Annotated in this window: 50 protein-coding genes, 1 tRNA gene, 3 pseudogenes and 2 riboswitches (1 of these 56 only partly in view); of the genes and pseudogenes, 14 read left to right on the top strand and 40 right to left on the bottom strand. The window is 65.6% G+C overall.

Translation table 11 applies throughout. The annotated features are described in order from the left end of the window. The 7 genes and pseudogenes from G3N58_RS21540 to G3N58_RS21570 form a co-directional block, all read right to left on the bottom strand. Positions 1-723: pseudogene (locus tag G3N58_RS21540) on the bottom strand (apolipoprotein N-acyltransferase); the annotation flags it as partial. A 133-nt stretch (positions 724-856) separates the two neighbouring features. Then, positions 857-1,762 (bottom strand): transporter associated domain-containing protein, encoded by a 906-nt coding sequence (locus tag G3N58_RS21545; protein WP_167040585.1) that lies wholly within the window; start codon positions 1,760-1,762, stop codon positions 857-859. A 293-nt stretch (positions 1,763-2,055) separates the two neighbouring features. After that, positions 2,056-2,766, bottom strand: coding sequence for a gamma-glutamylcyclotransferase (locus G3N58_RS21550; protein ID WP_167284938.1), 711 nt, complete (start codon positions 2,764-2,766; stop codon positions 2,056-2,058). A 51-nt stretch (positions 2,767-2,817) separates the two neighbouring features. After that, on the bottom strand, positions 2,818-3,279 hold the full coding sequence (ybeY, locus tag G3N58_RS21555; protein ID WP_167040590.1) for an rRNA maturation RNase YbeY: 462 nt from the start codon (positions 3,277-3,279) through the stop codon (positions 2,818-2,820). Between the two features lie 262 nt (positions 3,280-3,541). Continuing rightward, on the bottom strand, positions 3,542-4,627 hold the full coding sequence (locus tag G3N58_RS21560) for a PhoH family protein (RefSeq protein ID WP_206000168.1): 1,086 nt from the start codon (positions 4,625-4,627) through the stop codon (positions 3,542-3,544). A 62-nt stretch (positions 4,628-4,689) separates the two neighbouring features. Continuing rightward, on the bottom strand, positions 4,690-6,063 hold the full coding sequence (gene miaB, locus G3N58_RS21565; RefSeq protein ID WP_206000169.1) for a tRNA (N6-isopentenyl adenosine(37)-C2)-methylthiotransferase MiaB: 1,374 nt from the start codon (positions 6,061-6,063) through the stop codon (positions 4,690-4,692). A gap of 138 nt (positions 6,064-6,201) precedes the next feature. Beyond that, a complete protein-coding gene (locus tag G3N58_RS21570; RefSeq protein ID WP_167040599.1) occupies positions 6,202-7,167 on the bottom strand; it encodes a LysR family transcriptional regulator in 966 nt (321 codons plus the stop codon). Positions 7,168-7,283: 116 nt separating this feature from the next. Here G3N58_RS21570 and G3N58_RS21575 point away from each other — a divergent pair, with 116 nt between their 5' ends. Next, positions 7,284-8,450 (top strand): MFS transporter, encoded by a 1,167-nt coding sequence (locus tag G3N58_RS21575; protein ID WP_167040602.1) that lies wholly within the window; start codon positions 7,284-7,286, stop codon positions 8,448-8,450. A 123-nt stretch (positions 8,451-8,573) separates the two neighbouring features. Next, positions 8,574-9,275 (top strand): XRE family transcriptional regulator, encoded by a 702-nt coding sequence (locus G3N58_RS21580; protein WP_167040605.1) that lies wholly within the window; start codon positions 8,574-8,576, stop codon positions 9,273-9,275. Between the two features lie 147 nt (positions 9,276-9,422). Then, positions 9,423-9,606: riboswitch (FMN riboswitch) on the top strand. Here the strand turns inward: G3N58_RS21580 and G3N58_RS21585 are convergent. Further along, on the bottom strand, positions 9,580-9,762 hold the full coding sequence (locus G3N58_RS21585; RefSeq protein ID WP_206000170.1) for a hypothetical protein: 183 nt from the start codon (positions 9,760-9,762) through the stop codon (positions 9,580-9,582). (Overlaps the previous riboswitch by 27 nt.) Between G3N58_RS21585 and ribB the strand changes: the two genes are divergently transcribed. Then, entirely contained in the window at positions 9,761-10,480 is a 720-nt protein-coding gene (gene ribB / locus G3N58_RS21590; RefSeq protein WP_205192745.1) for a 3,4-dihydroxy-2-butanone-4-phosphate synthase, read from the top strand. The genes G3N58_RS21585 and ribB overlap by 2 nt on opposite strands. A 26-nt stretch (positions 10,481-10,506) precedes the next feature. Here ribB and G3N58_RS21595 read toward each other — a convergent pair whose 3' ends face one another. The 3 genes from G3N58_RS21595 to glpD all read right to left on the bottom strand — a co-directional run bounded on the left by G3N58_RS21595 (position 10,507) and on the right by glpD (position 14,521). Beyond that, positions 10,507-11,193, bottom strand: coding sequence for an HAD family hydrolase (locus G3N58_RS21595; protein WP_167040611.1), 687 nt, complete (start codon positions 11,191-11,193; stop codon positions 10,507-10,509). 110 nt (positions 11,194-11,303) lie between these two features. Further along, a complete protein-coding gene (gene glpK / locus G3N58_RS21600; RefSeq protein ID WP_167284948.1) occupies positions 11,304-12,803 on the bottom strand; it encodes a glycerol kinase GlpK in 1,500 nt (499 codons plus the stop codon). A 188-nt stretch (positions 12,804-12,991) separates the two neighbouring features. Further along, positions 12,992-14,521: a glycerol-3-phosphate dehydrogenase gene (gene glpD, locus G3N58_RS21605; protein WP_206000171.1), complete on the bottom strand. Its 1,530-nt coding sequence runs from the start codon at positions 14,519-14,521 to the stop codon at positions 12,992-12,994. Between the two features lie 201 nt (positions 14,522-14,722). Here glpD and G3N58_RS21610 point away from each other — a divergent pair, with 201 nt between their 5' ends. Beyond that, complete coding sequence (locus tag G3N58_RS21610; protein WP_205990448.1) at positions 14,723-15,097, top strand: hypothetical protein; 375 nt, start codon at positions 14,723-14,725, stop codon at positions 15,095-15,097. 40 nt (positions 15,098-15,137) lie between these two features. On the opposite strand, the gene G3N58_RS21615 is transcribed toward G3N58_RS21610, so the two are convergent. From G3N58_RS21615 to G3N58_RS21625, 3 genes are all read right to left on the bottom strand, one after another. Beyond that, positions 15,138-15,797 carry a TetR/AcrR family transcriptional regulator gene (locus tag G3N58_RS21615; protein WP_167040619.1) on the bottom strand — a complete coding sequence of 220 codons (660 nt, stop codon included), beginning with the start codon at positions 15,795-15,797 and terminating at the stop codon, positions 15,138-15,140. A 194-nt stretch (positions 15,798-15,991) separates the two neighbouring features. Then, positions 15,992-16,189, bottom strand: coding sequence for a hypothetical protein (locus G3N58_RS21620; protein ID WP_167040622.1), 198 nt, complete (start codon positions 16,187-16,189; stop codon positions 15,992-15,994). A 317-nt stretch (positions 16,190-16,506) separates the two neighbouring features. After that, the gene (locus tag G3N58_RS21625; protein ID WP_206000172.1) at positions 16,507-17,286 is read right to left on the bottom strand and encodes a DeoR/GlpR family DNA-binding transcription regulator; all 780 of its coding nucleotides are present in this window, start codon (positions 17,284-17,286) and stop codon (positions 16,507-16,509) included. Positions 17,287-17,608: 322 nt separating this feature from the next. Between G3N58_RS21625 and ggt the strand changes: the two genes are divergently transcribed. From ggt to G3N58_RS21645, 4 genes are all read left to right on the top strand, one after another. Beyond that, positions 17,609-19,249: a gamma-glutamyltransferase gene (gene ggt, locus G3N58_RS21630; RefSeq protein ID WP_167284953.1), complete on the top strand. Its 1,641-nt coding sequence runs from the start codon at positions 17,609-17,611 to the stop codon at positions 19,247-19,249. Positions 19,250-19,480: 231 nt separating this feature from the next. Beyond that, the gene (locus G3N58_RS21635; RefSeq protein ID WP_206000173.1) at positions 19,481-20,869 is read left to right on the top strand and encodes an MFS transporter; all 1,389 of its coding nucleotides are present in this window, start codon (positions 19,481-19,483) and stop codon (positions 20,867-20,869) included. 408 nt (positions 20,870-21,277) lie between these two features. Continuing rightward, the gene (locus tag G3N58_RS21640; RefSeq protein WP_167040634.1) at positions 21,278-22,105 is read left to right on the top strand and encodes a ferritin-like domain-containing protein; all 828 of its coding nucleotides are present in this window, start codon (positions 21,278-21,280) and stop codon (positions 22,103-22,105) included. A gap of 193 nt (positions 22,106-22,298) precedes the next feature. Further along, the gene (locus tag G3N58_RS21645; protein ID WP_167040637.1) at positions 22,299-22,835 is read left to right on the top strand and encodes a hypothetical protein; all 537 of its coding nucleotides are present in this window, start codon (positions 22,299-22,301) and stop codon (positions 22,833-22,835) included. Positions 22,836-22,966: 131 nt separating this feature from the next. On the opposite strand, the gene G3N58_RS21650 is transcribed toward G3N58_RS21645, so the two are convergent. From G3N58_RS21650 to G3N58_RS21665, 4 genes are all read right to left on the bottom strand, one after another. Then, positions 22,967-24,562: a DEAD/DEAH box helicase gene (locus G3N58_RS21650; protein ID WP_206000174.1), complete on the bottom strand. Its 1,596-nt coding sequence runs from the start codon at positions 24,560-24,562 to the stop codon at positions 22,967-22,969. A gap of 202 nt (positions 24,563-24,764) precedes the next feature. Next, a complete protein-coding gene (locus G3N58_RS21655; RefSeq protein ID WP_167040643.1) occupies positions 24,765-25,385 on the bottom strand; it encodes a hemolysin III family protein in 621 nt (206 codons plus the stop codon). 131 nt (positions 25,386-25,516) lie between these two features. Then, positions 25,517-26,815: a cytochrome c gene (locus G3N58_RS21660; RefSeq protein ID WP_167040646.1), complete on the bottom strand. Its 1,299-nt coding sequence runs from the start codon at positions 26,813-26,815 to the stop codon at positions 25,517-25,519. A gap of 21 nt (positions 26,816-26,836) precedes the next feature. Beyond that, complete coding sequence (locus G3N58_RS21665) at positions 26,837-27,568, bottom strand: c-type cytochrome (RefSeq protein WP_205990443.1); 732 nt, start codon at positions 27,566-27,568, stop codon at positions 26,837-26,839. Positions 27,569-27,903: 335 nt separating this feature from the next. Here G3N58_RS21665 and copC point away from each other — a divergent pair, with 335 nt between their 5' ends. After that, a complete protein-coding gene (copC, locus tag G3N58_RS21670) occupies positions 27,904-28,281 on the top strand; it encodes a copper homeostasis periplasmic binding protein CopC (protein ID WP_167040652.1) in 378 nt (125 codons plus the stop codon). Further along, positions 28,278-29,207 carry a CopD family protein gene (locus G3N58_RS21675; protein WP_167284955.1) on the top strand — a complete coding sequence of 310 codons (930 nt, stop codon included), beginning with the start codon at positions 28,278-28,280 and terminating at the stop codon, positions 29,205-29,207. Before copC ends, G3N58_RS21675 begins: the two co-directional genes overlap by 4 nt. Before the next feature lie 207 nt (positions 29,208-29,414). Here the strand turns inward: G3N58_RS21675 and G3N58_RS21680 are convergent, their stop codons facing one another. Beyond that, positions 29,415-30,305, bottom strand: coding sequence for a LysR family transcriptional regulator (locus tag G3N58_RS21680; protein ID WP_167284957.1), 891 nt, complete (start codon positions 30,303-30,305; stop codon positions 29,415-29,417). Between the two features lie 105 nt (positions 30,306-30,410). Here G3N58_RS21680 and G3N58_RS21685 point away from each other — a divergent pair, with 105 nt between their 5' ends. Next, the gene (locus G3N58_RS21685; protein ID WP_167284958.1) at positions 30,411-31,406 is read left to right on the top strand and encodes an aldo/keto reductase; all 996 of its coding nucleotides are present in this window, start codon (positions 30,411-30,413) and stop codon (positions 31,404-31,406) included. A gap of 168 nt (positions 31,407-31,574) precedes the next feature. Here the strand turns inward: G3N58_RS21685 and G3N58_RS21690 are convergent, their stop codons facing one another. The 4 genes and pseudogenes from G3N58_RS21690 to dgoD all read right to left on the bottom strand — a co-directional run bounded on the left by G3N58_RS21690 (position 31,575) and on the right by dgoD (position 35,018). Beyond that, positions 31,575-31,811 (bottom strand): YodC family protein, encoded by a 237-nt coding sequence (locus G3N58_RS21690; RefSeq protein ID WP_167040664.1) that lies wholly within the window; start codon positions 31,809-31,811, stop codon positions 31,575-31,577. A 12-nt stretch (positions 31,812-31,823) separates the two neighbouring features. Beyond that, positions 31,824-32,126, bottom strand: coding sequence for a hypothetical protein (locus G3N58_RS21695; RefSeq protein ID WP_167041233.1), 303 nt, complete (start codon positions 32,124-32,126; stop codon positions 31,824-31,826). Between the two features lie 239 nt (positions 32,127-32,365). Further along, positions 32,366-33,634 (bottom strand): annotated as a pseudogene (locus G3N58_RS21700) (MFS transporter). Between the two features lie 235 nt (positions 33,635-33,869). After that, complete coding sequence (gene dgoD, locus G3N58_RS21705) at positions 33,870-35,018, bottom strand: galactonate dehydratase (RefSeq protein ID WP_167284963.1); 1,149 nt, start codon at positions 35,016-35,018, stop codon at positions 33,870-33,872. A 120-nt stretch (positions 35,019-35,138) separates the two neighbouring features. Here dgoD and G3N58_RS21710 point away from each other — a divergent pair, with 120 nt between their 5' ends. Then, a complete protein-coding gene (locus G3N58_RS21710; protein WP_240158886.1) occupies positions 35,139-35,900 on the top strand; it encodes a FadR/GntR family transcriptional regulator in 762 nt (253 codons plus the stop codon). Positions 35,901-35,931: 31 nt separating this feature from the next. Here G3N58_RS21710 and G3N58_RS21715 read toward each other — a convergent pair whose 3' ends face one another. Beyond that, on the bottom strand, positions 35,932-37,470 hold the full coding sequence (locus tag G3N58_RS21715; protein WP_167040673.1) for a DHA2 family efflux MFS transporter permease subunit: 1,539 nt from the start codon (positions 37,468-37,470) through the stop codon (positions 35,932-35,934). A 142-nt stretch (positions 37,471-37,612) separates the two neighbouring features. On the opposite strand from G3N58_RS21715, the gene G3N58_RS21720 reads away from it, so the two are divergent. Further along, entirely contained in the window at positions 37,613-38,056 is a 444-nt protein-coding gene (locus tag G3N58_RS21720) for a MarR family transcriptional regulator (RefSeq protein WP_167040676.1), read from the top strand. 27 nt (positions 38,057-38,083) lie between these two features. On the opposite strand, the gene G3N58_RS21725 is transcribed toward G3N58_RS21720, so the two are convergent. The 13 genes and pseudogenes from G3N58_RS21725 to G3N58_RS21785 form a co-directional block, all read right to left on the bottom strand. Continuing rightward, a complete protein-coding gene (locus tag G3N58_RS21725) occupies positions 38,084-38,431 on the bottom strand; it encodes a hypothetical protein (RefSeq protein WP_206000175.1) in 348 nt (115 codons plus the stop codon). 226 nt (positions 38,432-38,657) lie between these two features. Continuing rightward, on the bottom strand, positions 38,658-40,499 hold the full coding sequence (gene atzF, locus G3N58_RS21730; protein WP_206000176.1) for an allophanate hydrolase: 1,842 nt from the start codon (positions 40,497-40,499) through the stop codon (positions 38,658-38,660). Between the two features lie 18 nt (positions 40,500-40,517). Further along, positions 40,518-44,117 (bottom strand): urea carboxylase, encoded by a 3,600-nt coding sequence (gene uca / locus G3N58_RS21735; protein ID WP_206000177.1) that lies wholly within the window; start codon positions 44,115-44,117, stop codon positions 40,518-40,520. Positions 44,118-44,301: 184 nt separating this feature from the next. After that, positions 44,302-44,958: an urea amidolyase associated protein UAAP2 gene (locus G3N58_RS21740; protein ID WP_206000178.1), complete on the bottom strand. Its 657-nt coding sequence runs from the start codon at positions 44,956-44,958 to the stop codon at positions 44,302-44,304. Positions 44,959-44,973: 15 nt separating this feature from the next. Beyond that, the gene (locus G3N58_RS21745; protein WP_167040691.1) at positions 44,974-45,690 is read right to left on the bottom strand and encodes an urea amidolyase associated protein UAAP1; all 717 of its coding nucleotides are present in this window, start codon (positions 45,688-45,690) and stop codon (positions 44,974-44,976) included. A 13-nt stretch (positions 45,691-45,703) separates the two neighbouring features. Beyond that, the gene (locus tag G3N58_RS21750; protein ID WP_167040694.1) at positions 45,704-46,495 is read right to left on the bottom strand and encodes an ABC transporter ATP-binding protein; all 792 of its coding nucleotides are present in this window, start codon (positions 46,493-46,495) and stop codon (positions 45,704-45,706) included. Further along, positions 46,492-47,304, bottom strand: coding sequence for an ABC transporter permease subunit (locus G3N58_RS21755; protein WP_167040697.1), 813 nt, complete (start codon positions 47,302-47,304; stop codon positions 46,492-46,494). Before G3N58_RS21755 ends, G3N58_RS21750 begins: the two co-directional genes overlap by 4 nt. A gap of 100 nt (positions 47,305-47,404) precedes the next feature. Beyond that, positions 47,405-48,475 carry a putative urea ABC transporter substrate-binding protein gene (locus G3N58_RS21760; protein ID WP_206000179.1) on the bottom strand — a complete coding sequence of 357 codons (1,071 nt, stop codon included), beginning with the start codon at positions 48,473-48,475 and terminating at the stop codon, positions 47,405-47,407. Positions 48,476-48,532: 57 nt separating this feature from the next. Next, positions 48,533-48,632: riboswitch (guanidine-I (ykkC/yxkD leader) on the bottom strand. A gap of 454 nt (positions 48,633-49,086) precedes the next feature. Continuing rightward, complete coding sequence (locus G3N58_RS21765) at positions 49,087-50,169, bottom strand: type VI immunity family protein (RefSeq protein WP_206000180.1); 1,083 nt, start codon at positions 50,167-50,169, stop codon at positions 49,087-49,089. A gap of 26 nt (positions 50,170-50,195) precedes the next feature. Then, positions 50,196-50,930, bottom strand: a complete 735-nt coding sequence (locus tag G3N58_RS21770) for a VRR-NUC domain-containing protein (protein ID WP_206000181.1) — start codon at positions 50,928-50,930, stop codon at positions 50,196-50,198. After that, positions 50,927-51,458: pseudogene (locus G3N58_RS21775) on the bottom strand (PAAR domain-containing protein). The gene G3N58_RS21770 and the pseudogene G3N58_RS21775 overlap by 4 nt, the downstream one beginning before the upstream one ends. A gap of 33 nt (positions 51,459-51,491) precedes the next feature. Further along, positions 51,492-51,635: a hypothetical protein gene (locus G3N58_RS21780; protein WP_167040709.1), complete on the bottom strand. Its 144-nt coding sequence runs from the start codon at positions 51,633-51,635 to the stop codon at positions 51,492-51,494. Between the two features lie 146 nt (positions 51,636-51,781). Beyond that, complete coding sequence (locus G3N58_RS21785) at positions 51,782-52,537, bottom strand: SDR family oxidoreductase (protein ID WP_167040712.1); 756 nt, start codon at positions 52,535-52,537, stop codon at positions 51,782-51,784. 166 nt (positions 52,538-52,703) lie between these two features. Between G3N58_RS21785 and G3N58_RS21790 the strand changes: the two genes are divergently transcribed. After that, positions 52,704-53,660 carry an AraC family transcriptional regulator gene (locus tag G3N58_RS21790; RefSeq protein WP_167040715.1) on the top strand — a complete coding sequence of 319 codons (957 nt, stop codon included), beginning with the start codon at positions 52,704-52,706 and terminating at the stop codon, positions 53,658-53,660. 798 nt (positions 53,661-54,458) lie between these two features. On the opposite strand, the gene G3N58_RS21795 is transcribed toward G3N58_RS21790, so the two are convergent. The 3 genes from G3N58_RS21795 to G3N58_RS21805 form a co-directional block, all read right to left on the bottom strand. Next, positions 54,459-54,535 (bottom strand) — tRNA-Met (locus G3N58_RS21795). Between the two features lie 106 nt (positions 54,536-54,641). Then, positions 54,642-56,300, bottom strand: coding sequence for an MFS transporter (locus tag G3N58_RS21800; protein ID WP_167284973.1), 1,659 nt, complete (start codon positions 56,298-56,300; stop codon positions 54,642-54,644). Positions 56,301-56,540: 240 nt separating this feature from the next. Then, a protein-coding gene (locus G3N58_RS21805; RefSeq protein ID WP_167040770.1) for a sensor histidine kinase crosses the window boundary here: on the bottom strand, positions 56,541-56,682 show its 3' portion. The gene runs 1,397 nt beyond the window's last position; 142 of the gene's 1,539 nt are visible here — the last part of the coding sequence; its start codon lies off the right edge, out of view; its stop codon occupies positions 56,541-56,543.

Raw genomic sequence — 56,682 nt, forward strand, 5'->3', positions numbered from 1 at the left:
GCTCGCGGCGGCGCCCGGTGCGGCGCCTGCGTTGCGCGGTTCGCGTGCTGAACCCGCCGAGATCGACGCCAGCAGCGCCTGCACGATCAGCGCGGCGCTCAGCGCGACCATCCAGCCGACGCCGTACACGCCGGCCACCGGCGCGAATCCGGCGAACGGGCCGTCCACCTGCGCATAGCCGGTGGCGAGCCACGGAAAGCCGGTGAACACGGTGCCGCGCAGCCATTCGCCAATGGCCCACGCGCTCGCGAAGGCGAGCGCGCCGTGCCAGGTCGGCGAGAACGGCTGGCGGTCGTCGGCCGCGCCGTTGCGGGCGTGGCCCGCGCAGAACGACCAGACACCTGCGGCCAGCGCCGGATAGAGGGCCAGGTACAGCGAGAACAGCGCGAGCGCCGTGCCGGCCAGCGGCGCGGGCATGCCGCCGTAGTCGTGCATGCTCACGTAGAGCCACCACACGCCGGTCACGAAATTGCCGAAGCCGAACGCCCAGCCCGTCAGCGCGGCGCTTTTCCAGCCGGTGCTGCGCGTGAGCCACGCAAAGAAGAACACGAAGATCGCGAGCTGCAGCCAGCCGCCGTGCGGCGTCGGCGCGAACGACAGTGTATTGGCGGCACCCGCGGCAAGTGCCACGAGATAGTGCCAGCGCGGCAGGGCGCGGCTGCGCGTGTCGGCGGCGGGGGCGCTCACGTCGTGGCGCGGGCGGGAAGTGATCGGGTCGGCCATTATTGCGTGGTCGGCGTCGGAAGTTGAGGAGTCGAAATGAGGAGTCAAAAAAGCGTGCAAGGAAACCTGCAAGGCGGCACGCCAAAATTTCGCGAACGGGCGCGCCGGCGAAACGGTACGGCGCGCCGGCCGCTCAGGTCTGCACGTGCTGCGCCTCGCGTTCGCGCTGGCCCGCGAGCGGGTCGCGGCGCACGAGCAGCATGTGGACCTGGCGCGCGTCGCCGCGCAGGATCTCGAAGATCAGATCGTCGAGGCGGACTTTTTCGCCGCGATGCGGCACGCGGCCGAAGTGATGCGTAACGAGCCCGCCGATCGTATCGACTTCCTCGTCCGAATAGTGCGTGCCGAAGGTCTCGTTGAACTGCTCGATCTCGGTCAGCGCGCGCACGCGGAAGCGCCCGTCCGGCGAGGCGATGATGTTGCCGCTTTCCTCGTCGAAATCGTATTCGTCCTCGATGTCGCCGACGATCTGCTCCAGCACGTCTTCGATCGTGATGAGGCCCGCCACGCCGCCGTATTCGTCGACGACCACCGCGAGGTGGTTGCGGTTCACGCGAAAGTCGTGCAGCAGCACGTTCAGGCGCTTCGACTCGGGGATGAACACGGCCGGGCGCAGCATGCCGCGCACGTCGAATTCTTCTTCGGCGTAGTAGCGCAGCAGGTCTTTCGCGAGCAGCACGCCGATGATGTTGTCGCGATTGCCCTCGTAGACCGGATAGCGCGAGTGCGCCTTTTCCAGCACGAACGGGATGAATTCGGATGGGTTGTCCGCGATGTTGATCGCGTCCATTTGCGCTCGCGGCACCATGATGTCGCGTGCGCACAGTTCCGACACCTGGAACACGCCTTCGATCATCGACAGCGAGTCGGCGTCGATCAGGTTGCGCTCGTGCGCGTCCTGCAGAATTTCCAGAAGTTCGGCGCGCGAGTCGGGCTCGGGCGAGATGAAATCGGTCAGGCGCTCGAGCAGCGAGCGCTTTTCCTGCGGTTTGTCGAGGGTGCGTCCGGTATGGCGTCGACTGGGATACGTGTCGTTCATGGTAGTGCGCCCGGCGAGACTGGGCGCGCTGTTGCAGAGCATTAAGGATACACCAGGCGCATGGCGAAACCGTGTCCCGCCGGGCCTGGCGCTGATTTGAAGCCGGGTGAAGCGGCCGCGCCGCGAGGGTGGGGCATGGGCTCATCCTAACCGATTACGTGTCGAAAAGCGCTTGCCGGCAAAAAAGTAACTCGCGCACGGGGACGGGCGAGAGCGGGCGGGATGGCTCGCGGCGCCGCTGGCGAGTCGTGCCTAGGGCCGGCCGGCGCTTCCCGGCTTCGGCTCTTTCAGTCTTACCGTCCCGTCGCCGCGCGCTCGGGCGCGGCCGGCTGCGGCATTTCATCGACCTCTCGCGCCTGACAGCGTGTGAGCAGCGCTTCGAGCGCGCGGTCGGGCATGCCGCTTTCGCGCAGCGCATGGACCGTGCGGCTCACGTAGTCGAGCGTCGTGCCGTAGCGGCCGCACGCGCAACCGAGCACGGTCCGGACGATGTCGTCGCGCAGCTTGCCGGTGTAGCTCGGTGCGTCGCGCCGCATCACGAAGGCGAGCGCGTCGACGCGCCGGCCGTCCGCGAGTACGCAGGGCAGCCAAGCGGGGCGGTACGAGCCCATCGGCATTTCGCGGCGCCACAGCGCTTCGAGATGCGGCATCGAGCCGGCGGCGGCGAGCCGGAATGCCACGCCAGTGCACGAGCCGCCGCGATCGAGCGCGAGCACGAGGCCCGGCTGCTCGGGCGTGCCGCGATTCACGCGCGACCATAGGTAGAGCCCGCGGTGATAGCCGTGCACCTTCGAGCGCAGCGCTTCGACGGTCGGCAGGCCCGGGTTCCAGATCAGCGAGCCATAGCCGAACAGCCACAGGTCGCTTTGGCGGTCCCAGCCGCGCAGCGTCGATTCGAGCGACGCGCGCAGTTCCTCGTCCGTCAGCAGCCGCGACTCGCCGAGCATCGGCGGGTAGTCCGGGCAGCGCACGGGGATATCGGCTTCGGGGGACGAGGTGCTCACGGTAGGGTTGGGTCGTGGATGGCGTGGGGAAGGGGCGGGAGTCGCAGAAGCCTATCGGTAAGGGTCCGGAAACCCGAGCTTACCGAGGATTTCGGTTTCGATCGCTTCCATTTCCTCGGCTTCTTCCTCGACTTCGTGGTCGTAGCCCTGGGCATGCAGCGTACCGTGCACGAGCAGATGCGCATAGTGCGCGACGAGCGGCTTGCCCTGCTCGGTGGCTTCCTTTTCAACTACCGGGCAGCACAGGATCAGATCGCCCGTGACCGGATCGTCTTCCGATTCGGCGTAGGCGAAGGTCAGCACATTGGTCGCGTAGTCCTTGCCGCGATAGGTGCGGTTCAGCGTGCGGCCTTCCTCGACGTCGACGAAACGCACGGTCAGTTCGCCGTCCGCGAAGAGCGCCGCCTTGATCCAGCTCGCAACGCTCGCGCGCGGCAGCAGCGCCTTGTGTTCCGGCCAGGCTTTGGCGGCGGGAAATTGCAGGTTCAACGTCAGTTTCGGGGAGCGGCTCATGCGGTCTCGGGTCGGGGCTTCGCGTTTGTTGTGGTGTTTCCTGCGGCGTTCGTTGTTGCGCTGGCGGTTGCGTGGGGCGTTACGCTCTTGGTGGCGTTCGTGGCGTTCGTGGCGTTCGTGGCGTTCGTGGCGTTCGTGGCGTTCGTGGCGTTCGCGATGGCAGCGGCTTCGAGCAGAGCGCGTCGCTCCGGTGGCGCCGCTCGGCGGCGCGGCTTACGCGGTCCGGTCAGCCACGCCGCCTATCCCGCGCAAGTGCCGCGCTTCAGCGCGAATCCAACGGAGCCGCCGATTTCTGCGCATGCGCATCGTACGCCTCCACAATGCGCGCGACCAGCGGATGGCGCACCACATCCGCGCTCGTGAAGCGCGTGAGCGCGATGCCGCGCACCTCCGAGAGCACCTGCTGCGCCTCGATCAGGCCGCTCTTGTGGCCGCGCGGCAGGTCGATCTGGGTCGTGTCGCCGGTGACGACGGCCTTCGAGCCGAAGCCGATCCGCGTGAGGAACATCTTCATCTGCTCGGGCGTGGTGTTCTGCGCCTCGTCGAGGATGATGAACGCGTGGTTCAGCGTGCGGCCGCGCATGTACGCGAGCGGTGCGATTTCGATCATCTGCCGCTCGAACATCTTCGCGGTCTTGTCGAAGCCGAGCAGGTCGTAGAGCGCATCGTAGAGCGGTCGCAGGTACGGATCGACCTTCTGCGCCAGATCGCCCGGCAAGAAGCCGAGCCGTTCGCCCGCCTCGACGGCCGGGCGCGTCAGCACGATGCGCTTGACCTGGTCGCGCTCGAGCGCGTCGACCGCGCAGGCCACCGCGAGGTAGGTCTTGCCGGTGCCGGCCGGGCCGACGCCGAAGGTGACGTCGTGCGAGACGATCTGCTTCAGATACTCGCGCTGCGCCGGCGTGCGGCCGCGCAGGTCCGCGCGCCGCGTGTAGAGCTTCGGGCCGTATTCCTGGAAGTCGTCGTCGCTCGCGTCGAGATCGGCGGGCTGGTCGAACGGATGATCGGGGTTGCCGGCGAAGCGCGGATCGGCCGTGTCGTCGCCATTGGCGCCGCCGTTGCCGTTCGGCCGATGGCGCGCCGGATGGCGCACTTCGACGAGCGCGAGCTGGATGTCGTCGACCGACAAAGGCTCGCGCGCGCTGTTGTAGAAGTTTTCGAGCGCCGTGAGCGCGAGCTTTGCGCCGCGTCCGCGAATCGTGATGCGATGGCCGCGGCGCTGCAGGGTCACGTCGAGCGCCTGCTCGATCTGCCGCAGATTTTCGTCGAGCGGTCCGCAGAGGTTGGCGAGCCGCGCGTTGTCTTCGCGCGGCGCGGTGAATTCCAGATGCTGCTGAGTGGTCTTCAAGGCGGTGAGTCGATCCTGTCGGTTGCGGTACTCGGAATGTCGGGTGGCGGCCGTTCAGTGCGTCAGTGCGTGGTCGCCGTGCGGTCGTCGTGAACCATCACGAGTTCGCCGCGCAGCGAGTGCGGGTACGCGTGCACGATCTTCACGTCGACCATCTGGCCGATCAACCGTGCGTGCGAGGCGACCGGCGCCGGGAAATTGACGACGCGGTTGTTCTCGGTGCGGCCCGCGAGCTCGTTCGGGTCCTTGCGCGCGGGGCGCTCGACCAGAATGCGCTCGACCTTGCCGACCATCGCGTCGCTGATGCGCTGCACGTTCTCTTCGATGGTCGCCTGCAGATGTTGCAGGCGTTTGAGTTTCACCTCGCGCGGCGTGTCGTCGTGCAGGTTCGCGGCCGGCGTGCCGGGACGCGGGCTGTAGATGAACGAGAAGCTCGTGTCGTACTTCATCTCGTCGACGAGCGCCATCATCTTCGCGAAGTCTTCCTCGGTCTCGCCGGGGAAGCCGACGATCATGTCCGTCGACAGCGACAGGTCCGGGCGGATCGCGCGCAGCTTGCGGATCACGGACTTGTATTCGAGCACGGTGTAGCCGCGCTTCATCGCCATCAGGATGCGGTCGGAGCCGTGCTGCACCGGCAGATGCAGGTGGCTCACGAGCTTCGGCACCTTCGCGTAGGTGTCGATCAGGCGCTGCGTGAATTCCTTCGGATGCGAGGTGGTGTAGCGAATCCGTTCGATGCCGGGGAGGTCCGCGACGTATTCGATCAGCGTCGCGAAGTCGGCGATCTCGCTTGAGCCCACGGTCAGCGCGCCACGGTATGCATTGACGTTCTGGCCGAGCAGCGTGACTTCGCGCACGCCCTGGTCGGCGAGACCGGCGATTTCGGTCAGCACGTCGTCGAGCGGACGCGACACTTCCTCGCCGCGCGTGTAGGGCACGACACAGTAGCTGCAGTACTTGCTGCAGCCTTCCATGATCGACACGAACGCGCTCGGGCCTTCGACGCGCGCCGGCGGCAGGTGGTCGAACTTCTCGATTTCGGGGAACGAAATATCGACCTGGGCGCGCCCGCTCACGCGGCGCTCGTCGATCATTTGCGGCAGGCGGTGCAGCGTTTGCGGCCCGAACACGATGTCGACGTACGGCGCGCGCGCGACGATCGACGCGCCTTCCTGGCTCGCCACGCAGCCGCCTACGCCGATAATCAGATCTGGATTCGCGTCCTTCAGCTCGCGCACGCGGCCGAGGTCGGAGAAGACTTTTTCCTGCGCTTTTTCGCGCACCGAGCAGGTGTTGAACAGGATCACGTCGGCGTCTTCCGGCGTGTCGGTCTTGACGAGTCCTTCAGCGGCACCGAGCACGTCGACCATCTTGTCGGAGTCGTACTCGTTCATCTGGCAGCCAAAGGTCTTTACATAAACTTTCTTGGTCATCGAATTTCGCCGGTCGCAGTGGTTAACCTGGGGGCGTCATAAAGGGTGGAGAGGGTTGCGCGGCGCGCCGGGCCACGCGTTCGGGCGCGCAAGCTGATGCGCAAGCGCCGCCGCAACGTAACTCACTATTATAGCCCTTCAGGGAGCACGGGTTTGGCCGCCGGCCGAGCGTTCCGGCGGCAGGCCCAGCAGGCTTTCCAGTTCGTCCGACACGAGCGCGAAACGCTCGGCGAGAAAATCGAGCAGCGCGCGCACGCGCGGCGCCATGAAGCGGTTGCGGTGATAGAGCGCGTGCAGCGGCGCGTCCGGATAGCGCCACTCGGGCAACAGCACCTTCAGTCCGTCGGCGCGCAGGTCCGCTTCCACGTCCCACATCGATTTGATCGCGATGCCGTAGCCGCGCAGCGCCCATTCGCGGGCGACCGCGCCGTCGTTGGTCTCGCGCGCGGCGTCGAGCGGCACCGTGTAGTGCTGCACTGCGTCGCCGCGCGTGAAGCGCCACTCGTTCGCCGGCCCGGACGCGGTGCCGAGCACGATGCAATCGAAACGGGCGAGGTCTTGCGGGTCCTTCGGCTCGCCCTTGCGCGCGATGTATGCCGGCGACGCGCACAGCACGCGCCGGTTCGGCGCGAGCTTGCGGGCGACCAGCGAGCTGTCCTGCGGCACGCCGAAGCGGATCGCGAGATCGATGTCTTCCTGCACGAGATTCGACAGCGAATCCGACAGCGTCAGCGCGAACTTCACGTCCGGATATCGCGCGTTGAATTCGTCGAGCCAGTGCAGCAGCAGGTTGCGGCCGAAGTCGGAGGTCGTCGAGATGCGCACCTTGCCGCGCACGACGCCTTGCCCTTCCTGCAAGGCCGCTTCGGCGTCGTCGAGCGATTGCAGCGCCTCGCGGCAGCAGTTCAGATAGAGCCGCCCCTCGTCGGTGAGCCGCAACTGGCGCGTGGTGCGCTCGAAGAGCCGCGCCTTCAGATGGCTTTCGAGCCTGGCGAGGCGCGCGCTTGCCGCGGCGGGCGTGAGGCCCATTCTGCGGCCCGCCGCCGACAGGCTGCCCTGCTGCGCCGCTTCGACGAAGAGGCGGATGTCGCCGAGATTGTCCATTGCCGATTTTCAAGCACGATTTGAAAATGTTTCAAATGCTACGCCAATTATCAAATCGGCTCCCTGCCCGGACAATGCGGCCTTGACTGAATTTCCCTCTTATCCGGAGCACCTCCATGCCCATTCCCTTACTCGCGCTGGCGATCAGCGCATTCGCGATCGGCACGACCGAATTCGTCATCATGGGCCTGTTGCCCGAGGTGGCGCGCGATCTCGCCGTGTCGATTCCGTCGGCGGGGCTGCTCGTGAGCGGCTACGCGCTCGGCGTCGCGGTCGGCGCGCCGCTGCTCGCGGTGGTCACGAGCAAGATGTCGCGCAAGCTGGCGCTGCAACTGCTGATGGGCGTGTTCATCGTCGGCAACGTGCTGTGCGCGGTCGCGCCCGATTATTCGGTGCTGATGGTCGCGCGCGTCGTGACCTCGTTCGCGCACGGCTCGTTCTTCGGCATCGGCGCGGTGGTCGCGGCCTCGCTCGTGCCGGCCGAGAAGCGCGCCAGCGCGATCGCGCTGATGTTCACGGGCCTCACGCTCGCGAACGTGCTCGGCGTGCCGTTCGGCACCTTCGTCGGCCAGCAGTTCGGCTGGCGCGCGACGTTCTGGATCGTTAGCGGACTCGGCGTGCTGTCGCTCGCGGGCATCGCGGCGCTCGTGCCGAACCGGCACGACAGCGGCCCGGCCGGCCTCGGCCACGAAGTGCGCGTGCTGAGGGACCCGCAGGTCTGGACCGCGCTCGCGATGACGGTGCTCGGCTTCGGCGGCGTGTTCGTCGTGTTCACCTATATCGCGCCGATCCTCGAACAGGTGAGCGGCTTCTCGCCGCGCGCCGTGACGCTGATTCTCGTGCTGTTCGGCGCGGGCCTGACGGTCGGCAACGTGGTCGGCGGCAAGCTCGCGGACCGCGCGCTGATGCCGTCGCTGATGGGCATTCTCGCCGCGCTCGCGGTGGTCATGGCGGTCTTCGCGCGCACCAGCCATTCGCAGGTCGCCGCGGCGGTCACGGTGTTCGTGTGGGGCATTGCCGCGTTCGCGACGGTGCCGCCGTTGCAGATGCGCGTGGTCGAGAAGGCGGCCGCCGCGCCGAATCTCGCCTCGACGCTGAACATCGGCGCATTCAACGTCGGCAATGCGGCAGGCGCGTGGCTCGGCGGCCTCGTGATCGCTCACGGCCATGCCCTCGATACCTTGCCGTGGGTCGCGGCGGCGGTCAGCGTGGCGGCGCTGCTGCTCACCTGGTTTGCCGCGCGCATGGATGCGCCGGTGCGCGCGGTCGCGCAGCGTGCGTGAACGGCTTGCCTCTGCAATGCTGATAACAGTGTGAAGATAACTTCGTTGGGCGCGGCACAGCGCGATGCTATCTTGCTTCCACTCAATGCTTTTGCGCCGCCCGGCGGCGCTCTGGAGGCCACTATGCATTCTCCGCTTGCGCTGGTTCGCGATCGCCCGGCCGATGCCGATGCGGTGCCGCGCGCAGCCGAACCGTTCGATGCGCTCGAGCAACTGGTCGGCGTGAATCTGGCCCGCCTGCGCGCCGAGCGCCAGCTTTCGCTCGATGCGCTAGCGCGCGCGTCCGGCGTGTCGCGCGCCATGCTCGCGCAGATCGAATCGGCGCGCAGCGTGCCGTCGATCAAGGTGCTGTGCAAGGTGGCGGCGGCGCTGAAGGTCTCGGTCGCGGCGTTTCTGCGGCGCCACGCGACGAACGGCTTCGAGCATCTGCCGGCCGAGCGCTCGGCGCGAGTCGTCAGCGCGAACGGGCGCTACTCGGCGCGGCCGCTGTATCCCGATACCGAGCCGGGCGCCGCCGAATTTCACGAGCTGCGCATCGCGCCGCTGCACACCGAGACGGGCACGCCGCGCGCGCCGGGCACGACCGTCAACCTCGTCGTCAGCGACGGCACGCTCGAAGTCAGCGTGCACGATCAACGCCAGCTGCTCGCGACCGGCGATGCGATCGTCTTCGATGCCGATCAGCCGCACAGCCTGCGCAATCCCGGCGACACCGAGGCGCGCGCGTTTCGCGTGACGCTGCGGGCGGAGACGCCGCCGCGCTGGGACGTGCCGGCCGTGGGCGCGGCGCGTGAGGAGGCCGCGCGCGAAGGCGTGCCGGGTTGAGGCTCGACGGCGCGCGGTTCGGACGCAGGTCGGGGCGCAGTCAGCGCGTCGCTGCAGGTCCAACGCCGCCAGTAGGGTCTTTGTGGGGCGCGCTGCAGTTCCGATGCGCCTGTTGTATGCTTCGCCGGCCGGTCGAACCGGCAATCAGTGCGTCTTCAGGGCGGGGTGCAATTCCCCACCGGCGGTAAGCCGTCAGCGCGAAAGCGCGAGTCGGTGAGCCCGCGAGCGCCCGCATCGAGCGGTCTTCAGCGTATCGAAGGCCGCGGCGGGGTCAGCAGATCTGGTGAGAAGCCAGAGCCGACGGTCACAGTCCGGATGGAAGAAGATGTGCAGATAGAGTCATGTGCGCTCCGCGCTGCCGCTGGTCGTTCTGGCGGCGCCGGTGGACGAGCGCCGCCTTCGTGCGGCGCCCGGCGGCGCGTTCGAGTCTGTTTGCAATGCCCTGAAACGTTTTTCGCCCAACTTTTGCGATGAGCGTTTCAACCATGTCCTTTGCTACTTTTCCCGCTCCGTCGACGATTGCCGAAGATGCTTTCGCCGATCTCCCGCTGCTCGCCACCGAAACCGTTCCGCCGCGTATCGCCGCCGCCTTGCAGGCGCTGCGCGAGGGCCGCGCCGTCGTTCTGCAGGACGACCACGACCGCGAGAACGAAGCCGATCTGATCGTCGCGGCCGAGCGTCTGTCGGTCCAAACGATGGCGCTCCTGATCCGCGAATGCAGCGGCATCGTCTGCCTGTGCCTGCCCGACGACACAATCCGCGCGCTCGAATTGCCGCCGATGGCCGTCAACAACGAAAGCCGTCACGGCACCGCGTTCACGGTGTCGATCGAGGCGCGCGAGGGTGTGAGCACGGGCGTGTCGGCGCAGGATCGCGTGACGACGATCCGCGCCGCGATTGCCGATACGGCGAAGCCCGCCGACATCGTGCGTCCGGGCCACGTGTTCCCGCTGCGGGCGATGCCCGGCGGCGTGCTCGCGCGGCGCGGCCATACCGAGGGCACGGTCGATCTCGCGATTCTCGCGGGCCTGAAGCCGGCCGGCGTGCTGTGCGAGTTGATGAACGCCGACGGCACGATGACGCGCGGCGCGGACGTCGAGCGCTTTGCCGCGCAACACGATTTGCCGATGCTGACGATCGCCGAACTCGTCGAGTTTCGCGAGGCGCTCGCGCAGGTGCGTGAGGGGGCGGTGCTCGAGGCCTGAAGGGGGCGGCGCGTTGTCGATCGATACTACGACTGCACGTCGCCAAACTCGCCGCGCATGCCCGCCGCGACCAGCCCAGGCAGTTCGTCCATGTGCTTCATGATGCGCGTCATGCCCATCGAGCGCAGCGCGTCCGCGTAGCCGTCGGGAATATGGCTCGCGCCGACGAACGCGATCGTTTTCATGCCTGCCGCGCGTGCCGCATTCAGACCCGCGACGCTGTCTTCGACGACGAGGCAGCGCGCCGGCTCGACACCGAGCGTTTTTGCCGCGAACAGATACACGTCGGGGTAGGGCTTGGGCCGCTCGACCTGCTCGGCGCTGAAAACCCGTTCGCCGAAAATCTGCTGCAGACCCGCGCGCCGCACCGAGGCGCTCACGCGCGTCATGCGGCTGTTCGACACGACCGCGGCCGGCAGCGTCACGCGTTGCAGCGCGTCGCGCACGCCGTGGATCGGACCCAGCGACGCGGCCAGCGCAAGCTCGATGTTGTGCTCGATCGTGTCGAGGAAGTTCGCGGGCAGTCTGACGTCGAACGATTGCTCGATGCCTTCGAGAAAGCGCGAGGTTTGCTGGCCGAACGCCGTTTTGACGACGGGCTCGAAGTCGATGCCGGGAAACGAGGCCGTCAGCGTTTCGAACATCACGCGATCGGCGATGACTTCGCTGTCGACGAGCACGCCGTCGCAGTCACAGATGAGGTGGTCGATCATGCCTGAAGAACGATAAGCGGAAAGCGCGCGGCCGGCGTTCTCGCCTGCCTGCGCGTCGGGATGGACAGCGCCATGATACGTGCTTTCCGGCGCGGTTCGTGGCTCATGGCTTATGGCGTATCGGCCCATGCCTTCGCCGCGCGGATCGCGCGCTGCCAGCCGTCGAGGCACGCCTTGACCTCGGCATGCGGCAGCGCGGGCGTGAAGCGGTGTTCGAGCTTCCACTGGCTTTGCAGTTCGTCGACATCTTTCCAGTAGCCGACCGCGAGACCGGCCAGATAGGCCGCGCCGAGCGCGGTCGTTTCCGGCACCTTCGGGCGCACCGCGTCGACGCCGAGAATGTCGGCCTGAAATTGCATCAGCAGATTGTTCGCGCAGGCGCCGCCGTCCACGCGCAGTTCGCCGATGCGGATGCCCGCGTCGGCTTCCATCGCCTTCAGCACGTCGAGCGATTGATAGGCGATCGAATCGAGCGCCGCGCGTGCGATATGCGCGGACGTCGTGCCGCGCGTCACGCCGAACAGCGTGCCGCGCGCATGCGCGTTCCAGTGCGGCGCGCCGAGGCCGGCGAAGGCGGGCACGAGGTACACGCCGTCGCAATGCGGCACGCCGCGCGCGAGCGTTTCGATCTCCGCCGCGTTCCTGATGATGCCGAGGCCGTCGCGCAGCCACTGCACGACCGCGCCGCCGATGAAGATGCTGCCTTCGAGCGCGTAGTCGATCCGCTCGCCGATCTGCCAGGCGAGCGTCGTGACGAGATTGTTCTGCGATTCGATCGGCTTGTCGCCGGTGTTCATCATCAGAAAGCAGCCGGTGCCGTAGGTGTTCTTGACCATGCCCGACTCGGTGCACATCTGCCCGAACAGCGCGGCCTGCTGGTCGCCGGCGATGCCCGCGAGCGGAATATTCGAGGCGAACACCGTGGTCACGGTCGGCCCGTACACCTGTGACGACGGCCGCACCTCGGGCAGCATGCTGCGCGGAATGTCGAGCGCGGCGAGCAGTTCGTCGTCCCACTGCAGCGTGTGGATGTTGAAGAGCATCGTGCGCGACGCGTTGGTCACGTCGGTGATGTGCAGCGCGCCCTTCGTGAAATTCCACACGAGCCAGCTGTCGACGGTGCCGAACGCGAGCCGGCCCTGGCGCGCTTTTTCGCGCGCGCCTTCGACGTTGTCGAGAATCCAGCGGATTTTCGTCGCCGAGAAGTACGAGTCGATCGGCAGACCGGTTTTCGCGCGCACGCTCGGTTCGAGCCCCTGGGCCTTCAGTGCGTCGCAGAAGTCGGCGGCGCGGTGGTCCTGCCAGACGATCGCGTTGTAGATCGGCTGGCCGGTCTGGCGATCCCACACGATGGTGGTTTCGCGCTGGTTGGTGATGCCGATCGCCGCGATCGACGCGCCGTTCAGGCCCGCGCGCGTGACGGCCTCGGCTGCGACGCCGGCCTGGGTCGACCAGATTTCCTGCGGATCGTGCTCGACCCAGCCCGGATGCGGATAGATCTGCCGGAATTCTTTCTGCGCGATCGACACGACGTTGCCGCGCCGGTCGAACAGCATCGCGCGCGAGCTGGTGGTGCCTTGGTCAAGCGCGAGGACGTACTGATCCTGCATTGTCTCTTCTCCATGGGTATGGCGGATCGCCGGGTTGCCGGCCGGCGATCGGAGCGGCCAGGTTGCGGCGTGTCGTCGCGAGCGCGCTGCAATCGTGTGTTGCAGTAGTGTGATGGCGCGTGACGGTCTCGTCCAGCCGGCCTGGGTTCTCGCCGTGCGTGCCGCCTGTGTCTCACATGCCTGTTGTCTTACGCGCTTTGCTGCACGGGTTCGCTCGCGAACCACGCGTCGATGTCGCGCGTGACCTGGTCGAGCGTGCCCGGCGCGACGTGCAGCCCGAGTTTCGAGCGTCGCCACAGCACGTCCTGCGCGCTGCGCGCCCATTCGACATCGCGCAGATAGCTCAGCTCGGCTTCGTAAAGACCCGGCGCGAATTCGCGGCCGAGATCGGCGAGCGCGCGGGCGTCGCCGAGCACGCGATTCGCGCGCGTGCCGTATGCGCGCGCGAGGCGATGCGCGAGCGCCGCCGGCAGCCACGCATGGGTGCGGCTGAACTCGCCGAGGAAGCGGTTGAAGTTCGCCTGCGCGATATCGCCACCGGGCAGCGACGCGCCGACGGTCCACGCGGGCACCTCGTGCTGCAGGGCTTGCGCGAGCGTATCGACGGCCTGCTCGGCGAGCTTGCGAAACGTCGTGATCTTGCCGCCGAACACCGACAGCAGCGGCGCTTCGTCCGCCGGTGCGTCGAGTTCGAGCGAGTAGTCGCGCGTGACCGCCGAGGGGTTGTCCGCGTTTTCGTCCTCAAGCAGCGGGCGCACGCCCGAGTAGGTCCAGCGCACGTCGGCCGGCGAGATTTTCTGCTTGAAATAGCGGTTGATCGAATCGCAAAGGTACTGCGTTTCGTGGGCGTCGATCGCGACCTGCGACGGGTCGCCGCGATATTCGAGGTCGGTCGTGCCGATCAGCGTGTAGTCGTGTTCGTACGGGATCGCGAAGATGATCCGCTTGTCCGGGTTCTGGAAGATGTACGCGTGATCGTGCTCGAACAGCCGCCGCGTGACGATGTGGCTGCCCTTGACGAGCCTCACGCTATGCGACGCGGGGCGGCCGAGCGCGCCCTTCAGCAGTTCGCCGACCCACGGGCCCGCCGCGTTGGCGACGGCCGCCGCGCGCACGTCGAGCGTCGTGCCGTCCGCGCGCTGTAGCTGCGCGCGCCATTCGCCGCCCGCGCGCACCGCGCTGACGAGCTTCGTGCGCGTGAGGATGGTCGCGCCGTGCTCGTGCGCATCGAGCGCGTTCAGCACGACGAGGCGCGCGTCGTTGACCCAGCCGTCCGAATACACGAAACCGCGCTTGATCGAATCGACGAGCGGCGCGCCGGCCGGGTGCCGGTGCATCGCGATGCCGCGCGAGCCGGGCAGCAGTTCGCGCTTCGCCAGATGGTCGTAGAGAAACAGGCCCGCGCGGATCAGCCACGCTGGGCGCAGATCGGGCATGTGCGGCATCACGAAGCGCAGCGGCCACATGATGTGCGGCGCCGCGCGCAGCAGCGTTTCGCGCTCCTGCAACGCCTTGCGCACGAGCCCGAACTCGCGGTATTCGAGGTAGCGCAGGCCGCCGTGAATCAGCTTCGTACTCGCCGACGACGTATGCGCGGCCAGATCGTCCTGTTCGCACAGCAGCACCGACAGGCCGCGCCCGGCCGCGTCGCGCGCGATGCCGGCACCGTTGATCCCGCCGCCCACGACGAGCAAATCGTATTTCGAGCCTTGCGCCACCGCTGAGTCCCCTGGGTCGAATCTTGAAAGGAGGTTGGAAAACTAATCGAACCAATGATGTTCGTTTTCGAACTTTAATGAACATATTCGAAAAAGTAAAGTTCGTTTATCCGATCGAGACCTGGCCGGATGGCCGGAGGAGTGGCGCAACGCTCGGCCACGGAAGATACTCTCGACAGCAGCCACTTTGAGGTGATTTGAATGCGTGGACTTTTCATGATCGGCGCCGCGGCGCTTCTGGCGGGGTGCGTGAGTTCGCCGAGCCTGGAGGGAACGAGGGGAGCGCCTTCGTTCGAGGCGTTGCAGCAGATGTGCTCGCCGCAAACGGTCGATTACGGCAGCGACGCCCAGTCCGTCTATACGACGTTTTTCGATGCGTACGTCGCGAACCGGCGCGGCCGGCTCTCGAAGAACGATTTCTGCGCGTTCCAGGCGTCGATCGCGCAGCGCCACGCGAGCGAGGGGATGAGCGGCGACCCGAAGGTGCGCAATCAGTGGGTCCAGTTCTTTGCGGAGCAGCGCGCGAAGGCGATCAGCTGGCGCGCGGCGGTCGATCCGACACTGCGCAACGGTTAAGGCGCGGGCCAACTGCTCGCGAGCTCACGTGCTTACCTGCTCACGTGTGTTGAGGCAGGGCGCCGCGCCATAGCATGCGCAGAATCTGTGCGAATACCGCTTCGCGCGAAGGTTCGTCCGCTGGTTGACTTGTCGCGGCGGCCGAATCGGCTTGCCGTGCCGCCGGCAACGGTAGCTGACCGGCGAGCGCGAGCATCGTGAAGCCGTGCAGGCTTGTCCAGTACGCGTAGCCGATCAGTTGCGGATCGCCTTCCAGAATTCCCGCCGCGACGAGCTGCTCGAAATGCGCGCCGAGCAGCCGCCATGCGCGCTGCGACGCGGCGGTCAGTTCGGGGTAAGCGCCTTGCTGCGGCACCTGGTCGAACATCAGGCGATACGCGTGCGGCTCGTCGAGCGCGAACGCGACGTAGGCTTCGCTGACCGCCGAGTGATCGGCGGCGGGGGCGTCCGCGGGGATGCTTTGTGCCGCCGCTTCGAGACGCGCCGCGAAGCGATTGAACGCGGCGGCGCGGACCATCGCGAGAATTTCGTTCTTGTCGCGGAAGTAGCGGTAGGGGGTCATGGCGCTGCAGCCGAGCTCCTTTGCCAGCTCGCGCATCGTCACGCCCTGCGCGCCGCGTGTCGCGAACGCGCTTTCGGCAACACGTCGCATCGCTTCGCGAAACTGCTGGATGTCTTCGGGGGAGAGCGTCTTGGGCATGCGCGAGGGTCGGAAGTCCGTCGCGTCAATTTACTGTGTAAAGGATTCGCACACAAGAAAGGGCCGCGAAGCGGCCCGCTGTCATGCTCATCGAACGACGCGCCAGTGCAATGCCGGTGCGAACGAACCCGAAGGCGGTGCGCTCCGCGATCGTTATGCGAGAAGCTGGCGAAAAAGCGCTGGCGGAAAATGTCTCAGGAAGACCGCTTGATGGCCCGCAATGCGTTGTTGCCGGTTTCCGTCACGCGCCACCGTTCGTTGCCCGATGCGAGGCGTTCGAGTTGCACCAGTTGGCGTTCGAGCAATGCATCGAGTTCTTCACGGTCCATATCGACCTGGTTGGGGGCGTCCTTGACGAGCAACAACGTGGCGAATTCATGCGGACTCAGCATCGTTCTCTCCATGTCAGGCAATCGCGGACAGCCTTGCAGGCAACCGGCACGGCCGGTCGGGTCCGCTAAAAGGATCAGGGCGGGAAGTACGGCTTATACGACAGATTCAATCGCCGACGCCGCGCGAAGCGCGCAACGAAGGCCGGGGAACTGGAGTGTAGTCAACCACCTGTGAAACACCAACCCGGCCCCCGTAAATTTTCCCTTTGACAATTGGGCCACCGGGAGGCGGTCGGCGAGAGCCGCCAGATTCTTGATTTCACTCGAAGTTTTGCGTGCGCCGCAGCATGGCGGAGAACGCCTGGCGCGAGCGGACCTTACCCGGCGATATAGACCTGGCAGTTGGTGGCGGTGAGCGTCTCGGCCATGTCCGCGGGCGGGGCGGCGTCGGTGAACAGCGCGTCGATCTGGTCGAGATGTCCCTGGCGAACCAGCGCCGGGCGGCCGAATTTGGAGTGGTCGGCGGCGAGGAACACGGTGCGCGCGTGCTCGATGATCGCCTCGGCGACGCGCACTTCGCGCGTGTCGAAGTCGCGCAGCGTGCCGTCGGTTTCGATGCTCGACGTACCGATGATCGCGAAATCGACCTTGAACTGGCGGATGAAGTCGATCGCCAGCTCGCCGACGATGCCCTTGTCCCACGGCCGCACGATGCCGCCCGTCACGAGCACCTCGCAATCGGGATAGCCGCTCATCATGCTGGCGACGTTCAGATTGTTCGTAATCACGCGCAAGCCGCGATGCCGGTTGAGCGCGCGCGCGATTTCTTCGGTGGTCGTGCCGAGATTGATGAAGAGCGACGCCTGATCGGGAATGTGAGTGGCCACTAGCGTTGCGATGCGCCGTTTCTCCTCATGGAACATGCGCTGGCGCGCCGTGTACGAGACGTTCTCGGAGCTGGTCGGCAGGCTCGCTCCGCCATGATAGCGGCGCAGCAGGTTCATGTCGGCGAGCCAGTTCACGTCGCGGCGGATCGTCTGCGGTGTCACGTTGAAATGACTCGCGAGGTCGTCCACGGTGACGAAGCCGTCGCGTTGCACCCACTCCAGCAATTCCTGTTGCCGGGCGTTGAGAGTCAGGCGGGGGTCTCGTGTCATGTGTCGCGTATCGTGGATGGGGTGGCGGCGTGGCCGGCGCGTGGTCGAGGCCGGCCGCCCGTGGGCGGGGTGCGGCTATTGTAAGACCATCGGGCCTGTTGTCCGCCAACCCGCGCAATCCGCATGGGCGCGCTGCTGAAGCTCGGCACCGGCTTCGAGCACCCATTCAGGCGAATTACGCATTTATTCATTTGATAAATGAATTTGTTTTTTGGGCCCGTTCGCGCTGCAATCCGGAGTTCCCCGTTTTACCTGCTTTACAACTTTTCCCATGAGGCCCAGCGACTTTTCGCGCCGGGCCGCGCTTTCGAGAGTGTTCGACATGACTGGCTTCAGTAACTGGCACAACCCCTATCCGACGCAACGTTTGCCCGTATTCGCACGCAACATCGTGTCGACCTCTCATCCGCTCGCCGCGCAGGCCGGGCTGCGCATGCTGTGGAAGGGCGGCAATGCCGTCGACGCGGCGATCGCCGCCGCCGCCGCGATCACGGTGGTCGAGCCGGTGTCGTGCGGCCTCGGCGGCGATGCGTTCGCGCTCGTGTGGGACGGCAAGAAGCTGCACGGCCTGAACGCCTCGGGCGTGTCGCCGGCCGCGTGGAACGTCGATTACTTCAAGCGCAAATACGGCGAGGTGAACGGCCTCGCGAAGCAGCCCAAGCGCGGCTGGGACGCGGTCACGGTGCCGGGCGTGATCGCCGGCTGGGAAGCGCTGCACCAGAAGTTCGGCAAGCTGCCGTTCGCAGACCTGATGGAGCCGGCCATCGAGATCGCCGAGCGCGGTCACGCGGTGGCGAGCATCGTCGCCTACAAGTGGGCGGCCGCCGTGCCGGAGCTGAAGGACCTGCCCGGCTTCGCGCAGACCTTCATGCCGCACGGCCGCGCGCCTGAAGTCAGCGAACTGGTGCGCCTGCCCGGTCACGCGAAGACGCTGCGCCTGCTCGCCGAGCAGGGCCCGCGCGCGTACTACGAAGGCGAGATCGCCGAGCGCATCGCCGCGTTCGCGCGTGAGGGCGGTGCCGCGCTGACCGCCGACGATCTGCGCAACTACCGCGCGGACTGGGTCGAGCCGATCGGCAAGGACTATCGCGGCTACACCGTGCACGAGATTCCGCCGAACGGGCAGGGCATCGCCGCGCTGGTGGCACTCGGCATCCTCGAAAAGTTCGACGTGAAGTCGCTGAAGGTGGACAGCGTCGAGTCGCAGCATCTGCAGATCGAAGCGATGAAGCTCGCGTTCGCCGACCTGTATCGCTACGTGGCCGACCCGCGTTCGATGGACGTCACGCCGGAGCAGATGCTCGACGACGCCTACCTGACTTCGCGCGCGAAGCTGATCGATCCGAAGCGCGCGACGCATTTCGACTTCGGCATGCCGAAGGCGGGCGGCACGATCTACATGTCGGCCGCGGACGAGAACGGCATGATGGTCAGCTTCATCCAGTCGAACTACATGGGTTTCGGCTCGGGCATCGTCGTGCCGGACACCGGCATCGCGCTGCAGAACCGCGGCTGCGGCTTCTCGATGGACCCGAAATCGCCGAACGTCGTCGAGGGCGGCAAGCGGCCGTTCCATACGATCATCCCGGCGTTCCTCACGCAGCAGGTGAACGGCCAGCAGGAAGCGGTGATGAGTTTCGGCGTGATGGGTGGCGACATGCAGCCGCAGGGCCATCTGCAAACGGTGGTGCGCATGCTCGACTACGGCCAGCAGCCGCAGGCCGCGTGCGATGCGCCGCGCTGGAAGGTCAACCGTGACTTCACGGTCGACATCGAGTCGACGCTCGATCCGAAGACGACCGAGGGTTTGCAGAAGCTCGGCCACACGCTCAAGTCGGTCGACGATCCGTATATGGACTTCGGCTCCGGCCAGTTCATCTGGAAGCTCGATCGCAACGAGCCGGAGCGCGGCTATGTCGCGGCCAGCGACAGCCGGCGCGACGGGCTCGCCGCAGGTTTCTGAAGCAAGGGCTTCGAGCTGCGGCGCCGTGGCTCGAAGCCGGATTCGGGAACCGCTTCGACAGGATGCGCGGCGCTTCGTACGCCGCGCCCGTCCATGCCGGGCGCGTCGCCGCTGAACGGCATGGGCCGTGTGAGCGCCGTGCCGCTCGCGCAGGCGTGGGCATGCTCGTGCAAGCGGCGCCGCACGCACCCCGGAATCACGTATCACGTATCAGACCGGCAGGAGACCCCCATGAACCATCCCGCATCGCGTTCCGCGAGCGTATCCCCTCATGTATCGCCCGCGCCGCTTTCGAAGGCCATGGTGCGGCGTATCGTATTTTCGTCGTCGATCGGCAACGCGCTCGAGTGGTTCGACTTCCTCGTCTACGGCTACTTCGCGACGATCATCGCGAAACAGTTCTTCCCGTTGCACGACGAGTGGCTCTCGACGCTGCTGGCCATCGCCACGTTCGGCATCTCGTTCCTGATGCGCCCGCTCGGCGCGGTCGTGCTCGGCCTGTACGGCGATCGCAAGGGCCGCAAGGCGGCGCTCACGCTCGCCATCGCCTTGATGATGGTCGGCACCTTCACGATGGCGGTGATGCCGCCGTTTTCGTCGATCGGACTCGCGGCGCCGTTGCTGGTGCTGCTCGCGCGGCTCGTGCAGGGCTTCGCGGTGGGCGGCGAATTCGGCAGCGCGACGGCCTTCATGGTCGAGCACAGCGCGTCGCGGCGCGGCTATTACGCGAGCTGGCAGTTCGCGAGCCAGGGCCTCGCGGCGATTGCCGCGGCCACCTTCGGCTCGCTGCTGACCGCCTGGCTGCCGGCCGAACACCTCAATAGCTGGGGCTGGCGCGTGCCGTTCGTGTTCGGCTTGCTGGTCGGTCCGGTGGGCTATTACATCCGCTCGCATCTCGACGAGACGCCCGAATTTCTCGCGCTGCGTGAAGAGCGAGAAGCGGAACGTGAAGCTCGCGAGGCGGCCGGCGAACGCAAGGCCGTCGATACGAGCAAGGATGCGTCGTTCGCGAATCAGTGGGTCAACCTGTTGCTCGCGATCGGCATCGTTGCTCAATCGACGGTCGGCGTGTACGTGTTGCAGCTTTATATGCCGCTTTATGCGGTCAAGCAGTTGCATATGGCGGCGGCCGTGTCGTTCGGCGTGGTCGTGCTGAACGGCGGCATGCAGTTCATCTTTTCGCCGGTCATGGGCGCGCTGTCCGATCGCATCGGCCGGATTCGCATCATGCTGACCACGTCGATCCTGATGGGGCTGCTGATCTATCCGATGTTCGCGTGGCTGCAGTTTCATCCGACGATCGGCTGGCTGCTGTTGCTGCAAGGCGTCGCCGGTATTTTCAAGGCCGCCTATTCGGGGCCGATGCCCGCGTTGATGTCGGAGATTTTCCCGACCCAGGTTCGTTCGACGGGGCTTTCGATCGGTTACAGCATCGGCGTGACGATCTTCGGCGGCTTTGCGCCGACCATCGTCGAGACCTTCATTCATCTGACCGGCGACAAGCTCGCGCCGAGCTACTACGTGCTGCTCGCGGCGGTGTTGTCGGGGGTGTCGCTCATCATCGTGGCGCTGCGCATGCGCCGCATGCGTCCGGCTCAGGCCGGCGTGCTGCCCGCCTGAGTGCGCCGCAACACGCCGCAACCGGCAGGCGCGCGGCCGCCATCGATGCCGCGGCGCGCCAGCCTTTGCCGGTTGGACCGATCCCTCGGCTTTCGTATGCGGACTGAAATGTGCCGAAAGCCAACTCCTCGAAGCCGGCTCGTCGAGCCGGTTTTTTTCGCTCCCCGCCCGCCGCTTTAACCTGCTGGAATATTTCGCCTATCTGCGAAGCGGAACTGCGGCGGTGCGGCATGGTCTGTGCAGAGTACTCTTCATGGAGCGCTGCATAGTCGCTTAACACCGGCTAACATGCAGAGTACAAGAGCCCAACTCTAATTCACGGCGTTGTATCCGACACGGCATCACGGCGAGCGCGGGGCGGTTGCGAGCAGGCTCCACGAGTCGGTACGGCATTCGGAGCAAGACACGATGCACACAGAGCTGAACCATGTCATGCCCTGGCGGATCGAGGACATCGACCTTACCCGCATCGACCGGCAGAAGGCCTCCGCGAACGAAGACCTGCTGTTGCTGCTGTGCGCGGCTTCGTTTATCGAAAGCGGCACCGACCTCTACACCAGCAATCTCAGTACCTTCTTCAACGACGATCCCGAAGTCTCGGCCTGGCTCAACAACGAGTGGGAGCCCGAGGAAATGCAGCATGGCCGCTCGCTGAAGACCTATATCGGCTACGTGTGGCCCGAATTCGACTGGGACACCGCGTTTCGCAACTTCATGGCCGAATACTCGCTGACCTGCTCGGTCGAGGATTTCGAAAAGACCCGCGCGCTCGAAATGGTCGCGCGTTGCGTGGTCGAAACCGGCACGGCGACGCTGTATCGCGCGATCAACGAATGCTCGGACGAGCCGGTGCTCAAGCAGATCACCGACAACATCCGCACCGACGAAGTCCGGCATTACAAGCACTTTTTCAAGTATTTCAAGAAGTACAACAGGATCGAAGGCAATGGTCGTCTCGCGGTGCTCGGTGCGCTGATGCGCCGCGTGATGGAGATCAAGAACGAGGATTCGGAGATCGCGCTGCGGCATGTGTTTGCGATCCGCTATCCTGAGCGCGTGCACGATTCCGCGTATAACCGCGAGCGTGCGGCGCGCATCAACACCCTGGTGCGGCGCAATCTGTCGGCCGACATGTGCGTGAAGATGCTGCTCAAGCCGCTCGATCTGCCGGCACGCATTCAGCCGGGCGTGCATTATCCGCTCGCGAAGATCACGCAGCACGTGTTCTTCCGCTGATCCGGCGGCGCGCCGGTTTTTGCGCTGACGTTGCGTTAATAACCGTGCGCTGACCTCGCGACGAACTCGGCGCGGCGACGAGGCGAGGCTCGCTCACGCGGGCCTCGTTCTTTTCGCGGTATTCGCAGTATTCGCAGCATTCGCGGCATTCGCGGCATGATGGAGCCTTGTCCATTTCAACCTGACCGACCGCATGAGCGATTCTTCCGCATCTACCCCGGCGCCCGCGCGTCCGCTCGAACAGAATGTGTTCGATGAATGGCCCGACGCCGTGCGCGCGTTGTTCGATGGTTCGTCGATCGGCGGCAAGAGCGGCTTTACCGCTTCGCTGCTCACCGTCGATGCGAACGGCCACGTGCGCACGTCCTTGCTGAGCGTCGGCGAACTCTATGCGCCCGATGCGCGCACGCTGTGCATCGCGTTATGGCCGCAGGCGCGAGCGACGCGCGCAATCGCGCAAAGCGGCCGCGCGACGCTCAGCTTTGTCTGCGACGCGGCGTTCTATCAGGTGCAGTTGCGTGTCGCACCGCTGGCGAGCGCGGTCGGCGACGACAGCGGCCTCGTCTATCTGCTCGGTTCGATCGACACAGGGGAAGCGCAGAGCGTGCGTTATGCGCGCCTCACGGGCGGCATCACGTTCGAACTGGAAGGGGGCGGAAGGGAAGTACTCGACCGGTGGGAGAAGCAGGTCGAGCATTTGAAACGGGCCGCTGCCGCGACCCGCCGTTAGTTCAAGCCGTTGGTCCGCGCTGTTAGTCCTCGCCGTTAGTCGCTCACCGAGGCGCTGACGGCTGGCGAAACGACGGCTTCAAAGGCCGCGGAATCCCACGAGCTTCGACAGAGGCTCAACGGCCCAGAGGCTCAGCGGCCGCGCTCACCATTGCGCGGCGGCTGGGCGCCACGCGGTGCATCGTTGCGCGGCTTCGCGCCGCCGCCGAGCAACGCGCCCGGGTTGCTGTTGTGCGAGCGATTGCCTTGCGGTTTGCGCGGCGCGTGATGTGCTGCCACACCGTCATGCGCAGCCGCGCGCGGCCGGTCGTCGTGACGTTGCGCGTCGCGTCGCGGCTGGCCGCCGTTGCCGGCTGGCTTCGCGCCTTGCGGGCGCGGCGACGGCTGACCATTCGACGCGCGCTGTCCCGAGCGTTGCCCCGAACCTTGCCCCGGTTTTGCCGAAGCCGCAGCGGATGCCGAGCGCGCATTGGCGCCTGCAGCCGCATTCGCGTTGCCACCTTCGCGCCGTCCGGCGCCTTGCCCCTGACGCGGTGAGCGGCCGCCACCGCCCTGGCTACGACGCTGAATCGGCTCGGGCTTCGCGTTCGGGTCCGGCTCGAATCCGGCGATCACTTCCTGCGGCACCGGACGCTTGATGAGCTTCTCGATGTCCTTCAGCAACTGCAATTCATCGACGCATACGAGCGACACCGCCTCGCCCGTCGCGCCCGCGCGGCCCGTGCGGCCGATGCGGTGCACGTAATCTTCCGGCACGTTCGGCAGATCGAAGTTGACCACGTGCGGCAGCTGATCGATATCGATGCCGCGTGCGGCGATGTCGGTCGCGACCAGCACCTGCAGCGTGCCGTCCTTGAACTCGGCGAGCGCGCGCGTGCGCGCCGACTGGCTCTTGTTGCCGTGAATCGCGAGCGCGCTGATGCCGTCCTTCGTCAACTGCTCGGCAAGGCGGTTCGCGCCGTGCTTGGTGCGCGTGAACACGAGCACCTGGAACCAGTTGTGCTGACGGATCAGATGCGTGAGCAGGTCGCGCTTGCGGTCGCGATCGACCGGGTGAATCTTCTGCGCGACCGTTTCGGCCGTCGTATTGCGGCGCGCGACTTCGATCAGCGCCGGCGAGTCGAGCAGGCTGTCGGCGAGTGCCTTGATCTCGTCGGAGAAGGTGGCCGAGAACAGCAGGTTCTGGCGCTTCGGCGGCAGCTTCGCGAGCACGCGCTTGATGTCGTGGATGAAGCCCATGTCGAGCATGCGGTCCGCTTCGTCGAGCACGAGAATCTCGAGATGCGACAGGTCGATGGTCTTCTGCTGCATGTGATCGAGCAGACGGCCCGGCGTCGCGACGACGATATCGACGCCGCGCTTCAACGCATCGATCTGCGGATTGATGCCGACGCCGCCGAACATCACGGTCGACTTCAGCTTCAGGTATTTGCCGTACGCGCGCACGCTTTCTTCGACCTGAGCGGCGAGTTCGCGCGTCGGCGTGAGGATCAGCGCGCGGATCACGCGCTTGCCGCCGGCGGCCGGCGGCATCGATTGCAGACGCTGCAGGATCGGCAGCGTGAAGCCGGCGGTCTTGCCGGTGCCGGTTTGCGCGCCGGCGAGCAGATCGCCGCCGTTGAGCACGGCGGGGATCGCCTGGGTCTGGATCGGGGTCGGGCTGGTATAGCCGAGTTCGTTGACAGCGCGGACCAGCGGTTCGGACAAGCCGAGGGAATCAAAAGACATAAAAGCTCTTTGCAATGCAGTTTCGCGAACGGCGCCAATGGGAACCCATGCGGCATGAACCCGCCGGCAAGGCGTGTGCGAGGCCGAAGCCCGGTTCCGTTCACGGAGAAATCGGCGGCACGTTCAAAGATGTGCCGAATGTTTCGACGCGCTATGCAGACACGTCGACTGGCCTTAAGTTGCAATTCGTCGCCGTGGAGTGTCACGCGACATAGCGCGCGACACTGACGAATTGACACAGACTGCCCGCCAGTACGAACAGGTGCCAGATACCATGTCCGTGGCGGATGCGCTCGTCGTTGATGAAGAAATAGATACCGGCGCTATAGATGACGCCGCCGGCCACGAGCCATGCGGTCCCCGCGGCCGGCAACGCCTGCACCAGCGGGCGGACGGCTACGAGCGCGAGCCATCCCATCAACACGTACAACACCATCGACACGCTGCGGGTACGGCGCCCGAGCGTCAGTTCCTGCACGATGCCGAGAGCGGCAAGCCCCCAGCTTACCCCGAATAGCGACCAGCCCCACGGCCCGCGCAACGTGACGAGCGTGAAAGGGGTGTAGCTGCCGGCGATCAGCAGGTAGATCGCCGAATGATCGCATTTCTGCAGAATCGCCTTCAGACGCGGATGGCTTACGCTGTGATAGAGCGTCGAGATCGCATACAGCACGAACAGCATCGCACCGTACACGCTGAAGCTGACCACCTTGTACGCGTCGTCGGCGAGCACGCCCATCGTGACGAGCGCCGCCAGCCCCACCACCGACAGCACGGCGCCGACGAGATGGGTAATGCTGTTGAAACGCTCACCGACAGGCACGACTCTTTTCTCCCATGCGGTTTCACGAGGGCAGACACAACCGCAAATGCGCCCACATGATACCGGTCCTGAAAAACGAAGGGCGCGGCCGCGAATTTCGCAGGCCGCGCCCGGGGTGCGACGAACGCTGCTTAGTCGAGCGGCGCCGAACGCAGATCGGCCACCTGCTGCGGCGACACGGCGGTGCCGTGGTTGCCCCAGGACATACGGATGTACGTCACGACGGCCGCGACTTCCTGATTCGACAGCGCCTGCGCAAACGGTGGCATGCCATACGGATGCGGGTTCGCTTCCGTGCTCGGCGGATAACCGCCGTTCAGCACCATGCGGATCGGGTTGACTGCCGACGGCATCTGGATCGACGGGTTGTTCGCGAGCGGCGGGAACGCCGGCGGCTGGCCGAGACCATTTTCCGCGTGGCACTTCGCGCAGTTGTCAACGTAGATCTTCTGGCCTTGCTTCAACAGTTCGCCACCGAACTTTTCCGAGGTTTCGAGCTGCAGCGGTTCCGGTGCGTCGCTCTTCTGCGGAATCGTCTTCAGGTACGTCGCCATCGCGTTGATATCTTCGGTCGACAGATACTGCAGGCTGTTGTGCACCACTTCGGCCATCGGACCGAACACCGCGCCGCGGTTCGACACACCGGTCTTCAGCAGGCTGGCGATGTCCTGCAGGTCCCAGTCACCGAGGCCGGCTTCCTTGTTCGACGTCAGCGACGGCGCATACCAGTTCTGCAGCGGAATCAGACCGCCCGCGAACGCCGCCGAATTGACCGGGCCGCCCATCGCGTTGATCGAGGTGTGGCACATGCCGCAGTGGCCGAGGCCTTCGACCAGATACGCGCCGCGGTTCCACTCGACCGACTTGGTCGGGTCCGGCTTGAACTCGCCTTCACGGAAGAACAGCGTGCGCCAGCCAATCAGCATGTTGCGCTGGTTGAACGGGAATTTCAGTTCGTGCGGACGGCTCGGCACGTTGACCGGCGCGACCGAGCGCAGGTACGCGTAGATCGCGTCCGCGTCGGCGCGCGTGACCTTCGTGTAGCTCGTGAACGGGAAGCCCGGATAGAGCAGGCTGCCGTCCTTCGAGCGGCCCGTGTGCATCGCGCGATAGAAGTCGTCCTGGGTCCACTTGCCGATGCCGTACTGGTCGTCCGGCGTGATGTTCGGCGTGAACATCGTGCCGAACGGCGTCGCCATCGGCAGGCCGCCGGCGAACGGCTTGCCGCCGCGCACCGTGTGGCAGGCGATACAGTCGCCGGCGCGGGCGAGGTACTCGCCCTTCTTGATCAGTTCGGCCTGGTCGGTGGGCGTGGCCGCCACGGCCGAGCCGTTATGCAGGTTGTCGCCACCCGACCAGAGGACGGGAACGAGTGCGGCAGCCGCAGCCACGACGACTGCCGAGAGGGCGAACAAAGACTTGCGTTTCATTTGAGTGTCTCTCCCGGCGCCTTATTGCGGTTCGCTGCCGCAGGCAAGCGGAGTCTTCAAGGAGCGGGCCGGAGCCGGCACGGGGTTTTGCGGAGCCTTTTGCATCGACAGCCAGGCCGCGACGGCGTTCACGTCGTCGTCGGACAGACGCGTGGCGACCGTGTGCATGCAGTCGGGCGCGATGGCGTGGCGCGAGCCCGAACGCCAGGCGCCGAGCTGCGCGCTGATGTAGTCGGCGTGCAGGCCGACGAGACCCGGGATCGCCGGTTCCATGCCGGTAAGCGCCTTGCCGTGGCAGGCCGCGCAGGCGGGCACCTGCTTCGATGCGTCGCCGTGCAGCACGATCTGCTCGCCGCGCTGGAGCGTCGCCGCCGACACGGTCGGCTTGGCCGGCGGCGGATAGGGCGGACGCTGCTGCGAGAAGAACGTGGCGATCTGGTGGAGATAGTCGTCGGAGAGATACGTGACGAGGTAGTTCATGGGCGGATACTTGCGGCGCCCTTCACGGAAATTCTGTAGCTGGTTGAACAGATAGTTCGCCGGCTTGCCCGCGAGGCGCGGGAAGTAGTCGTTGTCGGTACCTTGACCGTGCGAGCCGTGGCAGGCCGTGCAACCTTGCACGCGCGCTTCCATCGTGTCGGGGGCCTTCGGTTGAGTCTGCGCTTTCGCAGCGCTATAGACACCCGCGGAGCCGATCAGCAGAAGGGCAAGCAACGGGCGGAAGAGGCGTCTTGAAGACACGCGTAACTCCATCAGAATCGGGGACCTGACCGAACTTCGGGCGGCTCGGTGTGAAGGACAGCCGTCGCTGCGGCGACGCAGCATTCTATCATCGAAGGGTGATGGTGACTATTTGACGCACTCAAGGCCTTCGTTGGTGTGACTGCCATGCGACAGTATGTCGCGTGGCGCGGGTCGGCTCGTGCTCCGGCCACATGGCATTTGGCGAAGCCGGTTGAACCGATGCCCGCGCGCGCCATCGAAGCGTACACTTGCGGGTCCGCCGGCCGCGCCGTCCAGGCGACGCGCGCGCTCGCGCCCGCCATTCCACCCAATCACCGTTTGTTCCCCTCAGCTATCGGTCTTACATGAAGCTATTCGATTTTTCCGTTCCGGCGCTGCGTGCGTTGATGTCCGGCGCGCTCGCGCTGGCGGTGTCGTCCACGGCGTTCGCGCACGCCCATCTGGTCTCGAGCGTGCCGGCGGCGAACGCCGAGGTCGCCGCGCCCGGCGACGTCACGATCCATTTCACCGAGCCGCTCGAGCCGGCCTTCAGCAGGATCACGCTCGCCGATGCGAGCGGCAAGCCCGCCGCCACAACGGCTTCCGCGGTCGACGGACAGGATGCGCGGGTCATGCGTCTGGCGCTCCCGCCGCTGGGCGCGGGCCGCTACGCGGTGCACTGGATCGCGGTGGCGACGGACGGCCATCGTACCCAAGGCGACTTCGCGTTCAACGTCAAATGAGCTTCGACGGACTGTGGATCGGGCAGGTCGCAATGGCCGCGCTCATGAATGTGTCGTTTGCGTTCGCCGTCGGTTCGGCGCTGCTGGCGGCGTGGCTCGCACGCGACGCGCGGCAGGGCACGTCCCCGGCGCGCCCCGGCTGGCTGCGCGCGCAGCGTTCGATGCGCGCGGCCGCCATCGTGCTGGTGCTCGCCGACCTCGGCTGGCTGCTGTACCAGACGGCGTCGATGAGCGGCGTCGCGCTGCCCGCGGCGTTCGGTGTGGTGCCGACCGTGCTCGCGCAGACGCACGTCGGCCGTGGCTGGAGCGTCGCGTTCTGCGGCGCGCTGGTGCTGCTCGGCACCGCGCTGAGCCACGGCACGGGCCCGCTGCGCAATACGCTGCTGTGGCTCGCGGTGCTGGCGGTCGCGGCGGGCAAGGCGTCGCTCGGTCATGCGGCCGATGCCGGCGTGCTGTCGGCGGCGATCGGCATGCAGACGCTGCACGTGCTGGCGACGAGCGTCTGGGGCGGCCTCGCGATGGCCTCGGGACTTGCGGTGCTGCCGGCGCTCGGCGCGTCGACCGCGCGCGGCATGCTGATCCGCACGGCGGCGCAGGTGTCGAACGTGTCGATCGTCGCGGTGGCGCTCGTGCTGCTGTCGGGCGTTTTCAACGCGGTGCGCGGTTCGGGCGGCTCGCTCGACGCGATCCTGTCGAGCACGTGGGGCCATGTGCTGACGCTCAAGCTCGTGCTGGTCGCGCTCGCGCTCGTGTTGGGCGGGCTGAACCGGCTGTCGGCGCTGCCGCGCCTGCGCCGCACCGCGTCGACGATGGACGCGCACACGTTCGTCAACGTGCTGTATCTCGAAGCGCTCGTGATGATCGGCGTGTTCGTCGTGGCGGCGGCGCTGTCGCATAGCGTGCCGGCGTTTGCGGCGCTCGACTGAGCGTGGGTCAGATGGATGCCGTTCTGCCGATGCTCGGGCAGATCGGCATTGCTTTCGGGACAAGCTCGCCGGCGAGGGCCGACTCCGCGACGGTCTTCGGCCTCGCCTGCGCGTTCGGGTTCCTCTGTGCCGGGCCGCTTGCGGAGCGTGTCGGACAACGCACGTCGATCGTGGCCGGCACATGCTCAGGCTGGAAATAGCCAGGCCTTACGCGGAATAGCGGAAGAATTCGACGAAGGCGCGCAATGCCGGGCGCATCTGTCGCCGGGAAGGGTAATAAATATAAAAGCCATCGAAAGGCGGACACCATTCTTCCATGACGGAGATCAGCCGCCCTTCGCGTACGTCGGCCGCGACGGCTTCCTCAAACAGAAACGCCAGTCCCACTCCGTCGAGGGCGGCCTGCCTCATCAATTCCTGCTGCGGCAGGATCACGCTGCCCTTGACCTCGACACTGACCGCATGCCCGTCATGCTCCAGTTCCCAACGGTATAGGCGTCCGCTTTCGAACCGGCGGCGGATGCAGTTGTGTGCGCTCAGATCGCGTGGATGCCGGGGCCTGGGATGTCGCTCGAAGTAGGCGGGGGCAGCGACAATCATGCCGCGCCGTGGCCCGTCCGCGCGTACCGCGATCATGTCGGCCGCGAGGCTCTCCCCGAGCCTGATCCCCGCGTCGCAACCCTTTTCGACGATGTCTTCAAAAATATCCGAAACGCGAATGTCGAGTTCGATCGCGGGATAGCGCGCCGTAAACGCCGGCAGGCGTCGCATGATGACTTCCTGGACCGCGAGAAACGGCATCGTGATCCGCAATGGGCCGGCGGGCGCAACGGCCCCTTCCGTGACCTCGGTGAATCCCGTTTCGATTTCGGCAAGGGGGCCGGCGACCCGGGCAAGGAGACGTTCCCCTTCCTCGGTCGGGCGTGTCGAGCGCGTGGTGCGCGCCAGCAACCTCAGGCCGAGCGTGTCCTCCAGCGTGGAGACCGCGTGGCTGACCGCTGAAGGCGCGATGCCGAGCTGATCCGCCGCTGCCCGAAAACTGCCAGTCCTGGCAACGGTCACGAAAACGACGAGTTGGGAAAGCTGTGTTCGATCCATTGTTCGAAATTTTAGATCAACACAAACTGCTTTACACGGGTTATCAGCATCATTCGCTCCAACTACCATGCTTCCATTCCGCGTTAATTCACAAAGGAGTGCGCTATGGAACATCGCAAGTTAGGAAAAATCGAAGTTTCGCCCATCGGTTTGGGCTGCATGGGGCTGAGCCAGTCTTATGGCGCGCAGGACGAAGCCAGTTCGATCCGGACGCTGCAGCGCGCCGTCGAGCTGGGCGTGACCTTCTTCGACACCGCCGAGGTTTATGGACCCCATCGCAACGAGATTCTGCTGGGCAAGGCGCTCAGGCCTTACCGTGAGCGCGTGGTCATCGCGACGAAATTCGGCTTCGTCTACAACCGGGAGCGCAGCGATTTCGGCGAAATCACCGGAACGGACGGACGTCCCGAAAACGCCCGCGCGGTCGCGGAAGCCTCGCTGAAGCGCCTCGATACCGATGTCATCGACCTTTATTATCTGCATCGCGTCGATCCGGCCGTGCCGGTCGAGGAGAGTGTCGGCGCCATGGCCGAGCTGGTGGCCGAAGGCAAGGTGCGCGCCATCGGTCTTTCCGAGGTCTCCGCCGAGACGCTGCGGCGGGCGCATGCCATTCACCCGATCACGGCTTTGCAGAGCGAATACTCGCTCTGGACTCGCGATGTCGAAACAAACGGCGTGCTCGACACCTGCCGCGAACTGGGCATTGCCTTCGTGCCGTTCAGCCCGCTGGGCCGCGGCTTCCTGACCGGAAAAATGCCGGCCACCACCACGCTGGAATCGGGTGACTTCCGCCACAGCTTGCCGCGCTTCCAGCCCGGCCATATCGAGGCCAATCGCCAGTTGGTGACGGTGATCGAGGACATCGCCGCGGCGAAAGGCGCAAGCGCTGCGCAAGTCGCCCTCGCCTGGGTACTGGCTCAAGGGCGCGACATCGTGCCGATTCCCGGCGCAAAGCGCATCGCGAATCTGGAACAGAATGTCGATGCCGCGAGCCTTGCGTTGACCGAAGCGGAATGCGCACGGCTCGAAGCGACGTTCTCTCCCGAGAACATCTCGGGCAGCCGATATCCGGCTTCTTTCGAAGCAATGGGGCCGAAGTAGGTTTCCGCCCTGCCTGGAAGGACTCCACCCGATAGCCGTCCAGGGCAGCGGGCCGGAGTCGCCGGGAAATTAAAAAAAGCAAAAAAAAGCGCCGCACGGCAGTAGGGCGCGTGCGGCGCAATACACACGATCGGCTGGCATCGACCAGCCGATCCGCTCCTGCTCTCTTCAGGCCACGAGCGCTTCGTCGTGCACTGCGTCGTGCGCCCGCTCCAGGGTCTCCTCCGGAAACATCTCCTGCTGAAGCTCGCCCGCGTCGCTGAACCACTGGCAGATCAGCCAGTTGCCCGGCGCGAACACGACCGGGCCGCTCCAGGTTGCCGTCATCGGACGGCCGCCGGACTTCAGTTTCAGCACGTCGCCCGGGCTGTACACCGGTTTGGCGTTTCTCTTGATGAGCCGCATCGCGAGCCTCGCTTACTCGAAGCCGAGCCGATGGGCGAGGATCGGCGCGCAGAACAGCGCGATCGCACAGCCCGCGGCCTTGCCTTCGAGTTCGGCGCCGGCCGCGCGCGAGCCGACCATCTGCGTGAGCAGATCGAATATCTGCGGCAGGCAGTACAGCACCGCCGCGCCGATAAAGCACTTCGCGACCACCGCGATGCTCCAGCCGCGCTCGTACGCGAACATCGCGCCGATGACCCGCAGCACGCCGAACGCGACCAGCGCGCCGACCGCCGCCTGTTCGCGGATCAGATAGTCAGGAAGGAATTCGCCCACGTTGTTCCCCGTAGCATGTGTCGTTTGCATGCATTTGAGCAAGGAGCGGGCCATGCGTATGTCCGATACCGAACCAATGACGCGCAAGCCTTGCCGGGTAAGGCTTTGCGGGGAGAGGGCGAAATCCGGGAGCGGTCGTGAAACGCCGGTTCGAGGCGTGGCGGTCCGGGATGTTACGTTACTGCGACGGCCCGCGCGTCACGTGGCCGTAACACGCGGGCGGGGCGTCGGCGAAGCGTTCAGCGGATGCGCTCGATCTTGCCGACGAGGAACAGATACGACAGCGCGCCGACCACGCCGACCGCGCTCATGAACATCAGCGCGGGCTTGAAGTCGCTGTTTTTGACGATGAAGCCGATCACCACCGGCACGCAGATCGACGACAGATTGCCCATCAGGTTGAACATGCCGCCGGTCAGGCCGAGCAGCTCCTTCTTCGCCATCGACGACACCAGCACCCACGTGATCGACGAAAAGCCGCTGCCGAAGAACGCGATCGCCATGAAGAGGATCACCATCGCGGGCGTGTCGACGTAGTTCGCGCCGACGATTGCCGTCGACAGCAGGAGGCCCGTGACGATCGGCACCTTGCGCGCGATCGTGGCCGACACGCCGCGCCGCATCATCCAGTCCGACAGCAGGCCCGAGGCGAGAATGCCGACGAACGCCGCGAGAAACGGCACGGCCGCCATGAAGCCGGCCTTCAGGAAGTCCATGTGCCGGTACTTGACGAGGTAGGTGGGAAACCAGGTGAGGAAGAACCACAGCGTCGAGGTCACCGCGATCTGGCCGATGTACACGCCCCACAGCTTGCGGTTGCCGAGCACGGCGCGCCAGTCGGCGGCGGTATAGCGGGCGCGGGCGCGCGGCGCGCTGCCGAGTTCGACGAGGCCGCCGCCTGCGCGGATGACGTCGAGTTCGGCCGCGTTGATGCCGCTGGCCTCGGACGGCTCGCGATACAGCGCGTACCAGACCAGCGCCCAGCCGATGCCGAGCGCGCCCGTCAGAAAGAACACGCCCTGCCAGCCGAAGTGCTGCTGCGTGAGCACGAGCACCGGCGTCAGGAACGCGAGCCCGACGTACTGGCCGGACGTGTAGCTCGCGATGGCGCGGGCCCGTTCGTTATCGGGAAACCATGTGGTGACGACGCGATTGAGCGTCGGATAGGCGGGCGCTTCGAGCGCGCCCAGCAATACGCGCAGCGACAGCAGCACCGCGAACGCGCTGGCGAAGCCCTGCAGCAGCGTCGCGAGCGACCATAGTCCGATGATCAGCGCGAGCAGCAGGCGAGGCCGCGTGCGGTCCACGAGGATGCCGCCGGGAATCTGCAGCAGCGCATACGACCAGCCGAAGGCCGAGAACACGAGGCCCATCTGGGCGGGATCGAGTTGCAGGTCCTAGCCGATCGCGGTCGCGGCGATCGACAGATTGCTGCGGTCGAGATAGGTGATGACGACGGTGACGAACAGCATCGCGAGCAGGCGATGGCGCTTGCCGGTCGCTTGCATTTGGGTGTGGGTTGTCTCCACGAGGGTCAGCCTCTTGATGATTTTGTTATCGGCGGCGGGCGGGGGCGACGAACCGGCAGGGCGCGGTCGCGTCTATCGGACGGCGCGCAACAGCCGCCGCCGGGCCGCATGGGATGCGTAGCCTGGCGCTGACCCCAGGTGCACCCCAAGGCACACCGATGCCGGCACGCTGCCCGCCGGCGGCGTGCCGCTTCATCCGCTCAGGGGCGCGGAATCACCATTCGGCGACGCTGCCGTCCGCGTGACGCCACACCGGATTGCGCCAGCGATGACCGACCTTCGCCATCTCGCGCACCTTCTCCTCGTTGACCTCGATGCCGAGTCCCGGGCCCTGCGGAATCGACACGAAACCGTCTTCGTACCTGAAGACCTCCGGGTTTTTGATGTAGTCGAGCAGGTCGTTGCCCTGGTTGTAGTGAATGCCGAGGCTCTGTTCCTGGATGAACGCGTTGTAGCTGACCGCGTCGATCTGCAGGCAGGTGGCGAGCGCGATCGGGCCGAGCGGGCAATGCAGCGCGAGCGCGACGTCGTAGGCCTCGGCCATCGCGGCGATCTTGCGGCATTCGGTGATGCCGCCCGCGTGCGACGCGTCCGGCTGGATGATGTCGACGTAGCCGCCCGAGAGGATGTGCTTGAAGTCCCAGCGCGAATACAGACGCTCGCCGAGCGCGATCGGCGTGTTGGTCTGATTGACGATGTCGCGCAGCGCCTCGGCGTTCTCCGAGAGCACCGGCTCCTCGATGAAGAGCAGCTTGTACGGATCGAGCTCCTTCGCGAGCACCTTCGCCATCGGCTTATGGACGCGGCCGTGGAAGTCCACGCCGATGCCGACGTTCGGTCCGACCGCCTCGCGCACCGCCGCGACGTTGTTGATCACGCCTTGCACCTTGTCGAAGGTGTCGATGATCTGCAGCTCTTCCGAGCCGTTCATCTTGACGGCCTTGAAGCCGCGCTCGACCACCGCGCGCGCGTTGTTGGCGACGTCGCTCGGGCGGTCGCCGCCGATCCACGAGTACACCTTGATGCGCTCGCGCACCTGGCCGCCGAGCAGCGCATGCACCGGCACGCCATGATGCTTGCCCTTGATGTCCCACAACGCCTGGTCGACGCCCGCGATCGCGCTCATCGTGATCGGGCCGCCGCGATAGAAGCCCGCGCGGTACATCACCTGCCAGTGGTCCTCGATCAGCAGCGGGTCCTTGCCGATCAGATAGTCGGACAGTTCCTCGACCGCCGCGGCCACCGTATGCGCGCGGCCCTCGACCACCGGCTCGCCCCAGCCGACGATGCCCTCGTCGGTCTCGATCTTCAGGAAGCACCAGCGCGGCGGGACGATGAAGGTTTCGAGTTTGGTGATTTTCATGGTGCGTGTCTCCTCGCGGCCGGCGCTGGCGGAAAAAAATTCGGAAACCCGATGCTACAACAAAGCGCTTTAAAGTACTATTAATAGTATTATTTGTCACATAGTGGTCAGACTGGAACCATGGCCGTCGCCGCGTGGCGGCACGAGACCAGCGACCGATCAGCGACTCACCAGCGACAGACCGACCCGCGCGAGGAGAAAACCATTCAGCACGACCTGCACGGGCGAGTCGCCCAACTGCTCGCGACCGCGATTCTGCGCGGCGATTACGCGCCCGATTCGATCCTGCCGCGCGAGGCCGAGTTGATGGAGCGCTTCGGCGTGAGCCGCACGGTGCTGCGCGAGGCGCTGCGCACGCTGACGTCGAAAGGGCTGATCGAATCGCGGCCGCGCGTCGGCACGCGGGTGCGGCCGAAGTCGGCGTGGAATCTGCTCGATGCCGATCTGCTCGACTGGTACTCGCGCGTCGCCGAGCCGATGGCATTCGCGCTCAAGCTACAGGAAATGCGCGAGATGATCGAACCGTATGCGGCGAGCCTCGCGGCCGCCTCGCATACGGACGACACGCTGCCCGCGCTCGAGGCCGCGCATGCAGCGATGGTGGCGGCGCGCAACGTCGACGCATGGGTGCGCGCGGACCTGCAGTTTCATCTATGCGTGCTAAGCGCATGCAGCAACGAATTGCTGATTCCGCTCGGCGCGCTGATCGAGCGCACGCTCGAGGCGCAGCTGCGGCTCAATGCGAAACGCGCTGACGTGTTCAATGCGTCGCTCGCCGAGCATACAGCGGTGTTCGAGGCGATCCGCGCACGCAATGCGCAATGCGCGCGCGCGGCGATGGCGTCGTTGCTCGGCGTGACGCGCGGGCGGATCGAAGGGTGAGGCGGGTGAGTTGGGTGAGCCGGGTGAGTGGTCAATCCATCGCCGCATGCGCCACCGATGCATCGGGCGCCTTGTGCGACGGCCGGATCAGCAGCAAGAGCGGAATCACCAGCAGCGTTGCCATGAACATCAGCTTGAAGTCGTTCAGATACGCGACCATCGACGCCTGCTGCGTGATCGACGCGTTGAGCGCCGCGATGTCGTAGTTCGAGCCGCTGCCGAGCATCGGCTGGATCGCCGGATTGAACGCGGTGATGTTCGCCGCGAGGTCCGCGTGCGAGATCTGCGTGTTGCGCGTCATCAGCGTCTGCACGATCGAGATGCCGATACTGCTGCCGATGTTGCGCATCAGGCTGTAGGTCGCGGTGCCGTCGGCGCGCAGTTCCGGCGAGAGCGTCGAGAACGTCAGCGCGGAGAGCGGCACGAACACGAGGCCGAGCCCGAAGCCCTGGATTACGCCGGGCCACACGATGTCCGATGCCGACAGCACGATCGTGTACTGCATCATCTGCCAGAGCGCGAACGCCGAGATCAGGAAGCCCGAGAGCAGCAGAAGCCGCGCATCGACGCGCTTGAGCAGGCGCCCCGCGATCAGCATCGCGACCATCGTGCCGGCGCCGCTCGGCGCCGTGACGAGGCCCGTGGTCGCGACCGGATAGCCCATCAGGTTTTGCAGCATCGGCGGCAGCAGCGCGCGCGTCGCATACATGACCGCGCCGATCACGAAGATGAAGAACGTGCCGGTCGCGAAGTTCGGGTCCTTCAGCAACTGGTACTTGAAGAACGAATGCTTGCCGACCGTCGCCGTGTGCACGAGAAAGAACGCGAAGCTGATTGCCGCGACGAGCGCCTCGATCACGATCTCGGTCGACGAAAACCAGTCGAGCTGTTCGCCGCGATCGAGCATGGCCTGCAAGGCGCCGATCGCGAGACCGAGCGTGATGAAGCCGAACGCGTCGAACTTCACGTCGTGCTTCGGCTCGCGCGTCGGCAGGAAGGTCGCGACGCCGAACAGTGCGAACGCGCCGATCGGCACGTTGATGAAGAACACCCAGCGCCAGTTGTAGCTGTCGGTGAGCCAGCCGCCGAGCGTCGGACCGAGAATCGGCCCGACCATCACGCCCATGCCCCACACGGCCATCGCCTGGCCTTGCTTTTCGCGCGGGTTGATGTCGAGCAGGATCGATTGCGAGAGCGGCACGAGCGAGGCGCCGAAAACGCCTTGCAGCAGACGCGACAGCACGATTTGCGGCAGCGTTTCCGACAGCCCGCATAGCGCCGAACTGACGGTGAAGCCGGCGATCGCGATCAGCAGCAGGCGCTTCACGCTGAGCCGGTCCGAGAGCCAGCCGGTCAGCGGCGTGGCGATCGCGGCGGCGACGATGTAGGACGTCAGCACCCACGTGATCTCGTCCTGCGACGCGGACAGCGTGCCTTGCATATGCGGCAGCGCCACGTTGGCGATCGTGCTGTCGAGCGTCTGGATCAGCGTCGCGAGCATGATCGAGATCGTGATCATCGGCCGGTTGAGCGGCGCGGTGGCGCTCGCCGGCGTGGAAGCTGAGGACATGAAAGAGGGGGCAGGTCAATATAATAAGCATGCTTATTATATCGGCGGAACGGGTTTGCGCTATCGGGAGTTGTGCTGAGCCTGGCGCGCTCGCGTGCGTGCCGGCGTGCGGCAAACCGGGGGGCTTCCGTATAATCCGCGCATGAAAACCCAACTCGAAGAGCGCTTCGGCTTTCTGATTTCCGACGTCGGCCGCCTCGCGGGCAAGCGTTTCGACGACCTCGCGAAATCGTCGGTCGATCTCACGCGCGCGCAGTGTCGTGTGCTGGCCTATCTCGGCCACTACGGCGACATCAACCAGGCGCGGCTCGCGGACCTGCTCGAAGTCGCGCCGATCTCGGCCGGCCGTCTGCTCGACCGGATGGAAGAGGGCGGCTGGATCGAGCGGAGCGCGAATCCGCAGGATCGCCGCGAGCGCCAGGTGCGCATGACGCCGAAAGCCGAGGGCACGCTCGGCAAGGCGCGCAAGGTCGGCGACGAGGTCGCGCTCGAAGCGCTCAACGGTTTCAGCGATGCCGAGGCGGCGCAACTGATTGCGCTGTTGCAGCGGGTGCGCGGCAATCTGAGCCGGATCGTCGATCGCTGAGCTCACCCCGCCATTGCATCGCCGGCGTTATTTCGACTCGGAAGCCGGTGCGGCGCCGCCCGGCGGCACCAGTTCGTAACAGGCCGGCGCCTCGGCCTGCCTGGTTTTTGCATCGGACTGCTGCGGGTCGATGCATTTGAACGCGCTCTGATCGCGCTGCACGAAGATCGTGTCGGCCGGGCCGCCGTTGCCGCGCGTGTCGTTGACGACCGCGGCGATCCTGTAGCCGTCCTGCAGCAGCGTCGCGAGCGTCATGGGGCTCGCGCGCCACTGGCTGTCGGCCGGCGTCTGCGCCCGGGCAGCGAGCGTTGCGCCGGCGCAGACGAGCGCGAGGGAAGCCGCGGTAGCGGCGAGCGCGGCGGTGCGAAACGTCATCAGGGAACCTCCTCGAAGTTGCGATTCTGCAAGGAAGCCTGCAAGCTCCTGGAACCCGGACGCGCGGTGCTTTGGCATCGCCGGGGAAAACTTGTCAGGCTTGCGCGAGCTGCCATTCTCTCAAGAGTGGGCGTGCGCAACAAACCCGGGGGCGTTTCAGCGGCTCGTCACCGGCCCGTTCATCGCTCGCTCTTCGCGACGCCTCTGCCTTTGCGTTCTCCCTCGATCAGGCGCTGACGCCGTCCTTTCTCACCAGCCAGGCTCGCCATCCGCCGAACCCGGAGATGTCGGTGCCCGACTGCACGCCATAGGGCTCGCACAGAAAGCCGCTCACCCACGATCCGTCGACGAGTTCGACCTTGCCCAGAACGAGGGGCGACGCAATGGTCGCGATGAACGAGCCGAACTCCGCGGCAGGCATCTCCCACACCTCGACCGCGATGCTTGCGCCGCCCTCCGTGACACGCCACATGCCCGGGCGGCGCGTGCCGTCCGCCGACGCGGGCAGCGCCGCCAGCCGGTAGTGCCCGGCGGTATCGGTGGCTTGCACGAGCCGTGCGCCCCGGGCCAGCAGATCGCGATTGAGCGGCAAGCCTTGCATATGCGCACCGCAGACCGCGATCCGCATCCGGTCGTGCGTCGCCGTGCGCCGTTCGCCGGGCTCGCGCGGCGCGATCGTTCGGCCTCCGATGCATGGCGTGCCGCTCCTTCGCTGCAACAGATCGGCCACGCTCAACAGATACTGATCGGTGAATGGGCGGCCAAAAACGGTCACGCCCCACGGCAGACTGTTCTTCATGAAACCGGTCGGCGTCGCGACGGCGGCGTAGTCGAGCAGATTCATGAAGTTCGTGTAGTAGCCGAGCAGCGAGTTCGGGCCGATCGGGTCGCGCGCCAGTTCGTCGAGCGTCACGGGCCGTGGATACGTCGGCGTCAGCACGAAGTCGAGCGACTCGAGCGAGGCATCGCAGACCGCCTTCAATGCCTGCAGCCGGTATTGCGCACGAAATAGCTCGACCGCGCTGGCCCTCGGCGCTTTCGCCAGCACGTCGCGAATCACCGGCAGCACGGCGTCGGGCGTCGTCGTCATCAGCTCGCCCGCGACGCTGTAGCGCTCGGCGACCCACGGACCTTGATAGAGCAGATTGGCGGCTTCGACGAACGGCGCGAAGTCGATTTCGACGGCCTCGCCGCCCGCCGCTTCGAGCAACGCGCGCGCCGTCGCGAACAGTTCGGGGCTTTCAGTGCAGTCCGCGAATTCGAGTTGCGCCGGCACGCCGAAGCGGAACGCCGCGGGCGTGCCGAACGCGCGTGCCGTGTTCCATTGCGGATTGCTGCGGCTGTACGCGTCGTGGGCATCGGTGTGCGAGGTCAGTGCCAGCAGCTCGCTCGCTTCCCCGGCCGTGGCGGTGAAGAACGTGACGCAATCGAGCGTGCGGCACGCGGGCACCACACCCGCGGTGGACAGGATGCCTCTCGTCGGTTTGAGTCCGACGAGATTGTTCAGCGCGGCGGGCACGCGGCCCGAACCGGCCGTGTCGGTGCCGATCGCGAAACTGGCGACGCCGAGCGCGACCGCCAGCGCCGAGCCCGCGCTCGAACCGCCCGACGGATAGTCGGGATGCACGCTATTGCGACACGTGCCGTACGGCGAGCGCGTACCGTTGAGGCCGGTCGCGAACTGATCGAGATTGGTCTTGCCGAGCGGTATCGCGCCCAGCTCGATCAAGCGGGCGACCACGCTCGCCGATTCCGCCGGCGTGTACGCGAAGGCCGGGCACGCGGCTGTCGTCGGAACGGCGGCGAGGTCGATGTTGTCCTTGATCGCGAACGGAATGCCGTAGAGCGGCAGGCTCGCGGCGTCCTGAGCGTCGAGCCGTTCGAGATAGGGCGCGACTTCCTCGTCGGTCAGAAGATGGATGAAAAGACGGAACTCGGGATTCAGCGCCGCGGCCTTGCCGAGCAGTTCCGCGACGAGCTGGCGCGGCGTGAGCGTGCCCGCGCGGTAGGCGGCGCGAAGTGCCGGGATGCGCAGATCGAACGAGGAGCGTGACGGGAGTGGTGGCATGGTTTTCTGTCCTGGAATCTAGTGACGTTCGACGACGGCCACGCGTTGCCCCGCGCGCACGGGCGAGCCCGGCGCCACGTAGATTTCGCCGACGGTTCCGGCGCACGGCGCGCACACCGAGATTTCCATCTTCATCGACTCGATGACGAGCAGCACGTCGCCCGCATCGACCGCATCGCCGGGTTTCACCTTGACTTGCCAGAGGCTGCCGGCAATCTCGCTGTCCACCGCGATTTCGCCGTCCTTGAGCGGCGCCAGTTGAGCGTCTTCGGCGGGCGGCGTTTCGAGCGTGTCTTCGCTGGCGCCCGCTGCGCGCCAGCGCTCGCGCTCGGCCTGGAAGGCCGCCTGTTGCCGCGCGCGGAACTGCGCGATGCTGGCGGATTCGTCGGCGAGAAACGCCTGGTAGTCCGGCAGGGAAAGTTCGGACTCCTCGATCCGCAGCGGATAACGTCCGAGCGGAAAATCCGCGCGGATGCGCAGCAGTTCGTCGGCCGGGACTTCGTAGAAGCGGATCTGGTCGAAGAAGCGCAGCAGGTAATGCTGGCCGGCGAAGTCCGCGTCGTTGCGATAGCGGTTCCACATCTGCAACGTGCGGCCGACGAATTGATAGCCGCCCGGCCCTTCCATGCCATACACGCACAGATACGCGCCGCCGATGCCGACCGAATTCTCCGCGGTCCACGTGCGCGCTGGGTTGTATTTCGTCGTCACGAGCCGGTGGCGCGGATCGAGCGGCGTCGCGACCGGCGCGCCGAGGTACACGTCGCCGAGTCCCATCACGAGATAGCTCGCCTCGAAGACGATCCGCCGGACCGCGTCGATCGAGTCGAGATCGTTGATGCGGCGAATGAATTCGAGGTTGCTCGGACACCACGGCGCGTCCTTGCGCACCGTGGTCATGTATTTTTCGATCGCGAGCCGGCACGCGGGGTCGTCCCACGAGAGCGGCAGGTGCACGATGCGCGACGGCACGCGCAGGTCCTTGTGCAACAGCACGTCGCCCCATGCCTGCGCGACGATCTGCAGCAGCCGGGCGAGCGGCAATTGTTCCGGACGGTAGTGAATCTGCAGCGAACGGATGCCCGGCGTGAGGTCGATGACGCCGGCGAGCGCCTTGGCTTCGAGGGACTGCATCAGCGCATGTCCGCGGAAGCGCGCCACGAGGTCGAGTTCCGCCGGGCCGATTTCGAGCAGCAGATGCGTGTCACCGGAAACGCGCGCGACGAGCCGTTCGCGATCCGCGCCGGTATCGAGAACGATGGGCGAGGTCAGCGCTGCTTTTCTCCCGCCCGGCGCACCTCGCTGAATGTCGAGCGTCTCCAGTTCGCGCAGCCGCTCGCGCGCCGCGTCACGCGCCGCCTCGACTTCGACGGGCACGAAGCGAATCCTGTCGCCGGCCTTGAGCTGGCCGATCTGCCACAGGTCCGCCTCGATGATCGTCACCGGGCAGACGAAGCCGCCGAGGCTCGGGCCGTCGGGGCCGAGAATCACGGGCATGTCGCCGGTGAAGTCGACGGCGCCGATCGCGTACGGATTGTCGTGAATGTTCGACGGATGCAGTCCGGCCTCGCCGCCGTCTTCGCGCGCCCACTCGGGTTTCGGTCCGATCAGGCGCACGCCGGTGCGGCTGGAGTTGAAGTGAATCTCCCACTCGGTCTCGAGCAACTGCTCGATATACCGGGCGCTGAAGTATTCGGGCGCGCCATGCGGACCGTAAATCACGCGCAGCGTGCGCACGCTGTCGAGCGTCGGCACGTCGGCGAGCGCGGCGCCGGCCCGCGCGTCGTCGAGCGGATAGAGGTGCAGCACGTCGCCCGCGCGGATCGCGCGCCCGCCATGTCCGCCGAACTGGCCGAGCGTGAACGTGCTGCGGCTGCCGAGGTAGAGCGCGACATCGAAGCCGCCGCGCACGCATAGATAAGCGCGCGCGCCCGCGCCGCGGATCGTGCCGAGCGCGAGCGTCGCGCCGGCCCGCACGTGGAGGCTCGTGTTGAGCGGCTGCGCGACGTCGTCGACCAGCACCGGAATCGGCGCGCCCGTGATGGCGATCACGGCGTCGGTGTTAAAGCGCAGGGTCGGCCCGCTCATGGTGATTTCGAGCGCGGCGGCATCGGCCGCGTTGCCGAGCAGGCGATTGCCGAGCCGCATCGCTCGGTCGTCCATCGGTCCCGAAGGCGGGATGCCGACGGCCCAGTATCCCTGGCGGCCAGGATAGTCCTGCACGGTCGTCTGCGTGCCGCCGCTGACGACTTCGACCGTGCTCGCCTGGTATCTGAGTCCTTCGAGACAGCGGGTCCACGGCTCGCCGGACGCAAACGGCCTCGCGCACAGAATCTGGCGCAGATAGTCGCGATTCGTCTCGACACCGTAGAGGCGCGTGTCGCGCAGCGCGCCGTCGAGCGCGTGGCGCGCCTCGTCGCGCGTCGGCGCCCAGGCGATCACCTTCGCGAGCATCGGGTCGAAATACGGCGGCACGTCGCAACCAGCTTCGATCCACGTGTCGATGCGCAGCGCGCGGCCGTCCGCGTGCGGAAACGCGACGTCGGTCAGCAGGCCCGGACTCGGCTTGAAATCGCGGCCCGGATCTTCCGCGTAGAGCCGGGCCTGGATCGCATGCCCGCGCGGCGTCAGGCCCGCCGCGAGTTGCCGTAGCGGCGCGAGCGTGCCGGCCGCGAGTTCGATCATCCAGCGCACGAGATCGACGCCCCAGACCTGCTCCGTCACGCCGTGCTCGACCTGCAGGCGCGTGTTGACTTCGAGGAAATAGAACTGTTCGGCGGCGCTGTCGTAGACGAACTCGACCGTGCCGGCGGAACGATAGCCGACCGCTTTCGCGAGCTTGACCGCGGCCTCGCACAAGGCAGCCGGAATGCCGTCGGGCAGGCAGGGCGCGGGGGTCTCTTCGAGCACCTTCTGGTTGCGCCGCTGCACCGAGCAATCGCGCACGCCGAGCGCAAGCGCGTCGCCCTGGCCGTCGCCGAATACCTGCACTTCGAGATGCCGCGCCCGCTCGATGTACTTCTCCAGAAACACGCCGGCATCGCTGAAGTTGTTTTCGCCGAGGCGCTTGACCGCCTCGAAATGGGCGCCGAGTTCAGCGGCGCTCCAGCACACGCGCATGCCGATGCCGCCGCCGCCCGCGGTGCTTTTCAGCATCACCGGATAGCCGATGGTTTGCGCGGCGGCGAGCGCCGTCGGCAGGTCGGCGAGGAGCCCGGTGCCTTCGAGCATCGGCACGCCTTGCGTGGCTGCGATTTCGCGAGCCGTATGCTTGAGGCCGAAGGCGCGCAGCTGCGCGGGCGTCGGTCCGATGAAGGCGATGCCGGCCGCTTCGCAGGCTTCGCCGAACGCCGCGTTTTCCGACAGAAACCCGTAGCCGGGATGGATCGCCTGCACGCCTTCGCGACGCGCGATCCCGAGGATTTTTCCCACGTCGAGATAGGTCGTCGCGGCGGGGCCTTCGCCCAGCGCGTGCGCGATGGGCGCTTCGCTGACGTGGCGGCTCGCCCGGTCGGCTTCCGCATAGAGGGCGACGCCGGTGACGTCGAGTTCGCGCAACGTCCTGAGAATGCGGCACGCGATAGCGCCGCGATTGGCGATCAGAATCTTCTCGAACATGGCAGGTGTCTTGATTCGGAGGCGGGCCGTCCCGCCGTGGGAATAGCCGGCCGTGGTCGTCCACGGCCGAAGTCGCGTCAGCGATCTGTCCGGGCCGGTTCGGCGCGCGTGAGGGGGCGCGTGTGAGTGAAATAGCGCCCCGAGCGAACCAGCATGATGAGAAAAAGCCACTCGCGGATGCGTTTCAGTTCCATATCAGCAGCTCCGCGGGCGTCGGGTTGTAGGCGTTGCACGGATTGTTCAGCTGTGGGCAGTTGGAGATCAGCACGATGACGTCCATCTCCGCGCGCAACTCGACGTACTTGCCCGGCGCGGAAATGCCGTCTTCGAACGTGAGCCCGCCCGTGGCCGTCACCGGCACGTTCATGAAGAAGTTGACGTTCGCGCCGAGGTCCCGCTTCGCGAGCCGCCCGTCGTGAGCGCAAGCGCGCAGGAAGTTGTCGCGGCAGCTGTGCATGTAGCGCTTCTCCAGCGCGTAGCGCACCGTGTTGCTCTCCTGCGCGCAGGCGCCGCCGAGCGTGTCATGACGGCCGCACGTGTCGGCGACGATCGTCAGCATCGGATTGCCGAGGTTCGAATACAGCACCGAGCCCGCCGTCAGATAGAGGCGCTTTTGCCGGCGCAACGTGCGTTGCGGGTCGAAGCGCTCGCGCGGATCGGCGAGGCGGTAGAACAGCGTGTCGACCGCCTGGTTGCCTTCGAGATCGACGATGCGCAGCGTTTGCCTCGCCTTCAGCTCGTGCAGCCACGGCTCGCCCGCCGCGAGTGTCGCGCGGTAGGCCGCGTGGTCGGGATGTTTGTCGCTGACGGTCAGCGCGCCGTTCGTAAGCGTATGAGTCATGTGCCGGGTCTCCGCTCAAAGAAAGAAGCGTTCGGTGTTGATAAAGCCGCGTACGTTTTCCTCGCAGGCGCTGCGGCAGATTTCGGCGACCTCGGGGGACGCGTCGCGCAATGCGAGCTTCACGGGCCTGGGCGCGTACTCGCGGTTCGGGTCGAGCGGATGCTGGATCGCGGTGAGCACGACGAGCGTATGCATCGGCGCGTACAGCTCGACGTAGTCGCCGGCCTTCGAGTTGCCGGGCACGAATTCGAGTGCGCCGTCGTCAGCGACATCGACGCGGCTGAAGAGGTTGAGCGTCATCAGCAGGTCCTCGATGCCGAGGCCCCACTTGCCCATTTCGACGAGCAGGTTGTCGGTGCCGTTGCGATAGAACGCGTTGCGCAGTTCCTCGTAGCGGCCCGCGCCGTATCGTTCGAGAACCTCGGCGGCGTTCGATACGCCGCCGATGCTGTCGTGCCAGCCGCAGGTATCCGCGACGATCGCCGCGAGCACGCGGCCCATGTCGGAGTAGAGACAGTGCCCGGCCGTGAGCTTCGCCGTGTGCTGGCACTTCAGCGAATCGGGCAGATTGAGCCGTTCGCTCTTTTCCGTCGCGTTGACCATCATCACGCTGACGTTTGCGCCGCCGCGCAGATCGGTCACGCGCAGCGACTGCCCGCGCTTCACGACGAGCGACGTGTGAGCGCCGCCGGGGACGGTTTCTTCGAGCAGCAATGTCGTACCTGGATTCATAACGGAGTGTCCTTCAGTCGGAGACCAGCTCGATGCCGGAGGCGCCTCGCACGGCCGCCTCGGCGAGATGCACGGCCGACGCGCTGGCGCGGCTGCGGTCGAGCGGAATGTTGTAGGTGATGCGCGCGCCGTAGGCGCCGGGCGCCTGCGGATCGACGCGCACCTTGTCGAAAACCAGCACGCGGCTGCCCAGCGTGAAGCCTTCCTTGAGGTCGTGTGTGACCATGAAGATCGTAGGCTTCGATTCGCGCCACAGGTCGGAGAGCAGTACGTGCATGTCCTTGCGGATGCCGGGGTCGAGCGCGCCGAACGGTTCGTCGAGCAGCAGCACGCGCGGCTTCGTGATCAGCGCCTGCGCGATGGCGAGACGTTGCTGCATGCCGCCCGAGAGTTGCTGCGGAAACTTGTCGAGCGCCGCGCCGAGGCCCACGCGTTCGAGCATCGCCGCCGCCTCGTCGCGCGCCGCGCGCCGGCGGGAGCCGAACAGCCGGCCGGTGAGCTGCGCGTGCGGAAGTTCGAGCGCCAGCATCACGTTGCGCAGCACGCTCAGGTGGTCGAACACCGAGTAGCGTTGAAACACGACGCCGCGATGCCGGTCGGGCTCGGCCGGCAGCGGCTTGCCGTCGAGCAGGATCGTGCCGCGCGTCGCGCGTTCCTGACCGAGCAGCAGCCGCAGAAACGTCGACTTGCCGCAGCCGGACGCGCCGACCATCGAACAGAACTCGCCTTCCTTGACGGTCAGATTCAGACGCTCCAGCACGACCTGGTCGCCGTACTCTTTCCAGACGTTGCGGACTTCGATCATCGCGCGCCTCCGTACCACGGGAAGCACCATTGCGTGAGCCGGCGCAGCAGTTCGTCGGTGAGCCAGGCGAGCAGCGTGATCCACGCGACGTACGGCAGGATCAGGTCCATCGCCAGATAGCGGCGCACGAGGAAGATGCGGTAGCCGAGGCCGTCGGTCGACGCGATCGCTTCGGCGGCGATCAGAAAGAGCCACGCCGCGCCGAGCGACAGACGCGTCGCCACCAGCAGGCGCGGCAGCAATTGCGGCAGCACCAGACGCAGAATCACGGTCCAGCTCGTGGCTCCCAGCGTTTGAGCCTTGACCCACAGCTCGACCGGAATCTCGCGGGCGCGGGCATGCAGGTCGCGAATGATGACCGGCGTGATGCCGACCACGATCAGCACGACCTTCGACAACTCGTCGAGTCCGAACACGATGAACAGGATCGGCAGCACCGCGAGCGGCGGCACCATCGAGACGACGGTGATGAATGGCGAGAGCGTCGCGCCGACGAGCGGAAACGAGCCGGTCGCGATGGCTGCGACGAGCGCGATCACGGCACTCACGGCGAGGCCGATGCCGAGCCGCCGCAGGCTCGACAGCGTGTCGGCCCACAGCAGGTATTCGCCGGTGCGTTTGTCCTCGGTGAAGGCGGCCGATTTCACCGCATCGCTCATTTGCGTCGCGCTTGGCAGCAGCTTGTCATCGGGATTGAGCGAGAGCCGCATCGAGGAGCCGGTGAAGTAGACCGCGAACAGCACGGCGAACGGCAGCAGGAGCAGCATCAAGCCGCCGATCCGGCTCGGATGTCGATTGATGAGTCGCATGGTGAACGCCTGGTGGAGTGACTGGAGTGGGAGCCTGGGATAGGTGCCTCGGATAGGAACCTGAAGCGGGAGCTCTGATAAGGAACCCTGAACGCCCCTCTCAGAGCTTGCCCGCCGCCGCCATCGCAACGTAGGTCGGATCGAAGCGCAGCTTGACGTTGTTCCGGTTGCCGACGACGACGCCCTTGTCGAACGCCATGCCGACCGCATCCGCGCTCTTCGCGTCCTGTCCGAGCAGGCCATGATCGAACGAGAACTGCGCGACGCGCGTCATGATCTTCGGCATGTCGGGGTTCGTGACGAAGGCGAGCGCGGCTTGCGGCGAATAGAAGAGGGCGGTCGTCGACAACTGGCCCTTGAAGTTGGCGAGATCGGTGCCCGAGGCCTTGGCCATCGAGGTCAGCGCCGAGGTGCTGGCCGCGGAGTTGGCGTGCATCAGCGCGACCATTTCGAACCAGGCGCCGGTCAGTGCTTTGCCGAGCGCGGGGTTCTCCTGCAGCGTCTTCGTGTTGACGACCATCATGTCCATGATTTCGCCGGGGACCTTGCTGGAGTCGAATACTTCGCTGACGTTTGGCTGCGCCTTCAGATCGGCGAGCATCGGGTTCCAGGTGACCGTGTTGCGAACCGAAGGGGTTGCGAAGGCGCCGGAGATATCGGCGTCCGACGTGTTCACGACCTTGAGGTCGCGCTCGCTCATATGCGCGCTTTCGAGCGCGCGCGCGAGCAGGTAATGGGAAACGGAGAACTGCACGAGGTTGACCTGCTGCCCCTTCAGGTCGGCGATCTGTTTGCCCTTGCCCTTCATCAGCACGCCGTCGTTGCCGTTCGAATAGTCGCTGACGATCAGGGCCGTCGAATCCACGCCGCCGGCCGCGGGAATCGTCAGCGCGTCCATGTTGGTCATCGCGCAGCCGTCGAACTTGCCGGCCGTGTACTGATTGATGGATTCGACGTAGTCGTTCAGCTGCACGACGTCGACATTGATGCCGTATTTTTTGGCCCATCTGGACACGATGCCCTGGGTTTTCGCCTGGCCCCACGGCATCCAGCCGGCGTAGATGGTCCAGCAGACCTTGAAGTCGTTGCGGCCCGCGGCGAACGCGGAACCGGAGGCGAGTGTGGCGAGGGAGACGGCGGCAATGCCAAGACAGCGCACGAGCTTGAACATGGGTTGACCTCGGATGGGACGGTTAGCGACGGCAGGGAGCAGCGCAAACATCGCGTTCTCTCCCGGGCTTTTGTCCCGCCGTGTAACCTCGCCTGAGGTCGACAGCTCTCGGACCAGCACCTGCGCGAAGCAGGCCGGAACCCTAGCCGTCCATTGCCAGATTGTTTGTCGAACCGGAGGTTGCGCCGGCTCCTTGCGCGCTCTTTAAAGCGGGAAGCGTGCCAGGGGCGATGTCGCGGCTGAGTCGAGGACCTGGTGCGGCGAAGGCGGCGTTTTTGCCCTGGGGCGGGGACGGCGTGCACTGATGTGCGTCAGGGCGTGCACTTGATTCGGGCGGTGGGGGAGTGGCAAGTCGCCGGGGTGATGACTCGGCTTTGCGCCGTCCACTGCATGATTCTCAAGCGAAACGGCACGTCACCGGCGCCCGTTCAAGGGCGTCGGTGAACAACGAGATAGCGGTGATTTGAGTTTGAGCGTGCGGTCGCGCTACGCGTTGCGGCTTCGTGAAGCCTGTGCCATTTTTCGCGGTCGTCGTGTCTCAAGGGTGCGCTACGCCGGGCGTGGGCGCTTGCCTTTGACCCGGCGGAAGGCGAAGAGAGCGGCGAGCCGCGTCAAAGCGGATTCGGCAGTGTGTTGGAAGGCGCGAGGGGTGGCGTGTCGAGCAACGCGGCTTTCGCGGCGAGCAGGCCGTTTTCGTCCGTTTCGAAGCGGCGCAGCCAGGCGGCCGTCGATTGGCGCGTGTTGTAGACCGGTGCCCCCGCGTTGACGGTGCCGCGTTGAAGAACATCCATCTCCTGAGCTCGTATTGCGCGCAGCGCATGGTCGAGGACCACGTAGGCGGGTGGCGGAACTGGAGGTTTGTCCTCGTTGTCCGAGATGCCTGATTCGGGCAGAACACCAGCGCGAATGGCGATTCCTGCACCGTAATCACCGATCGAGAACCAGCTCGGCGGTAACTCGGAGCGCAACGCCGCGACTCCGCCGGTCTCCGCGAGCATCGGCTTGCTGATTGCGGTCAGCCAGTTGACGGTTTTGATTTTCCCTTTCAGGTCGCGGACGGAGTTGAACTCCGGCCTGCCCACGTCGAGGCCTGGCATGAGTTGCGAAATCCAATATTCTGTTGGCTCGTTCGGCTCGGCTTCGGTGGGTGACAGATTGACCGCGCATCCTGCCTGGCCATGGACCGCGCTCACGCGCGTGGCCGCGTCGAAGAACAGCTTGGCGAAGGCGTCCGGGTTCTCCTGAACCGCGACGATTGGCCAGGAGAACGCCAGGGAGTTGAGCCCTCGTGTGCCCATCTTCTCTTGCCATTGGCGCAGGCCGGTGATCTTGAACTCGAACAGGCTCGCGTCCGACGCGCGCTCTCCGCCGACGTAGCAGAAGTCGAAGCGATCTTCCGGGCCGAGACTCGCGGCGATAGCTCTCATGGGCTTGGCCTTGGCGAACGTTTGCGCGGTCTTCCCGTTATGCCACAGGAACGTCAGCTTGCAGCCCGGTGACGCGCAATAGTCTTCGAAGCAATCGACGAGCGCCTCGCGGACGGCAGTGTCGAACGCTCGCTCGAAGTAAAGCGAAGCGCGGACGACGACTGCGGCGCCGATGCCCTCGTGGGCGTAGCGAGGCTCCAACAGCGCGTTTTGCACCAGCGCCTTGCCCTGGTTGGCTTTGGCCCAATCGAGAAAGTTCTTGTCCATGGTCGTTCGATGCCGGCAAATCTGAATTATGGAACGGGAATTGGTGTGGGCGGCATTGGCAATCCGCCCATGCCCGGTAGCGACGAGGGGCCTTGCCCCATCATCTGGCGCAACGAACGGCCGAGCCCGGAAAGCGCTTCGGAGAGCGCACGAACGGGACTTTCGCCGTTGTCGTCCTCCGAGCAGTCGCAGTCTCCCGGCCCCATCGTCGCGACCTTGCTGGGGGAGCCGGCGATCCGCGCGTAGTCGTCGTCCTGTTCGGGATCTTTGGTTTGCGGCGGAAACTTGATCTCTATCACGCCCTTAATGTTGTCTTGGGTCGGCGGGAGCGAGCCGTCCTTGACGATAACGATGTCTGGTCGGCGCACGGCGTTGGAGCCAGTGGAATACGCGTCCAGGCCCCCCGGCCAGTATTTGGCGATCCAGCCCGGCAGGTAGGGGTGTGCCTCGGTCGGTGACGCTGAGCGCATGATTGGCGCGGGTGGCGTCTGCGTCATGTCGTAGTTCACCTCGGATTTGTAGGGGCTCTGCCAGTCCATCGATCGGTCAACGTCGCGCAGGTTCCGCGACACGCACTGCTGCCTGAGGCTTTGCCCGGTGGACCCGGTGTCCGGCTCGCGACTGCACACGCAAATGGCTTTGCAGATGACCTTTTTGTCGATCGGGTCGGGAAACGCCGGCCGCAGTTGAACCGGCGTCGTTTGGCCGCCGCTCGTCAAGCCTCCAGCTCCAGAGCCGGTCCCGTAGCCGGGGCCGCTCATGCACCATCCTCAACGCCTGCTGACTGCGTCGACTCCGACGAGAACCGTAGCGACGCGGGGGCGTCGGCTTCGTGCCATTGCGTGTATCCGCTTGCGTCGGTCTGTCCGGAAAGAGTTTGGCCGTCGGTGGTGTGAAGTGTGTAGGGGTGGTTGGCGATTGGCTTGCCGGTCGTTTCGTCCAGCACCTGGAACCGGCCTCGATACGGCCCGGCTCCGTCGCCTGTTGCCTCGTGGTTGGCGATTGCTCCCGCTTGGCCGCTCGCCCCGCTGGTGGGCTGAGCCGTCGCGACCGATTGGGACGCGATCAGCGTGGCGCCGCAAGCCGTTTTGTCGCCTTCAAAGGCCGGCGGCTTTCCATGCATGGTCATCCCGCGCGGCAGGATTTGGACGATCGGGTAGACGCCCCCGCACTTGGGGCACGAGACCATGTCTCCCAAACGGGCGACGGATTTGCTTTCGACCTGGCTGTTAGGCGAACACTCTGCCACCGTGATCTGTCGTATCGCCTTCGCGAATAAAAGCGCTCATTGCAAGCTGACGAAGTTTCGGTAGGGCTTCACTTTAACCGCTTCGTATGATGATATCGAAGCGGTCGGCTGAAAACGAAGAGATTGAAGCGGAGACATGCGTCAATTCTTCGGCCAGCGCGTTGCGCGCCTCGGTAGCCAGCGTACCGGTCGGGTAATGAACATGGATCAGAGGCACGGCGGTCCGCTCCTTCGATAGAAACAGGTCGTAACAACATAAGCGTGTAAGCCGGCCTTGGGACAAAGACGTCGGCCAGATGTGGCGCATCCGCCAATTTATAAAGCTCGCTGTTGATGAAACTCGTCGGTGTCCGGCATTCTGGCTCAGATGCCTTGACCGCCCGACACTTCGATGCGCTGTGCGTTGACCCAGCGGTTGTCCTCGGACAAGAGGCTGGCGATCATCGGCCCGATGTCGTCAGGCACACCGACGCGACCCAAAGCCGTCATGTCCGCGAAGAACTTGTTGAATTCCGGGGTATCACGCACGGCGCCGTTGAAGAAATCAGTCTCGATCGCGCCCGGCGCCACCGCATTGACCGAGATTTTGCGGCGACCCAGTTCCTTGGCCATATATACGGTCAGTACCTCAATTGCACCCTTGACCGAGGCATAAGCCGACCAGCCTTCGGCAGACACTCGGGTCAGACCAGTGGACAGGTTCACAATGCGCCCCCCGTCAGCGAGCAGGGGCAGCAGCTTCTGTGTGAGGAAGAACACGCCCTTGAAGTGCACATTGACCAGTTTGTCGAACGCGTCCTCGCTCATCTCGGCAATCGGCGCCACGTCGCCATGTCCGGCGTTGTTGACGAGATGGTCGAAGCTGTCGCGCTGCCAGGTCTGGTGCAACGCGGTCCTCAGCCGTTCTGCGAAGGCCGCGAAAGTGGTGGCGTCGTCGGCGTCCAGTTGAAGGGCTACCGCCTTGCGACCGAGCTTCTCGATCTCGGCGACCACGGCCTTGGCTTCTGCTTCGCGACTGTGATAGGTAATGATGACGTCGCCGCCCCGACTGGCGATGGCCAGGGCGGTATTGCGGCCGAGGCCGCGGCTGGAACCCGTGACGACAGAAATCCTGCTCATGAACGACTCCTTGGTAACGTGTAAGAAGGCGTTCATTTTGTCGCGCGGAACGTGGATTACCTTTGCCTGAATCGCCGAGTTCTTGGCCTTTTCCTCCGAAGGTGGATTTCGCGCCGCCTGAAACGCGCTAGGATGCCGAGGTAAAAAACGCTCGTAGCACGACGATATGAACGACACCCTGCTCGACGCGGTGCGCCGCTACGCGAGTGCCTATACTGGCCCGACAGGCGTGGCCCAAACTCCCATTCCGGCCCTGACCACCATCCGGGCGACCCAGCCGAGCGGGATCGACTATGCGATTTCCCGGCCGCTGGCCTGCCTGGTGTTGCATGGAGGCAAGCGGGTCACGATGGGTACGAAAACGTTCGACTTCAGCGCCGGCGATTCGCTGCTGATTACGGCCGACGTGCCGACGGTAAGCCAGGTCACGCGCGCCAGCGCCGCCGAGCCGTACTTCTCGCTGGTGCTGGATCTGGATCTGACGGCTATCGCCGAACTTGCCGTGGAGATGAAACTGGGGCCCGCGGCCCAAGGGTCGCCCGTGCGGGTTGAGCCATCCGACTCAGAGGTGGCCGATGCAGCGCTGCGCCTGATGCGGCTGATCGAACGCCCCGCGGCGCTGCCCGTTCTGCAGGCCCAGCTCGTGCGGGAAATGCACTACTGGCTGCTGGTCGGAAAACACGGCGCCGCGATCCGTCACTTGGGCTGGCCGGAGAGCCACACCCAGCGCGTGGCACGTGCTGTCGCCCTGCTGCGCAGCGAGTTCGCGCAGCCGCTGCCGATCGAGCGGCTGGCGTCCGAGGCCCGCATGAGTCCATCGTCGTTCTACCAGCATTTCCGGGCGGCGACCTCGTTGTCCCCGTTGCAATTCCAGAAGCAATTGCGCCTGATCGAAGCTCGCAGGCTGATGGCGTCGGAAGGTGTGTCGGCCAGCGGCGCGGCGTTTTCCGTGGGCTATGAAAGCGTCCAGCAATTCACGCGGGAATACCGGCGAATGTTCGGCCTACCTCCGAGCAGAGACGTCGATGCCATCAAGGATGCTACCAGCACCGTTGCTGCGGGAAGGTCTGCAGAAGCTATTCTCGGAGCGCGCCTTTTACCACTTGAACCGAATCAGTCGTGAGAATCCGCTGACAGCCGGTCGGCGCTTCCATGTTGCGTCGGCGCCCAAAACCGGCGCAAGCCTATCCTGCTGCTGTAAGGACTTTCGCTGTATGTCAACTACGGTTTATGGGCCGTGGATGACCGTCTCCGTTTGCGTTTTCAACTCCCCGGATACGCAGGGCTGCTGCGCGCGTAACACGTTGTTCTGCGCCGCTCACTGGCATCGTTCGCTTTCGATGCTTATTTTATTTGCGCGAGCTGCTACCTACAGCCTTCACAGGCGCGCACAGGATTTGCGCGAAGGAGTGAACCTCTGCGCACGATGTTTGCTTGGTATGGAGTACGACTTGATCTTTACCGGTCGCGTGATTTGCGATTCCTTTGCCGTGAGGCGGTAGATGCTGCGTGTGCGCTTAGCCGTAGAGGTAGCAGACTGCATCCCTGTAACCGGCCTTGTCACGCCGAAACTGCTGGCGCGGGCCACCATATCGAAGCCGCACGAGCGCTCCCAATTCCATCAGAGACGCAGCCTGCGCGGCGAGGATCAACCGCCGCGGAATGGGGCTGGCCAGCAGGATAGCCGGGGTTTGCTCCCGTTCGGTCTGACCTCCTGTTGCTATGACACATTGCAGCGTGGCGGGAACGACTCGGTACTACACGGTAGCCGCCGGCGCGCGATAGCATCCGCTCCCGGAAAATCGCTCGCATCTAAAACGTTTGGGCTTTAGATGCGTAATGCCCCTGTTCGGGCGCATTCCCGGCGTTCCAGAACAAAAAAGCCGCTGCTTCGTGAGAAGCAGCGGCTTTTTCTTGCAACTGGTGGCGAATCAGGGACTCGAACCCCGGACCTGCGGATTATGATTCCGTCGCTCTAACCGACTGAGCTAATTCGCCGAAAGAAGCGAGATTATGCTGACGCAGCCGGAGGCTGTCAACCCCCGGCCCACAACTTTTTCAGACAGCGCGGACTGCTGCCTAAGCACGGCCGCCGGACACCCCCTCAATCCTTCGCATAAATATCCGAGTCCTTGGTCTCGCGCACGAACAGCATGCCGATCACGAAGGTGACCACCGCGATCACGATCGGATACCAGAGCCCCGAGTAGATGTTGCCCTTCGCCGCCACGATCGCGAACGCGGTCGCTGGGAGGAAGCCGCCGAACCAGCCGTTGCCGATGTGATACGGCAGCGACATCGACGTATAGCGGATGCGCGTCGGGAACATCTCCACCAGCATCGCCGCGATCGGCCCGTACACCATCGTCACGTAGATCACGAGGATCGTCAGGATCACGATGCTCATCGGCCAGTTGATCTGCGCGGGGTTGGCCTTCGGCGGATAGCCGGCGGCCTTCAGCGTCGCGGCGAGCGTCGTCTCGAACAGCTTGGTTTGCTCCTTCGCGTCGGGCGCGTGGCCGTCGAACGTGTTGACGACGGTGTCGCCCACGCGGATCTGCGCGATCGTGCCGGCCGGCGCCGCGACGTTGTCATAGTTCAGGCCGGCCCGCGAGAGCGCGCCCTTCGCGATGTCGCACGAGGTCACGAACTTCGCCGTGCCCACCGGGTTGAACTGGAACGAGCACTCGGCCGGATCGGCGATCACGACGATCGGCGACTTCGCCGTCGCCGCTTCGAGCGCCGGGTTCGTGTAGTGCGTGAGCGCCTTGAAGAGCGGGAAGTACGTCAGCGCGGCGATCAGCAGGCCGGCCATGATGATCGGCTTGCGGCCGATCCTGTCCGACAGCGAGCCGAAGAACAGGAAGAACGGCGTGCCGATCAGGAGCGCGAGCGCGATCATGATGTTGGCGCTGGTGCCGTCGACCTTCAGCGTCTGAGTGAGGAAGAACAGCGTGTAGAACTGGCCCGTGTACCAGACCACAGCCTGGCCGGCCGTCAAGCCGAGCAGCGCGAGAATCACGACCTTCAGGTTCTTCCACTGGCCGAACGCCTCGGAGAGCGGCGCCTTCGAGGTCTTGCCCTCGGCCTTGATGCGCTCGAACACCGGCGACTCGTGCAGTTGCAGGCGAATCCACACCGACACCGCGAGCAGCAGGATCGACACGATGAACGGAATACGCCAGCCCCATGTGCCGAACGCGTCTTCGCCCATGAACGTGCGCACGCCGAGAATCACGAGCAGCGACAGGAACAGGCCGAGCGTCGCGGTGGTCTGGATCCACGCCGTGTAGAAGCCGCGCCGGTTCGCCGGTGCATGTTCGGCGACGTAGGTCGCGGCGCCGCCGTATTCGCCGCCGAGCGCGAGGCCCTGCAGCAGCCGCATCGCGATGAAGATCACCGGCGAAGCGATGCCGATCGACGTATAGCCGGGCAGGAAGCCGACGAGGAACGTCGACAGGCCCATGATGATGATCGTGACGAGGAACGTGTACTTGCGCCCGACCATGTCGCCGAGACGCCCGAACACGATCGCGCCGAACGGCCGCACCGCGAAGCCTGCCGCGAAGCTCAGCAGCGTGAAGATGAACCCCGCGGTCGGATTGACGCCGGAGAAAAAGCTCTTGCTGATGAAGGCCGCGAGCGAGCCGGCCAGGTAAAAATCGTACCACTCGAAAACCGTGCCCAGCGACGATGCGAAGATCACCCGCTTCTCATCGCGCGTCATCGGCACGTGCGAGATTTGCCCGCCAACGGTAGCCATAGGTCGTCTCCCATATTGATATGCACGCGGATCGCCGGCTCAGGCGTTCCCGTGCAACCGATTATTGGAGTGGAAACTTACGGCCTACTGACGCGGCGGCCGGGCAGGGGATGTCCCTGATAAATCGGCGAACGAACCGTCAACGTGCGTTCAATGTCGCACAAGATTCGCTTAATTGTGCCTAATTGTCGAGCGTGTATCTCAAAATTGCGGATGTGCGATACCTGACGTCAGGCCGCGTTAGGGTAAGTCCCGCCCCCGTTCGGGCACCTGCAAGCTGATGCGCACGAGCGTTCCCGCGAGTCGCGGCGACTCCTGGTAGACGTTGTCGTCGATGGTCATCTCGCCGCCGTGCATCGCCGCGATCTCGCGCACGATCGCG

Source organism: Paraburkholderia sp. Ac-20342 (assembly GCF_017104985.1).
GTDB lineage: Bacteria > Pseudomonadota > Gammaproteobacteria > Burkholderiales > Burkholderiaceae > Paraburkholderia.

Coding starts and splice junctions, on each gene's coding strand:
- ggt (WP_167284953.1), top strand. CDS start 17,609: ATGACTGGCTTCAGTAACTGGCACAACCCCTATCCGACGCAACGTTTG.
- G3N58_RS21570 (WP_167040599.1), bottom strand. CDS start 7,167: ATGGACAATCTCGGCGACATCCGCCTCTTCGTCGAAGCGGCGCAGCAG.
- G3N58_RS21660 (WP_167040646.1), bottom strand. CDS start 26,815: ATGAAACGCAAGTCTTTGTTCGCCCTCTCGGCAGTCGTCGTGGCTGCG.
- G3N58_RS21745 (WP_167040691.1), bottom strand. CDS start 45,690: ATGAATCCAGGTACGACATTGCTGCTCGAAGAAACCGTCCCCGGCGGC.
- G3N58_RS21645 (WP_167040637.1), top strand. CDS start 22,299: ATGAGCGATTCTTCCGCATCTACCCCGGCGCCCGCGCGTCCGCTCGAA.
- G3N58_RS21720 (WP_167040676.1), top strand. CDS start 37,613: ATGAAAACCCAACTCGAAGAGCGCTTCGGCTTTCTGATTTCCGACGTC.
- G3N58_RS21595 (WP_167040611.1), bottom strand. CDS start 11,193: ATGATCGACCACCTCATCTGTGACTGCGACGGCGTGCTCGTCGACAGC.
- G3N58_RS21635 (WP_206000173.1), top strand. CDS start 19,481: ATGAACCATCCCGCATCGCGTTCCGCGAGCGTATCCCCTCATGTATCG.
- G3N58_RS21770 (WP_206000181.1), bottom strand. CDS start 50,930: ATGAGCGGCCCCGGCTACGGGACCGGCTCTGGAGCTGGAGGCTTGACG.
- G3N58_RS21620 (WP_167040622.1), bottom strand. CDS start 16,189: ATGCTGAGTCCGCATGAATTCGCCACGTTGTTGCTCGTCAAGGACGCC.
- G3N58_RS21725 (WP_206000175.1), bottom strand. CDS start 38,431: ATGACGTTTCGCACCGCCGCGCTCGCCGCTACCGCGGCTTCCCTCGCG.
- G3N58_RS21740 (WP_206000178.1), bottom strand. CDS start 44,958: ATGACTCATACGCTTACGAACGGCGCGCTGACCGTCAGCGACAAACAT.
- G3N58_RS21610 (WP_205990448.1), top strand. CDS start 14,723: ATGCGTGGACTTTTCATGATCGGCGCCGCGGCGCTTCTGGCGGGGTGC.
- G3N58_RS21545 (WP_167040585.1), bottom strand. CDS start 1,762: ATGAACGACACGTATCCCAGTCGACGCCATACCGGACGCACCCTCGAC.
- ribB (WP_205192745.1), top strand. CDS start 9,761: ATGTCCTTTGCTACTTTTCCCGCTCCGTCGACGATTGCCGAAGATGCT.
- G3N58_RS21765 (WP_206000180.1), bottom strand. CDS start 50,169: ATGGACAAGAACTTTCTCGATTGGGCCAAAGCCAACCAGGGCAAGGCG.
- atzF (WP_206000176.1), bottom strand. CDS start 40,499: ATGCCACCACTCCCGTCACGCTCCTCGTTCGATCTGCGCATCCCGGCA.
- G3N58_RS21675 (WP_167284955.1), top strand. CDS start 28,278: ATGAGCTTCGACGGACTGTGGATCGGGCAGGTCGCAATGGCCGCGCTC.
- G3N58_RS21760 (WP_206000179.1), bottom strand. CDS start 48,475: ATGTTCAAGCTCGTGCGCTGTCTTGGCATTGCCGCCGTCTCCCTCGCC.
- ybeY (WP_167040590.1), bottom strand. CDS start 3,279: ATGAGCCGCTCCCCGAAACTGACGTTGAACCTGCAATTTCCCGCCGCC.
- G3N58_RS21685 (WP_167284958.1), top strand. CDS start 30,411: ATGGAACATCGCAAGTTAGGAAAAATCGAAGTTTCGCCCATCGGTTTG.
- G3N58_RS21625 (WP_206000172.1), bottom strand. CDS start 17,286: ATGACACGAGACCCCCGCCTGACTCTCAACGCCCGGCAACAGGAATTG.
- miaB (WP_206000169.1), bottom strand. CDS start 6,063: ATGACCAAGAAAGTTTATGTAAAGACCTTTGGCTGCCAGATGAACGAG.
- G3N58_RS21615 (WP_167040619.1), bottom strand. CDS start 15,797: ATGCCCAAGACGCTCTCCCCCGAAGACATCCAGCAGTTTCGCGAAGCG.
- G3N58_RS21650 (WP_206000174.1), bottom strand. CDS start 24,562: ATGTCTTTTGATTCCCTCGGCTTGTCCGAACCGCTGGTCCGCGCTGTC.
- dgoD (WP_167284963.1), bottom strand. CDS start 35,018: ATGAAAATCACCAAACTCGAAACCTTCATCGTCCCGCCGCGCTGGTGC.
- G3N58_RS21750 (WP_167040694.1), bottom strand. CDS start 46,495: ATGATCGAAGTCCGCAACGTCTGGAAAGAGTACGGCGACCAGGTCGTG.
- G3N58_RS21785 (WP_167040712.1), bottom strand. CDS start 52,537: ATGAGCAGGATTTCTGTCGTCACGGGTTCCAGCCGCGGCCTCGGCCGC.
- G3N58_RS21680 (WP_167284957.1), bottom strand. CDS start 30,305: ATGGATCGAACACAGCTTTCCCAACTCGTCGTTTTCGTGACCGTTGCC.
- copC (WP_167040652.1), top strand. CDS start 27,904: ATGAAGCTATTCGATTTTTCCGTTCCGGCGCTGCGTGCGTTGATGTCC.
- glpK (WP_167284948.1), bottom strand. CDS start 12,803: ATGCAGGATCAGTACGTCCTCGCGCTTGACCAAGGCACCACCAGCTCG.
- G3N58_RS21800 (WP_167284973.1), bottom strand. CDS start 56,300: ATGGCTACCGTTGGCGGGCAAATCTCGCACGTGCCGATGACGCGCGAT.
- G3N58_RS21755 (WP_167040697.1), bottom strand. CDS start 47,304: ATGCGACTCATCAATCGACATCCGAGCCGGATCGGCGGCTTGATGCTG.
- G3N58_RS21665 (WP_205990443.1), bottom strand. CDS start 27,568: ATGGAGTTACGCGTGTCTTCAAGACGCCTCTTCCGCCCGTTGCTTGCC.
- G3N58_RS21585 (WP_206000170.1), bottom strand. CDS start 9,762: ATGGTTGAAACGCTCATCGCAAAAGTTGGGCGAAAAACGTTTCAGGGC.
- G3N58_RS21640 (WP_167040634.1), top strand. CDS start 21,278: ATGCACACAGAGCTGAACCATGTCATGCCCTGGCGGATCGAGGACATC.
- G3N58_RS21690 (WP_167040664.1), bottom strand. CDS start 31,811: ATGCGGCTCATCAAGAGAAACGCCAAACCGGTGTACAGCCCGGGCGAC.
- G3N58_RS21580 (WP_167040605.1), top strand. CDS start 8,574: ATGCATTCTCCGCTTGCGCTGGTTCGCGATCGCCCGGCCGATGCCGAT.
- G3N58_RS21710 (WP_240158886.1), top strand. CDS start 35,139: ATGGCCGTCGCCGCGTGGCGGCACGAGACCAGCGACCGATCAGCGACT.
- G3N58_RS21790 (WP_167040715.1), top strand. CDS start 52,704: ATGAACGACACCCTGCTCGACGCGGTGCGCCGCTACGCGAGTGCCTAT.
- uca (WP_206000177.1), bottom strand. CDS start 44,117: ATGTTCGAGAAGATTCTGATCGCCAATCGCGGCGCTATCGCGTGCCGC.
- G3N58_RS21575 (WP_167040602.1), top strand. CDS start 7,284: ATGCCCATTCCCTTACTCGCGCTGGCGATCAGCGCATTCGCGATCGGC.
- G3N58_RS21715 (WP_167040673.1), bottom strand. CDS start 37,470: ATGTCCTCAGCTTCCACGCCGGCGAGCGCCACCGCGCCGCTCAACCGG.